The organism is Streptomyces sp. NPDC047017, from assembly GCF_040644175.1.
Lineage (GTDB): Bacteria > Actinomycetota > Actinomycetes > Streptomycetales > Streptomycetaceae > Streptomyces.
On sequence record NZ_JBEYVW010000006.1, the window covers coordinates 1 to 56498 of the forward strand.

At 74.3% G+C, this 56498-nt stretch carries 48 protein-coding genes and 3 pseudogenes; 26 read left to right on the plus strand and 25 right to left on the minus strand.

Going from position 1 to position 56498, the window contains the following annotated elements; all coding sequences use genetic code 11:
* Positions 1-88: 88 nt before the first annotated feature.
* The 3 genes from ABZ858_RS11890 to ABZ858_RS11900 all read right to left on the minus strand — a co-directional run bounded on the left by ABZ858_RS11890 (position 89) and on the right by ABZ858_RS11900 (position 4172).
* Entirely contained in the window at positions 89-541 is a 453-nt protein-coding gene (locus ABZ858_RS11890; RefSeq protein WP_361375345.1) for an ATP-binding protein, read from the minus strand.
* 375 nt (positions 542-916) lie between these two features.
* Positions 917-2659 carry a pyruvate dehydrogenase gene (locus ABZ858_RS11895; protein WP_361375347.1) on the minus strand — a complete coding sequence of 581 codons (1743 nt, stop codon included), beginning with the start codon at positions 2657-2659 and terminating at the stop codon, positions 917-919.
* A 64-nt stretch (positions 2660-2723) separates the two neighbouring features.
* Positions 2724-4172 (minus strand): protein phosphatase 2C domain-containing protein, encoded by a 1449-nt coding sequence (locus tag ABZ858_RS11900; RefSeq protein ID WP_361375349.1) that lies wholly within the window; start codon positions 4170-4172, stop codon positions 2724-2726.
* Between the two features lie 558 nt (positions 4173-4730).
* On the opposite strand from ABZ858_RS11900, the gene ABZ858_RS11905 reads away from it, so the two are divergent.
* Positions 4731-5723 carry a helix-turn-helix domain-containing protein gene (locus ABZ858_RS11905; protein ID WP_361375351.1) on the plus strand — a complete coding sequence of 331 codons (993 nt, stop codon included), beginning with the start codon at positions 4731-4733 and terminating at the stop codon, positions 5721-5723.
* Positions 5724-5759: 36 nt separating this feature from the next.
* On the opposite strand, the gene ABZ858_RS11910 is transcribed toward ABZ858_RS11905, so the two are convergent.
* The 6 genes from ABZ858_RS11910 to ABZ858_RS11935 form a co-directional block, all read right to left on the minus strand.
* On the minus strand, positions 5760-6302 hold the full coding sequence (locus ABZ858_RS11910) for a methylated-DNA--[protein]-cysteine S-methyltransferase (protein ID WP_361375353.1): 543 nt from the start codon (positions 6300-6302) through the stop codon (positions 5760-5762).
* Positions 6299-7747, minus strand: a complete 1449-nt coding sequence (locus ABZ858_RS11915; protein ID WP_361376149.1) for an AlkA N-terminal domain-containing protein — start codon at positions 7745-7747, stop codon at positions 6299-6301. The genes ABZ858_RS11910 and ABZ858_RS11915 overlap by 4 nt, the downstream gene beginning before the upstream one ends.
* A gap of 442 nt (positions 7748-8189) precedes the next feature.
* On the minus strand, positions 8190-9287 hold the full coding sequence (gene rsgA / locus ABZ858_RS11920) for a ribosome small subunit-dependent GTPase A (protein WP_361376152.1): 1098 nt from the start codon (positions 9285-9287) through the stop codon (positions 8190-8192).
* A 318-nt stretch (positions 9288-9605) separates the two neighbouring features.
* The gene (locus tag ABZ858_RS11925; RefSeq protein ID WP_361375355.1) at positions 9606-10358 is read right to left on the minus strand and encodes an alpha/beta fold hydrolase; all 753 of its coding nucleotides are present in this window, start codon (positions 10356-10358) and stop codon (positions 9606-9608) included.
* A 204-nt stretch (positions 10359-10562) separates the two neighbouring features.
* Positions 10563-12062: a cellulose-binding domain-containing protein gene (locus tag ABZ858_RS11930; protein WP_361375357.1), complete on the minus strand. Its 1500-nt coding sequence runs from the start codon at positions 12060-12062 to the stop codon at positions 10563-10565.
* Positions 12063-12292: 230 nt separating this feature from the next.
* Positions 12293-13651 (minus strand): radical SAM protein, encoded by a 1359-nt coding sequence (locus ABZ858_RS11935; RefSeq protein ID WP_361375359.1) that lies wholly within the window; start codon positions 13649-13651, stop codon positions 12293-12295.
* 278 nt (positions 13652-13929) lie between these two features.
* Between ABZ858_RS11935 and ABZ858_RS11940 the strand changes: the two genes are divergently transcribed.
* The 3 genes from ABZ858_RS11940 (at position 13930) to ABZ858_RS11950 (ending at position 16782) form a co-directional block, all read left to right on the plus strand.
* Complete coding sequence (locus tag ABZ858_RS11940; RefSeq protein ID WP_361375361.1) at positions 13930-15183, plus strand: D-arabinono-1,4-lactone oxidase; 1254 nt, start codon at positions 13930-13932, stop codon at positions 15181-15183.
* 95 nt (positions 15184-15278) lie between these two features.
* Entirely contained in the window at positions 15279-15917 is a 639-nt protein-coding gene (locus ABZ858_RS11945; RefSeq protein ID WP_361375363.1) for a WHG domain-containing protein, read from the plus strand.
* A gap of 61 nt (positions 15918-15978) precedes the next feature.
* Positions 15979-16782 (plus strand): alpha/beta hydrolase, encoded by an 804-nt coding sequence (locus tag ABZ858_RS11950; RefSeq protein WP_361376155.1) that lies wholly within the window; start codon positions 15979-15981, stop codon positions 16780-16782.
* Here the strand turns inward: ABZ858_RS11950 and ABZ858_RS11955 are convergent.
* The 3 genes from ABZ858_RS11955 to ABZ858_RS11965 all read right to left on the minus strand — a co-directional run bounded on the left by ABZ858_RS11955 (position 16763) and on the right by ABZ858_RS11965 (position 18423).
* The gene (locus tag ABZ858_RS11955) at positions 16763-17542 is read right to left on the minus strand and encodes an isocitrate lyase/phosphoenolpyruvate mutase family protein (RefSeq protein WP_361375364.1); all 780 of its coding nucleotides are present in this window, start codon (positions 17540-17542) and stop codon (positions 16763-16765) included. The two genes, ABZ858_RS11950 and ABZ858_RS11955, sit on opposite strands and share 20 nt — an antisense overlap.
* A gap of 292 nt (positions 17543-17834) precedes the next feature.
* Positions 17835-18158, minus strand: coding sequence for a hypothetical protein (locus ABZ858_RS11960; protein ID WP_361375365.1), 324 nt, complete (start codon positions 18156-18158; stop codon positions 17835-17837).
* A gap of 70 nt (positions 18159-18228) precedes the next feature.
* A complete protein-coding gene (locus ABZ858_RS11965; protein WP_361376158.1) occupies positions 18229-18423 on the minus strand; it encodes a hypothetical protein in 195 nt (64 codons plus the stop codon).
* A gap of 146 nt (positions 18424-18569) precedes the next feature.
* On the opposite strand from ABZ858_RS11965, the gene mmuM reads away from it, so the two are divergent.
* Positions 18570-19535, plus strand: a complete 966-nt coding sequence (gene mmuM / locus ABZ858_RS11970) for a homocysteine S-methyltransferase (RefSeq protein ID WP_361375366.1) — start codon at positions 18570-18572, stop codon at positions 19533-19535.
* 99 nt (positions 19536-19634) lie between these two features.
* Here the strand turns inward: mmuM and ABZ858_RS11975 are convergent, their stop codons facing one another.
* From ABZ858_RS11975 to ABZ858_RS11995, 5 genes and pseudogenes are all read right to left on the minus strand, one after another.
* Complete coding sequence (locus tag ABZ858_RS11975) at positions 19635-21218, minus strand: carboxylesterase family protein (RefSeq protein ID WP_361375368.1); 1584 nt, start codon at positions 21216-21218, stop codon at positions 19635-19637.
* Between the two features lie 352 nt (positions 21219-21570).
* Positions 21571-21870: a hypothetical protein gene (locus ABZ858_RS11980; RefSeq protein WP_361375370.1), complete on the minus strand. Its 300-nt coding sequence runs from the start codon at positions 21868-21870 to the stop codon at positions 21571-21573.
* Positions 21867-22730, minus strand: a complete 864-nt coding sequence (locus ABZ858_RS11985; RefSeq protein ID WP_361375372.1) for an isocitrate lyase/PEP mutase family protein — start codon at positions 22728-22730, stop codon at positions 21867-21869. Before ABZ858_RS11985 ends, ABZ858_RS11980 begins: the two co-directional genes overlap by 4 nt.
* A 367-nt stretch (positions 22731-23097) precedes the next feature.
* A pseudogene (locus ABZ858_RS11990) lies at positions 23098-23748 on the minus strand (cupin domain-containing protein); the annotation flags it as partial.
* Positions 23749-23816: 68 nt separating this feature from the next.
* Complete coding sequence (locus tag ABZ858_RS11995) at positions 23817-25031, minus strand: YihY/virulence factor BrkB family protein (protein WP_361375374.1); 1215 nt, start codon at positions 25029-25031, stop codon at positions 23817-23819.
* A 132-nt stretch (positions 25032-25163) separates the two neighbouring features.
* Between ABZ858_RS11995 and ABZ858_RS12000 the strand changes: the two genes are divergently transcribed.
* From ABZ858_RS12000 to ABZ858_RS12065, 14 genes and pseudogenes are all read left to right on the plus strand, one after another.
* A complete protein-coding gene (locus ABZ858_RS12000; protein WP_361375376.1) occupies positions 25164-26822 on the plus strand; it encodes an acyl-CoA dehydrogenase family protein in 1659 nt (552 codons plus the stop codon).
* Positions 26786-26986, plus strand: a pseudogene (locus ABZ858_RS12005) (transcriptional regulator); the annotation flags it as partial. The gene ABZ858_RS12000 and the pseudogene ABZ858_RS12005, both read left to right, overlap by 37 nt.
* Before the next feature lie 188 nt (positions 26987-27174).
* Complete coding sequence (locus tag ABZ858_RS12010) at positions 27175-28542, plus strand: hypothetical protein (protein WP_361375378.1); 1368 nt, start codon at positions 27175-27177, stop codon at positions 28540-28542.
* 83 nt (positions 28543-28625) lie between these two features.
* Positions 28626-29198, plus strand: coding sequence for a GNAT family N-acetyltransferase (locus tag ABZ858_RS12015; protein WP_361375379.1), 573 nt, complete (start codon positions 28626-28628; stop codon positions 29196-29198).
* A gap of 338 nt (positions 29199-29536) precedes the next feature.
* Positions 29537-31234, plus strand: a complete 1698-nt coding sequence (locus ABZ858_RS12020; protein ID WP_361375381.1) for a nitrite/sulfite reductase — start codon at positions 29537-29539, stop codon at positions 31232-31234.
* Complete coding sequence (locus ABZ858_RS12025) at positions 31231-31416, plus strand: hypothetical protein (protein ID WP_361375383.1); 186 nt, start codon at positions 31231-31233, stop codon at positions 31414-31416. Before ABZ858_RS12020 ends, ABZ858_RS12025 begins: the two co-directional genes overlap by 4 nt.
* Positions 31413-32123 carry a phosphoadenylyl-sulfate reductase gene (locus ABZ858_RS12030; protein ID WP_361375385.1) on the plus strand — a complete coding sequence of 237 codons (711 nt, stop codon included), beginning with the start codon at positions 31413-31415 and terminating at the stop codon, positions 32121-32123. The genes ABZ858_RS12025 and ABZ858_RS12030 overlap by 4 nt, the downstream gene beginning before the upstream one ends.
* A 27-nt stretch (positions 32124-32150) precedes the next feature.
* Entirely contained in the window at positions 32151-32687 is a 537-nt protein-coding gene (cysC, locus tag ABZ858_RS12035) for an adenylyl-sulfate kinase (RefSeq protein WP_361375387.1), read from the plus strand.
* On the plus strand, positions 32684-33622 hold the full coding sequence (gene cysD, locus ABZ858_RS12040; protein ID WP_361375389.1) for a sulfate adenylyltransferase subunit CysD: 939 nt from the start codon (positions 32684-32686) through the stop codon (positions 33620-33622). Before cysC ends, cysD begins: the two co-directional genes overlap by 4 nt.
* Before the next feature lie 2 nt (positions 33623-33624).
* Complete coding sequence (locus ABZ858_RS12045) at positions 33625-34980, plus strand: GTP-binding protein (RefSeq protein WP_361375391.1); 1356 nt, start codon at positions 33625-33627, stop codon at positions 34978-34980.
* A gap of 226 nt (positions 34981-35206) precedes the next feature.
* Positions 35207-36319: an aliphatic sulfonate ABC transporter substrate-binding protein gene (locus tag ABZ858_RS12050; RefSeq protein ID WP_361375393.1), complete on the plus strand. Its 1113-nt coding sequence runs from the start codon at positions 35207-35209 to the stop codon at positions 36317-36319.
* A gap of 36 nt (positions 36320-36355) precedes the next feature.
* Positions 36356-37138 carry an ABC transporter ATP-binding protein gene (locus ABZ858_RS12055; RefSeq protein WP_361375395.1) on the plus strand — a complete coding sequence of 261 codons (783 nt, stop codon included), beginning with the start codon at positions 36356-36358 and terminating at the stop codon, positions 37136-37138.
* Positions 37125-38015 carry an ABC transporter permease gene (locus tag ABZ858_RS12060; protein WP_361375397.1) on the plus strand — a complete coding sequence of 297 codons (891 nt, stop codon included), beginning with the start codon at positions 37125-37127 and terminating at the stop codon, positions 38013-38015. Before ABZ858_RS12055 ends, ABZ858_RS12060 begins: the two co-directional genes overlap by 14 nt.
* Before the next feature lie 6 nt (positions 38016-38021).
* A complete protein-coding gene (locus tag ABZ858_RS12065; protein WP_361375399.1) occupies positions 38022-38762 on the plus strand; it encodes a sirohydrochlorin chelatase in 741 nt (246 codons plus the stop codon).
* Between the two features lie 37 nt (positions 38763-38799).
* On the opposite strand, the gene ABZ858_RS12070 is transcribed toward ABZ858_RS12065, so the two are convergent.
* Both ABZ858_RS12070 and ABZ858_RS12075 read right to left on the minus strand, forming a co-directional pair.
* The gene (locus tag ABZ858_RS12070; RefSeq protein WP_361375400.1) at positions 38800-39435 is read right to left on the minus strand and encodes a DsbA family protein; all 636 of its coding nucleotides are present in this window, start codon (positions 39433-39435) and stop codon (positions 38800-38802) included.
* A gap of 32 nt (positions 39436-39467) precedes the next feature.
* Positions 39468-40511 (minus strand): 2-dehydropantoate 2-reductase, encoded by a 1044-nt coding sequence (locus ABZ858_RS12075; RefSeq protein ID WP_361375402.1) that lies wholly within the window; start codon positions 40509-40511, stop codon positions 39468-39470.
* A gap of 52 nt (positions 40512-40563) precedes the next feature.
* Between ABZ858_RS12075 and ABZ858_RS12080 the strand changes: the two genes are divergently transcribed.
* Together ABZ858_RS12080 and ABZ858_RS12085 are read left to right on the plus strand one after the other, a co-directional pair.
* On the plus strand, positions 40564-41403 hold the full coding sequence (locus ABZ858_RS12080) for an aldo/keto reductase (protein WP_361375404.1): 840 nt from the start codon (positions 40564-40566) through the stop codon (positions 41401-41403).
* A 256-nt stretch (positions 41404-41659) separates the two neighbouring features.
* On the plus strand, positions 41660-41980 hold the full coding sequence (locus ABZ858_RS12085; protein WP_361375406.1) for a hypothetical protein: 321 nt from the start codon (positions 41660-41662) through the stop codon (positions 41978-41980).
* Positions 41981-42014: 34 nt separating this feature from the next.
* On the opposite strand, the gene ABZ858_RS12090 is transcribed toward ABZ858_RS12085, so the two are convergent.
* Positions 42015-42560, minus strand: a complete 546-nt coding sequence (locus ABZ858_RS12090) for a DUF1697 domain-containing protein (protein WP_361375408.1) — start codon at positions 42558-42560, stop codon at positions 42015-42017.
* A gap of 20 nt (positions 42561-42580) precedes the next feature.
* Positions 42581-43832 (minus strand): annotated as a pseudogene (mgt, locus tag ABZ858_RS12095) (macrolide-inactivating glycosyltransferase).
* A gap of 125 nt (positions 43833-43957) precedes the next feature.
* Here mgt and ABZ858_RS12100 point away from each other — a divergent pair.
* On the plus strand, positions 43958-44821 hold the full coding sequence (locus tag ABZ858_RS12100; protein ID WP_361375410.1) for an aminoglycoside phosphotransferase family protein: 864 nt from the start codon (positions 43958-43960) through the stop codon (positions 44819-44821).
* A 77-nt stretch (positions 44822-44898) separates the two neighbouring features.
* Here the strand turns inward: ABZ858_RS12100 and ABZ858_RS12105 are convergent, their stop codons facing one another.
* Together ABZ858_RS12105 and ABZ858_RS12110 are read right to left on the minus strand one after the other, a co-directional pair.
* A complete protein-coding gene (locus ABZ858_RS12105) occupies positions 44899-45621 on the minus strand; it encodes a 3'-5' exonuclease (protein WP_361375412.1) in 723 nt (240 codons plus the stop codon).
* 140 nt (positions 45622-45761) lie between these two features.
* Positions 45762-47030 (minus strand): SAV2148 family HEPN domain-containing protein, encoded by a 1269-nt coding sequence (locus ABZ858_RS12110; RefSeq protein ID WP_361376161.1) that lies wholly within the window; start codon positions 47028-47030, stop codon positions 45762-45764.
* Positions 47031-47309: 279 nt separating this feature from the next.
* Between ABZ858_RS12110 and glgX the strand changes: the two genes are divergently transcribed.
* From glgX to ABZ858_RS12125, 3 genes are all read left to right on the plus strand, one after another.
* A complete protein-coding gene (gene glgX, locus ABZ858_RS12115) occupies positions 47310-49439 on the plus strand; it encodes a glycogen debranching protein GlgX (protein ID WP_361375414.1) in 2130 nt (709 codons plus the stop codon).
* Positions 49440-49614: 175 nt separating this feature from the next.
* Positions 49615-51999 carry a malto-oligosyltrehalose synthase gene (gene treY, locus ABZ858_RS12120; RefSeq protein ID WP_361375416.1) on the plus strand — a complete coding sequence of 795 codons (2385 nt, stop codon included), beginning with the start codon at positions 49615-49617 and terminating at the stop codon, positions 51997-51999.
* 108 nt (positions 52000-52107) lie between these two features.
* The gene (locus tag ABZ858_RS12125; protein ID WP_361375418.1) at positions 52108-53358 is read left to right on the plus strand and encodes a M14 family zinc carboxypeptidase; all 1251 of its coding nucleotides are present in this window, start codon (positions 52108-52110) and stop codon (positions 53356-53358) included.
* A 46-nt stretch (positions 53359-53404) separates the two neighbouring features.
* Here ABZ858_RS12125 and ABZ858_RS12130 read toward each other — a convergent pair whose 3' ends face one another.
* Both ABZ858_RS12130 and ABZ858_RS12135 read right to left on the minus strand, forming a co-directional pair.
* Positions 53405-53848, minus strand: a complete 444-nt coding sequence (locus ABZ858_RS12130) for an SSI family serine proteinase inhibitor (protein WP_361375420.1) — start codon at positions 53846-53848, stop codon at positions 53405-53407.
* Positions 53849-53949: 101 nt separating this feature from the next.
* The gene (locus ABZ858_RS12135; protein WP_361375422.1) at positions 53950-54501 is read right to left on the minus strand and encodes a DUF1707 and FHA domain-containing protein; all 552 of its coding nucleotides are present in this window, start codon (positions 54499-54501) and stop codon (positions 53950-53952) included.
* Positions 54502-54670: 169 nt separating this feature from the next.
* Between ABZ858_RS12135 and treZ the strand changes: the two genes are divergently transcribed.
* Positions 54671-56425, plus strand: a complete 1755-nt coding sequence (gene treZ / locus ABZ858_RS12140) for a malto-oligosyltrehalose trehalohydrolase (RefSeq protein ID WP_361375424.1) — start codon at positions 54671-54673, stop codon at positions 56423-56425.
* Positions 56426-56498 lie beyond the last annotated feature (73 nt).

Sequence of the window (56498 nt, forward strand, 5' to 3'; positions counted from 1 at the left end):
GGGGGGGGGGGGGGGGGGGGGGGGGGGGGGGGGGGGGGGGGGGGGGGGGGGCGGGCCCCGCCCCCCGCCCCCCCCCCCCCCTCCCCGTTCACGCCGCTCGGTCGCCGAGTTCGAACCAGACGGACTTGCCGACCCCGTGCGGGCACACACCCCAGTCGTCCGCGAGGGACTCGACGAGGAACAGTCCCCGCCCGTTGGTGTCCTCACCGGCCACCGGCCGGCGCGGCCGGGGCCCGCGGCCCACGAAGTCCCGTACCTCCACGCGCAGTCCGCCGCGCGGGGACACCGTCGCCGTCAGGATCGCGTCGTCGTCGGTGTGGACGAGCGCGTTGGTGACCAGTTCGCTGGTGAGCAGTTCCGCGACCTCCGAGGTGTCCGTGCGCCCCCAGGGGCGCAGCAGCTCACGCAGTGCCCGGCGCGCCTCGGACACGGCTCTGAGGTCCGCCCGCTCCAGCCGGCGCCGCAGCTGGGGCGGGGCCGGGCGGACCGCGCCGTCGGTCTCCTCCCGCGCCGTCCCGTCCGCGAAGGCCCCGGCCGTCATGGGGCCGCCCCCTCGTGCCTGACTCTCCATCTCCCCCGCCCGCGTGCCGATATCGGTTCCCCTCCAGCCCGAACACGTTCACCGGGATCCCTGCCCCTGTGCGGCCCGCGCCAGTCATGCCGGATCGCCGACGCCCGGGTGTTCGGCCATCCGCGGGCCGCCCCGCGCGCGGCGCACCCGGCGCCGTACCCCCGCGCCGACCGGCGCGCCGCCTTGCGCGGGCTCCCGCCGGACGGGCGCGGTGGCCCCAGAGGCGCCCCTGGACCCGTCCGTACCCACGGGAGGCACCCCGGCCCGCGGCAGGGCGCGCGTCCGGCCCGGCGGCGAAATTGGCCAAAGTACGCCGCTTTTCGCGTCCACCGGGCCCGACGGGCCTCACGGCCGGGGCACGTTGCGCAGATTGGAGCGGGCCAGCTGCACCATCCGGCCCACCCCGCCGTCCAGCACCATCTTCGAGGCCGAGAGGGCGAAACCGGACACCATCTCGGCCTTGATCTTCGGCGGGATGGACAGGGCGTTGGGGTCGGTGACGACGTCCACCAGCGCCGGGCCCTTGTGCCGGAAGGCATCCTTCAGCGCCCCGGCCAGGTCCTTGGGCTTCTCCACCCGGACGCCGTACGCGCCGCAGGCACGGGCCACGGCGGCGAAGTCGGGGTTCTTGTTGGTGGTGCCGTACGCGGGCAGGCCCGCGACCATCATCTCCAGCTCGACCATGCCGAGCGAGGAGTTGTCGAACAGGACGACCTTCACCGGAAGGTCGTACTGGACCAGGGTCAGGAAGTCGCCCATCAGCATGGAGAATCCGCCGTCCCCTGACATGGAGACCACCTGCCGGTGCCGGTCGGTGAACTGCGCGCCGATCGCCATCGGCAGCGCGTTCGCCATCGAGCCGTGCGAGAAGGAACCGATGATCCGGCGGCGCCCGTTGGGCGAGATGTACCGCGCGCCCCAGACATTGCACATGCCGGTGTCGATGGTGAACACGGCGTCGTCGTCGGCCACTTCGTCGAGCACGGCGGCCACGTACTCGGGATGGATGGGGACGTGCTTGTCCACCTTCCGGGTGTACGCCTTGACGACGCCCTCCAGCGCGTCCGCGTGCTTCTTGAGCATCCGGTCCAGGAAGCGCCGGCTCTTCTTCTCCCGCACCCGCGGGATCAGGCAGCGCAGCGTCTCCCGCACATCCCCCCACACCGCCAGGTCCAGCTTGGAGCGGCGGCCGAGGTGCTCGGGCCGCACGTCCACCTGGGCGATCTTGACGTCGTCGGGCAGGAACGCGTTGTACGGGAAGTCGGTGCCGAGCAGGAGCAGCAGGTCGCACTCGTGGGTGGCCTCGTAGGCGGCGCCGTAGCCGAGCAGCCCGCTCATCCCGACGTCGTACGGGTTGTCGTACTGGATCCATTCCTTGCCGCGCAGGGCGTGGCCGACCGGGGACTTGATCTTCCCGGCGAACTCCATCACCTCGGCGTGGGCGCCCGCGGTCCCGCTGCCGCAGAACAGGGTCACCTTGTCCGCCTCGTCGATCATCCGGGCGAGCCGGTCGATCTCGGCGTCGCCGGGGCGGACGGTGGGCCGGGAGGTGACGACGGCGGTCTCGGCGGCCTTCTCCGGGGCGGGCTCGGCCGCGATGTCGCCGGGCAGGGTCACCACGCTGACGCCGCCGCGGCCGACCGCGTTCTGGATGGCGGTGTCCAGCAGCCGGGGCAGCTGCTTCGGGTTGGAGATCAGCTCGCTGTAGTGGCTGCACTCCTGGAACAGCCGGTCGGGGTGCGTCTCCTGGAAGTAGCCGAGGCCGATCTCGCTGGAGGGGATGTGCGAGGCGAGGGCGAGGACGGGGGCCATGGAGCGGTGGGCGTCGTACAGGCCGTTGATGAGGTGCAGGTTGCCGGGGCCGCAGGAGCCGGCGCAGGCCGCGAGCTTCCCGGTGATCTGCGCCTCGGCGCCGGCCGCGAACGCGGCGGTCTCCTCGTGGCGGACGTGGATCCAGTCGATGGCGGCGTCGCGGCGGACCGCGTCGACGACCGGGTTGAGACTGTCCCCGACGACGCCGTACAGGCGCTTGACCCCGGCACGGACGAGGATGTCGACGAACTGCTCTGCGACGTTCTGCTTGGCCATGGCTCTCGGTGCCCCTTCGGTCTCCGGCGGACTCCTCGGGTCCATGAAGGCACAGCCCCGGCGCTCACGCCTCCCACACGGCCGCGGCCGTACGGTCGTCCGCGTACCCCTTGACCCGGGTCTGGGCGTCCGCCAGGAAGGCCGCCAGGCCGGGCGGCGCGGGCTTCTCCCACCGTCCGGCCAGGTGCGCGCCCAGCGCGGGCTCGCCGCGCAGCGGCTCGGCGAGCCCGCCCGTGCACATCAGGAGGGTGTCACCCGGCCGGGCCAGGGAGGCCCGGAAACGAAACGGGTCACCGGGCGGGCGGGGCGCGGGGACGACGGCGGCCGCGAAGGGTCCCGGCGGGGCGGGGATGCCGAGGCCGAGGGTGAGGCGGTCGCCGCCTGCGGGGTCCGGCGGGTCGAGATCCTCCCAGGCGCCCTCGCGCAACCGGAACAGGCCGCCCGCGCCGACGCCGAAGAAGACCCGCACCCGGCACTGGGGGTCGGCGGGCAGCAGCAGGCAGCGCAGGCTCGCCGCGTACGTCTCGGGGTCGACACCCTGTTCGACGGCGTCGGCGCGGAGTCGGCCGAGGCTGCGGTCGGTGAGGCGGTGCAGGCCGGACTTCAGCTCGCCCCGGCGGGCGGCCCGGATGTCCTCGGCCAGCCGGACGTGACTGCGGCCCACGGCCTGGGCGATCCACCGGCACGCCTCGGCCGCCGCGCGGTGCGCGCCCGGCGCGGCGCGGGCGCCGGTCGCCATCGCGACCAGGACCAGCGCGTGGTCGCCGGTGCCGAACCGGGCGGTGAGCAGCGCGTCCCGGCGCGGTTCGCCCCGGTAGCGGGGCGAGTCCCCCCGCACGGACGCGGCCCGCAGCGTGCAGGCCCCCTGCCGGGCCCCGTCCAGCACCGTGTCCGGCACCAACTCCACCAGCCCGTCCGGGTCCACGACCGGCAGGGCGGTGGGCTCCGCGTCGTAGGTCGGGGGGCCGGAGCCTACGTGGCCGACGTGATCGTCGTTATCGACGGGGGCGGGGGGATCGCCGGGGGCGGGGGCGAGTGGAACGCTCCCCCGCTCGGGAGCCGCGCCCCGGAGCCAGCCGGTGGCCGGGGACGGCTCGTCGGCGGGGGTGTCCGGACCGGAGCCGGCCGGAGCGGGGGCGTCCGCGGCCGGCGCGGACGGGCCCGGGCCGCCGGGAGGAGCGGCCGGACTGTCCTCCCCCGGCGGGGACGGCACCGGCCCGGGAGCGGCCGGTTCCCACCAAGGGGCGGGCGCGGGCGGAGACGTACCGGCAGCGGCCGGTCCCCGCGCGGGCGGATCGCCGTCGAAGCGCACCCACTCCTCGTCCGGGTCGTCGACCGCCCCGCCCCCCGGCTGCGCGGCGTCCACCGCGTCCACCGCGTCGGCGGCCGAGGCGAAGCGGTCGTCCAGGGAATCGGCCGCGGCCGTGGGCCCCGTGTCCCCGGCGGAGTCGTCGTACAACTGCCCCCACCAGTCGGCCTCATGACCGGTGGGCCTTCCCCCCTGCTGGCTCATGCCACCGATTGTCCACCGCGGGGGCCGGTCGGAGACGGGGCATCCGGAAAATGCGGCGGGTGCGCGGGCCCCGAACGGCCCTGCGGAGGACACCTCGAACTCCCGTACGGAAACGTACGGAAACGTACGGACTGAAGTCGCCGGGCGGTCCCACCCCCCACGGGAGAACCGCCCGGCGACGCCTGGAGGACCCGGTCCGGCCGGGTCGCGCGCGGAACGGCGGAACACCGCCGCGCGGGCACGGGCACGGGCACGGTCGCGGGCCTGCCGCTCCTGCCGCCGGGGCCGCGTGCCGCGCGGCGGCCGGGGCCGGCCGGCATCCGGACGGGGGCGGGGCCCGGAGCGCCGCGCTCCGTACGCGTCCGGGCAGGCCGCACCCGTGCTGCCGGGTACCGGGGCCGCCCGTCGCCGCTTCGGTGCTGCCACCTTGTCAGGACGGCCGGGGGTACGGCGATGATGTTGGGCGGCGGGTTTGTGCCGTGGCTGTTTCCCGCCACCGCCGACACGTGCCGCACCGCCGGTCGGTGACCGGGGTCCGAAGGGGAGGGACGGCAGCTGATGCTGGCAGCGATAGGGCTGGACGAGAGACACGAGTCGGCGTACCGGGCACTGGTGTCCGTGGGCGCCGCGGAGGTGCCCGATCTCGCGCGCCGGCTGATGCTCGGCGAGCACGACACCGAGAGCGCCCTGCGCCGCCTGGAGCGGCACGGGCTCGCCGCCCAGTCCTCGGCCCGGCCCGGCCGCTGGGTGGCCGCGCCGCCCGGGGTGGCGCTCGGCGCGCTGCTCACCCGGCAGCGGCACGAACTGGAGAAGGCGGAACTGGCCGCCGCGCTGCTCGCCGAGGAGTACCGCGCGGCGGCCTCCGAACCCGCGGTGCACGACCTGATCGAGGTGGTCACCGGCGCCCCGGCGGTCGCGCAGCGCTTCCTGCAGTTGCAGCTGGGCGCCGCCGAGGAGGTGTGCGCGCTGGTCACCGGCAGTCCGATGGCCGTCTCCGGGATGGAGAACGACGCCGAGGAGCAGGCCGCCGCGCGCGGGGTGCGCTACCGGGTGGTGGTCGAACGCGCGGTGCTGGACCTGCCGGACGGCATCACGGAGCTGACCGCCGCGCTCGGCCGCGACGAGCAGGTACGGGTCGTCGACGAGGTGCCCACCAAGCTGGTGGTCGCCGACCGGGCGCTGGCGATGGTGCCGCTCACCTCGCGCACCGCGGAGCCGGCCGCGCTCGTCGTGCACGCCAGCGGCCTGCTGGAGCTGCTGTCCGGGCTGTTCGAGTCGGTGTGGCGGGACGCGCTGCCGGTGCGCCTGGGCGCGTCCGGCGTCACCGAGCAGGGCCCGGACGGCCCCGACGCCACCGATCTGGAGGTCCTTTCGCTGCTGCTGGCCGGTCTGACCGACGCGAGTGTCGCCAAGCAACTCGACCTGGGCCTGCGGACCGTGCAGCGCCGGGTGAAGCGGCTGATGGTGCTGACCGGAGTGACCACCCGGCTGCAACTGGGCTGGCACGCCTACGAGCGCGGCTGGGTGGCCAGGGAGCGCCGCGGCGGCTGACCCGGCGCTCCCTGGCTCCCTGGCTCCCTTGCTCCCTTACGGCAGTGGTACGCCCTCCAGCGAGAGCAGCCGCACCTTGCGCTCCAGGCCGCCCGCGTAGCCGGTGAGCGAGCCGTCCGCGCCGATCACGCGGTGGCAGGGGCGCAGGACCAGCAGCGGGTTGGCGCCGATGGCGCCGCCCACGGCCCGTACGGCGGCCCGGGAGGCGCCGATCCGCGCGGCGATCTCGCCGTACGTCGTGGTCGCGCCGTAGGGAACGGAGTCGAGGGCGGTCCACACCCGTTCCCGGAACGCCGTGCCGTCGGCGCGCAACGGCAGGTCGAACTCCTTGAGTTCACCGGCGAAGTAGGCCCGCACCTGTTCCTCGGCCGCGCGGAACGGGCCGGGGTCGTGCCGCCAGTCGTCCCATACCGTGCGACCGCCCTTCTGGCCGGGCACGGACAGGGAGGTGAGGGCGCCGTGCCGGTCGGCGGTGAGGAGCAGCGGCCCGAGGGGGCTCTCCAGCCGGGTCCAGTAGGTCGTCGCGGTGTCGGCCAGGGCAGTCAGGTCGCCGGCCGTGCCGGTGGGAAGAGTCGTCATCGTTCCAGTTCCTCCGCGGTGAGCAGGTGTCGCAGTGCGTAGGAGCGCCAGGGGCGCCAGTGGTCGGGGAAGGCCGCGCCGGGCGGGGCCACGTCGGGATCGGCCAGGGCGCGGACGCGGATGGCGGCGGCCGTGGCGGCGTCCAGGCCGGGCAGGGCGAGCAGCGCCCGGTGCGCCTCGTCCCGGTCGGCGCCCGGGTCGAGCCGTACGGTGCCGTCGGCGAGGACGGCGGCCAGGGCGCCGAGGGCGCCCCCGGGCTCGGCTCCCGCGAGGACGTCCGGCTCGGGGAACAGATGGGTCAGGGAGCCGTCGGGGGCGTCCAGCGCCTTGCCGTAGCGCCGTACCAGCTCTCCGGCGGCCTCCGGTCCCACCAGCGCCCGGATCGCCGCCTCCTCCGGGTCCGCGGCACCCGGGGAGCGCAGGCCCGGCCGGGCGGCGACCAGCGGGGCCAGCCGCGGGTCCGCGCCGAGCCGTTCGTCCACGGCGTACGGGTCGGCGTCGAGGTCGAACAGGCGCCGCAGCCGCTGCACGGCCGTCGTCAGGTCGCGCGGGTCGGTCAGGTGGAGCCGGGCCTCCAGCCAGCCGCCGGGACGGGCGGCTGACGTGCCCTGCGGCGTGCCGGGGCGTTCGTCGACGGCGGCGGTCCCGCTGCCGTACGGCAGCCGCAGCGCACGCCGGTAGGTGCGGTCGCCCGGGGCGCCGGTCACCTCCTCGACGCCGGGCACGGCCTCGCGCTGGAGCAGGTCGAAGACGGGCCCGGCCTGGTAGGGGCCGCGGTGCGCGAGCCGCAGCGGTATGGCCGCGGCGGGTGTGGCCGTCGGCGTGACTGTGGCGGCCCTGTCGTCCCGGCCCCGGGCCCGGGACTGGGGCCGGGACTGGGGCCGGGTCCGGGGCGCGGCGGCGCGCAGCGCGCTCGGGGTGGCCGCGTAGACCTCCCGTACGGTGTCGTTGAACTGCCGCACGCTGGCGAACCCGGCCGCGAAGGCGACCTGGGTCACCGGCAGGCCGGTGGTCTGCAGCAGGACGCGCGCGGTGTGGGCGCGCTGCGCCCGGGCGAGCGCGACCGGTCCGGCGCCGACCTCGGTGGTGAGCTGCCGCTGCACCTGCCGCGCGCTGTAGCCGAGCCGCGCGGCGAGTCCGGCGACGCCCTCCCGGTCGATCACGCCGTCGCCGATCAGCCGCATCGCCCGCCCGACGACGTCCGCCCGTACGTTCCACTCGGCGGAGCCGGGCACCGCGTCCGGCCGGCACCGCCGGCAGGCGCGGAATCCCGCGCCCTGGGCGGCGGCGGCCGTGGCGAAGTACCGCACGTTGTGCCGTTTCGGGGTCACGGCGGGGCAGCTGGGACGGCAGTAGATCCCGGTCGTCCCGACGGCGAAGAAGAACTCGCCGTCGAACCGCCCGTCCCGGCTGCGTACCGCCTCGTACCTGGTGTCCTCGTCCATCACGCTGTCCAGTGTCCGCCCCCGGCGACGACGGGGCTGGCGGAATTCGGACACGACTGTGCCGGGGGGCGGGGGGCGGAGGCCCGCGGCCCGGGGTCCGAGGCCGTGGCCCGGGGCCGAGGGCCGTAGACCGGGGTCCGAGGCCGTGGCCCGGGGCCGAGGGCCGTAGACCGGGGTCCGAGGCCGTGGCCCGGGGCCGAGGGCCGTAGACCGGGGTCCGAGGCTGTGGCCCGGGGCCGAGGGCCGTAGACCGGGGTCCGAGGCCGTGGCCCGGGGCCGAGGGCCGTAGACCGGGGTCCGAGGGCCCGGCGCCGGGCGCCGGGCGCCCGAGGGGGGCCGGAGGCCCGGTACCTACCCCGGGGGACGCCCGAGGCCGAGGGCCGGGGCCAGGGGCCCGGGAGGCCCGAGGCCCGGGGGGAGCCGGGGCCCGAGGCCCGGGGCGCTACGCCCACCGCCCCCGCTTCGCCTCCATCGCCGCGCGGCCCTCCGCGCCCTTGCGCTTCCAGTCCCGCCGGATCTCCGCGCGCAGCCGGGCGTCGGTCTTGGCGACGATCCACTGGTTCTCGCGCATCAGCTTGCGGTAGCTCTCCAGCCGCCGCTCGGGCAGTTCGCCCGAGTCGACGGCGGCCAGCACGGCGCAGCCGGGTTCGCGCTCATGGGCGCAGTCGTGGAAGCGGCACTCACCGGCCAGGTCCGCGATCTCGGAGAAGACCTGCTCGACACCGCTCTCGGCGTCGAACAGGCCCACCCCGCGCAGACCCGGCGTGTCGATCAGCACACCGCCGCCGGGCAGGACGAGGAGGTTGCGGGTGGTCGTGGTGTGCCGGCCCTTGCCGTCGACGTCCCGGGCGGCCTGGACCTCCATCACGTCCTCGCCGAGCAGCGCGTTGGCGAGGGTGGACTTGCCGGCCCCGGACTGCCCGAGCAGCACGGAGGTCCCGCCGGAGACCACGGCGGCCAGCACGTCGAGGCCGTCCCCGGTCACCGCGCTGACCGGCACCACCGGCACACCGGGCGCCGCCGTCTCCACGTCCCGGACGAGGTACGAAAGCCCCGCCGCGTCCGCCACCAGATCCGCCTTGGTCAGCACGACCAGCGGCTGGGCGCCGGACTCCCAGGCCAGCGCGAGGAACCGCTCGATGCGGCCGAGGTCGAGTTCCACGGCGAGCGAGACGGCGACGATCGCGTGGTCGACGTTGGCGGCGAGGATCTGCCCCTCGGAGCGCTTGGAGGAGGTGGAGCGCACGAAGGCGGTGCGGCGCGGCAGCAGCGTGCGCACATAGCGGGGGTCGCCGTGCGGGTCGACCCCCGCCCAGTCCCCCGTGCACACGACCTGCATCGGGTCGCGGGGGACGACGAACTCGGTGTCGGCGTGCACGGTGCCGGTCGCGGTGACGAGGTCGCAGCGGCCGCGGTCGACCCGTACGACGCGGCCGGGCAGCAGTCCTTGGGCGGCGTACGGGGCGAACCGCTCCGCCCAGCCGTCGTCCCAGCCGTAGCGGGCGAGCGGATGCGGCGCGACGGAGGGAAGGGAAGAAATGGAGGGAACGGAAGGAACGGAAGAAGACGAGAAGTGCAAGGGGGACCCTTCGCAGGGCGGTCCCGGTCACGCGAGAGCGTGCGATGGTCAGCCGGAGACCGCGGAGGTGGAGTGGATGAACGTGTCGGCGCGGGCAGCACCCGTCATGTGGACAGCCATCGGTCACACCTCCTGTTTCTCGTTTCTCGCACGGCTGATCGCGGCGGTTTGCGGCCACCGTGTGAAGCACCTTCAGATTAGGGACCCGCCGGAACGCGTGCCACTTCTTTTCCGGACCGGTTCTTTTCCGGACCGGTTCTTTTCCGGACCGGCCGGTCCTCACAGGTGCGCGCGCAGCCCGTCCCGGATCGCGTGCGCGACCGCCGGACGCTCGGCGTCGAGGTAGAAGTGGCCGCCGCCGAAGACCTGGAGACCGAACTCCCCCGTGGTGTGCTTCTCCCACTGCCGGGCCTCGGCCACCGAGACCCGCGGGTCGGCGTCCCCGACGAGGACCGCCATCGGGCAGGTGACCGTGGCGTCGGGCGGGCAGCGGTAGGTCTCGACGGCCCGGTAGTCGGCGCGGATCGGCGGCAGGACGAGCGCGCGCAGCTCGGGGTCGGCGAACACCACCGGATCGGTGCCCCCCAGCTTCACCACGTCGGCGATCAGGCCCTCGTCGTCGCGCAGGTGCACGTACGTGTCCTCGTCCCGGACGATGCCGGGCGCCCGCCGCCCGGAGACGAACAGCCGCACCGGGGACCAGCCGGGGTCCTTCTCCAGCCGCCGTACCGTCTCGAAGGCCACCGTGGCCCCCATGCTGTGCCCGAAGAACGCGGTGGGCAGGCCGAGTTGCTGCCGCAGCACCCCGCTGAGGCGGTCGGCCAGGGTGGCGATGTCGTCGACGCAGGGTTCGGCGTTGCGGTCCTGGCGGCCGGGGTACTGGACGGCCACCACCCTCACCTCGGGGCTCAGCAGCCGGGCCAGGGGGGCGTAGGAACTCGCCGCGCCTCCCGCGTGCGGGAAGCAGACGACCTGGGCGCGGGGGCTCGGAGCGGGGGCGAAGACCTTCATCCACGCGCTGGCGTCGGACATGACTCACCTCAAGCAAGTGTGGCGACGCGGCCAGGGCGTCGCGGCGAACACGAACACGTCGTACACGAACACGTCGTGCACGCACACACCATGCACGCACACACCATGCACGAACACGCCGGACAGCGGCAGGACTTGCACGTCGTGGACGCTGTACAGGCTGCCGGAGCGTACCCCGCGCACTCCCCCGGCAGTGTCCCGGACTCAGCGGGTCCGCGCGCAGTCCCGGCCGTCGAGGGTGAAGTCGTACGGCGTGGCGGTGCCGGCGCCGCCGGTGGCGACGAAGCCGAAGGAGAGGGTGCCGTCGGCGGGGACAGTGCCGTCGTAGCCGGTGGCGGTGGCGGTGACCCGGGTGCCGTGCTGGGCGACGGTGGCGTCCCACATCCGGGTGACGTGTGCGTCGCCGGGGAAGGACCAGGCGACCCGCCAGGTGTCCAGGGGCCGGCCGGTGGTCACGGAGACGGTGACCTGGAAGCCGTCGCTCCACCGGTCGACGAGGTCGTAGCGGACGCGGCAGGGCGCTGTCTCTCCGTCGGCGGCGCCGGGCGGGCCGTCGTCCGCGGCGGCCGAGGAGGTGCCCTGGGGCTCCGGGTCGGGGGCTCCGGACGGGCCCGCCGCCGTACGGCTCGCGGAGGGCCCGCGGGAGCCGGCCGGGGCGGTCGTGCGGGGCGCGGGCGCGGGCGCGGGCGCGGTGGCGGACGGCGGCAGGGTCCCGGGGTCGGCGACCGGCCGCCGGTCGGTGTCGCCGTCCGCCGTGTCGCCCGCCGAGCTGCCGAACGGCATCAGCGACACGGTCAGCGCCACCCCCGACAGCGCGACCGCCGTGGCGAGCAGCCCGCCGCGCACCCGCCGCGCCCGGGCCCGTTCCTTCGCGTCCGCGTTCTCGCCGGCCGGACCGGTCGCGGGCCGGTGCGGGCCGAGGCGTACGTCGGCGGCCCGGCGGCGGCGCTCCAGGTAGGCGAGTCCGCCCCAGCCGATCACCCCCTCGGCCAGCGCGGCGGGCAGGGTGCCGCCGTGCGTCCGGAGGCAGGCGGCGGCCGCGGCGCACTCCGGGCAGACGGCGAGGTGCCGGTCGAGGTCCTCGGGGGCCTCGGTGGCGGCCCCGGGGCGGGTGACCGCGTCCAGCAGCCGGGCGTAGCCGCGGCACTCGGCGGCCATCGGCGCGTCGAGGTGGCCGCGGTGGCAGCGGTCCCGGAACAGGGCGCGTACCTGCTCCAGTTCCGCCGACACGCCGGCCGGGTCGAGTCCGAGCCGGCGGGCCACGACGGCCGGCGGCAGCGCCTCCACCTCGGCCAGCCACAGCAGCGCGGCGTCCGCCTCCTGGAGGTCCCGCAGGGCGCGCAGGGCCAGGGGGCGGCCGAGCGGCGGGCCCGTATGGCGGGCCGCCCGCGGGGAGTTGAGCCACAGCCGCAGGTCGGGGGCGAGCCGGTGGCCGTGTCCCGCGGCCTCCCAGGCGGCGGCGGTGGTGCGGACCGCGGCCAGCATCAGCGGGATCGCGGGCAGCCGGGGCGTGCGGCGGCCCCGGGACGCGCCGGCGCCGGCGGCGCGCACCTCGCGCGCGCCCAGCGCGAACGCCTCCCGGGCCAGTTCCCGGGCGGCGGCGGAACCGGCCGTGCACAGGTCGGCGTAGGAGAGCACCGCGTCCCAGCACTCGGCCGGCAGCGCGGCCTCGGCGGTGTCCCGGGGACTCGGCTGGTCGGGCATGGCACTCCTGCGTCCGGGGAGCGAGGGCCGACTGATTCCGGCGGCAACGGAGTTCGTGACGCCCCGCGGCGAGCGGCCGAGCCTTTCACGTCTTCGACACAACTGACAAGGCGCGTATGCACATGCCGTTGACGCGAAGGGACGCACGGCTTCCGCGCCCGGCGCGCGGGGTCCGGGGACCGCCCGTGACGCCTGCACGGCGGGCGTGACGCTGCGCAGCGGGCGTGACGCTACACAGCGGGCGTGCGTCCCGTCTCCGTCCCCTCCCCGGCCTCGTCGTCGGTGTCCCGCGCGGGCAGGCTGTCCATGAAGGAGCTGACCGAGAAGACGGCGCGGCCGGGTCCGGGCGGGCCGTAGCCGGGGGGCGAGGAGAGACCGAAGTCGTCCATGGTGGCGCGGTACGCCTCAAGGAGCCGGATGTGGTACTCCAGCGGGGCGCCCTGCGGGTTGGCCTTGCCGAGCGGGGTGGTGGGCTCCGGGCACCAGGTGGTGAAGCGGGGCGTGATGCCGTGCGACATGAAGAAACGCAGGCCCTCGGTGGTGGACGCGATGGCCTCGTCCACGGTGGTGAAGCCGAACGGCTCGGCCATCTCCACGCCCGCCACGAAGTTCGGGATCACGTTGCGCGCGCCGAAGATGTCGGCGGAGTCGAGGATGCGCTTGTGCCACTCGTCGCGGCCGACGTAGCGCTCCTTGCCCGGGCAGTACAGCTCGAACAGGCGGCGGTCCCACACCTCGAAGTTGGGGTGGTAGATCTGCACGCCGTAGTCCTTGAACCGCTGCACGTCGTCCTTGGGCAGCGCCTGCGCGACGACCTTGCCGATCCAGCGGCCCGGGAAGCGCTCCTCGATGGCCTTGGCGTAGTGGCCGTAGAAGTCGGCCTCGTCGCGGCCGGCGACCGTCTTGGTGATGGCGCCGCCGGTGAGGGTGTAGGCGGTGGACGCCTTCTGGGTGTCGTACCGGTCGATGATCTCCAGGGCCTCCAGCACCTCCTCCACGTCCTTGACGCCGGTGTAGGGCCGGCCGGCCGCCTTGTGCTGGCGCCAGTTGTGGTTGATGTCGCAGTACTGGCACTCCTCCTTGGCGCCGAAGTACTGGCAGACCCGGAAGACGGTGAGGTAGATCAGGTAGCCCCACTGGATGGTGGGCGCCACCTCCATCACGGACTTCCCGCTGGCCAGGGTGTGGCGGTAGTACTCCGGCATGGGCGGCACGCCGACGTCCGCGATCCGCTTGCCGTCGAGGTAGAGCCCGAGCAGGCCCTCCTCGTCGGCGGCCACCCGGTAGGGCGAGGCGGGGTTCACCCGTACGGAGACGACGGTGCGCCGCAGGTCGTACGGGCCGCCGGTGAGGATGATCTCCTCCGGCGGGCGGCGCAGCGCGGCCTCGCCCAGCTCGGGCAGGGTGCCGTGGTCGAAGGAGAAGATGAAGTACGACTTCGGCTTGACCTCGCCGCCCTCGTTGTCACTGAGCGCGGAGGGGTCGAAGGCGACACCACCTCGCAGCAGGTCCTCCTTGAAGACCGCTTCCCGCGGCACATGCGGGAAGCGCTCCATCAGATCCTCGACCAGCGCGGTACGGCTGCCCATCCGTTTCTCCTCCCGGCTCGTGCGTACGACTCCTCACGGTATGCCCCCGCTCGCGGGGCGGCCGTGCCGGGTCCCCTTCCGGGGGCGGGGGGGGCGGCACCGGGCCGGGCCGGGACGGTCCCGAGCGGGATTGGTCACCGCCCCAGGCAGGCGGTCACCGGCCCCATGCTCGCGGTCGCCACCGGTCCCGGACGGGACGGGGCGGGGCGGAGCGCGGCGGTCGGGTAGGTTCCCCGACGAGCGGACGGGCCGCCGTGCCGCGCCGGGAGGGCGAGACGATGACGGGGACCGGGGCCGGGACCGTGACCAACTGGGCGGGCAACATCGCCTACGCCGGGGACGTGCGCCGGCCGGGTACGGCCGAGGAGCTGCGCGCGGTGGTCGCGGGGAGCGCGCGGGTGCGCGCCCTGGGCAGCGGCCACTCCTTCAACGAGATCGCCGACCCCGGCCGGGGCGGCGTCCTGCTGTCCCTGGACGCCCTGCCGGCCGAGGTGGAGGTCGACACCGCCGCCCGCACGGTGCGCACCGGCGGCGGGGTGCGGTACGCGGAGCTGGCCCGCCGGGTGCACGCGCACGGACTGGCGCTGCCCAACATGGCCTCCCTGCCGCACATCTCGGTCGCCGGGTCGGTGGCCACCGGCACCCATGGCTCGGGCGTCGCCAACGGGCCGCTCGCCGCCGCCGTACGCGAGGTGGAACTGCTCACGGCGGACGGCTCCACGGTGGTCGTCGGCCGGGGCGACCCCCGGTTCGGCGGGGCCGTCACCTCGCTGGGCGCGCTCGGTGTGGTCACCGCGCTCACCCTCGACCTGGAGCCGGCCTTCACCGTCGAGCAGCACCTCTTCACCGAACTCCCGCTCGACGGGCTGGACTTCGAGGCGGTGGCGGGTGCCGCGTACAGCGTCAGCCTGTTCACCGACTGGCGCGACCCGGGGTTCCGGCAGGTGTGGCTCAAGCGGCGCACCGACCAGCCGGCGCCCCGTTTCCCGTGGGCCGTGCCCGCGAAGGCGGCGCTCCACCCGGTGCCGGGCATGCCGGCGGAGAACTGCACCGGGCAGCTGGGCGTGCCCGGTCCCTGGCACGAGCGACTGCCGCACTTCCGGGCGGACTTCACCCCGAGCAGCGGCGCCGAACTCCAGTCCGAGTACCTGCTACCGCGCCACCACGCCGTCGCCGCGCTGCACGCCGTGCACGGCATCCGTAGGGCGGTCGCGCCCGTGCTGCAGACCTGCGAGGTGCGTACCGTGGCCGCCGACGCGCAGTGGCTGAGCCCGAGCCACGGCCGGGACACGGTGGCGCTGCACTTCACCTGGGCCGACGACACGGCGGCGGTGCTGCCGGTGGTGCGCCGCCTGGAGGAGGCGCTGGACGCCTTCGGGCCGCGCCCGCACTGGGGGAAGGTGTTCACCGTGCCCGCAGCCGTGCTGCGCGGGCGCTATCCCCGCCTGGACGCGTTCCGGGCACTGGCACGGGAGCTGGACCCGGCCGGGAAGTTCACCAACGCCTTCGTACGGACCCTGCTCACCGACTGACCCGGCCGACCCCACCGATCCGACCCGCCCGCTTATTCCCTTGCTTCCTAGGCCCCCAAGGATTCACCCTAGGTGGCCTAGGAAATGAGGTACCCATGGCCCGAGCCGGCCTCACCACCGACCGCGTCGTCGCGGCGGCCGCCGAACTCGCCGACGAGGTCGGCTTCGACCAGATCACCCTGTCCGCGCTGGCCCGGCGCTTCGGGGTGAAGGACGCCAGCCTGTACGCGCATGTCCAGGGCGTGCGGGACCTGCGGACGCGGCTCGCGCTGTTCGCGGGCGCGGAGCTGATCGAGGCGATCGCCGCCGCCGTGGCGGGCCGGGCGGGCAAGGACGCGCTGGCCGCGTTCGCCGGCGCCTACCGGGAGTACGCCCACCGGCACCCGGGCCGGTACGCCGCCACCCAGATCCGGATCGACCAGGCGCTCGTCGCCGACTCCCCCGCGCTGCGCCGCACCGCCGAGATCACCTACGGCATGCTGCGCGCCTACGGCCTGGCCGAACCCGACCTCACCGACGCCGTCCGCCTGCTGCGCAGCACCTTCCACGGCTACTGCGTCCTGGAGGCCGCCGGCGGCTTCGGCGCCCCCAGGGACGTACAGCTCTCCTGGGACCGGACCGTGGAGGCCCTGCACCGCACACTCGAACACTGGCCGCGCCAGGAGGAGACCGGCGAGAAGGGGACGGGCGAGAACGGGCCCGCCGAGCAGAGGACGGAGAAGACCCATGACTGAGCCGCGCCACGCGATGGACAGCGCGCTGGACCACGCGATGGACCACGTGGTGGACCCTGCGATGAGCCACGAGATCTCCGGCAGCGGACCGGTGCTGCTCGTCCTCCCCGGCGGGGCGGGCCACCCCATGGGCCTCGACCCGCTGACCGCGCGCCTGGCCCGGCGCTTCACCGTCGTCACCTGCGACCCGCTCGGCCTCGCCCACGGGCGGCTCGGGCTGCCGGTGGCCGACCAGCGGGTCGAGGAGTGGAGCGAGGGGGCGGCCCGGCTGCTCGACGCGGTGCTGCCGGCGGGCGAGCGGGCGTATGTCCTGGGCACCAGTTCGGGCGGTATCGCCGCGCTCGACCTGCTGGCCCGCCACCCCGGGCGGCTGCGGCACGTCGTCGCGCACGAACCGGCGTGCGTGGCGGCACTGCCGGACGGCGCCCGGCAGCGCGCCCGGATGCGGGAGGTGTACGCCGCCTACCGCGCGGCCGGGCCACAGGCCGCCGGAGCCCTGCTGACCGCCGTACTGGAGGACCGCGAACCGGACCACGCCCCGGCCCCGGGGCCCCGGCCGCTGACCCGCGCGGAGGAACTGTCCTCCCCGATGGCGCTCTTCCTGGCCCACGTACTGGTGCCGTTCACGGCGTACGTCCCTTCGGAGCCCGCCCTCGGGACCGCGCGCCAGGAGCACGCAGCGACCCTGACGCTCGCCGCCGGCGAGGGCTCCCGGGGCGGGCTGCTCCACCGCACCGCGCGATGGCTCGCCGAGCGGGCCGGTGCGGGGTTCGCCGAGTTCCCCGGCGGGCACATCGGGGCCGCCGAGCACCCGGAGGCGTTCGCGGACCGGCTGGTGGACGTGTTCAGCGGTCAGGTCTGCTGAGCGCCTGCACCTCCTCGTACGAGAGGGCCGTGCCCTGCGGCGCCTGCCCGGCCGCGACGGCGGTCGCCGCCGCCACGGCCGCGCCCAGCGCCAGCCGGTAGGGCAGGGACCCGAGGCTGACCCTGCTCACTCCGAGTCCGGCGAGGCGGGGCAGGGCGGGCCCGGCGGGCGAGTAGAGGATGTTGAGGGGGACGCCGACCCGCCGGACCAGGGCGGCGATGGCCCGGGGCTCGGCCAGCCCGGGGACGAACACGCCGTCCGCGCCCGCCTGCTGGTAGGCGTCGAGGCGGCGCAGGGTGTCGGTCTCGTCGCCGTCGCCCAGCCAGTACGTGTCGGTGCGGGCGTTGACGAAGAGGCCGGGCACGGCGGACTTGACGGCGGCGATCTTGGCGGCGTGCCGGGCGAGGGGTCCGCACCCGTCCTCCAGGTTGACGCCGACGGCCCCCGCCTCCCACAGCCGGCGGGCGAACCCGGCCACCTCGTCGGGGTCGTCGCTGAACCCGTCCTCCGCGTCCACGGAGAGCAGGAAGGACCGCGAACCGAGGCCGCGCGCGAGCCGGAGGGTGTCCTCCCGGGTCGCGGCGACCCCGTCGGGCAGTCCGGCGGCGGCCGCGACCCCGAGACTCGTCGTCCCCAGGGCCCGGAACCCGCGCGCCGCCAGCGCGGCGGCGGAGGCATGGTCCCAGGCATTCGGAAGCAGCAGGGGCTCACCCGCGCGATGCAGGGCCGCGAAGGTGTCGTCACGCACTGTCTCACTCATGGACCCACGCTAGGCCCGCGTCCCTTCGGCACCGGCCGAAGTAACACCGGACCGGGGGTGACACCGACCGCGCCCCCGCCGAGGAACCGCACGCGAACCGACCGTCACACCTTCGCCGCCCCGGCGTCGCCGCACAGCACAGCTGGCCGAGTGCCCGGCGGAGGACGGTCAGCGGGTCGAGGCCCGGGAAGTGCGTACGGACCGGGGCCGACAGGGGCCGGACCCCTCACTCCCCCTTCCAGGCTGCGCTCCACGCGGATCCCGCTGAGTGACGCCCATGTCCCTTCGTTTCCTAGGCCGCAGAATCGAGAACCGCCCGCACCTCGGGTACGTCGGCGTACTCAGCGAGCCGGGCCAGGACCGCGCTGAGACCTAGCCGATAGATGCGTTCCGCCTCGGCATACCGGCCGGCGTCCGACGCGATCCAACCCACGATCTGTGCCGACTCCCCGATGTGCACGAGTAGTTGTCGGCCCGTCGGGCCGGTACAGCGATACTCGCGGAACAATCGAATAGCCTTACGAAACTCCCGCAGCGCGGGCCGCACGAGATCCCGGCCGGCCAGCAAGTCATCAGCGAGCCGCAAGCCGTGCACCCGCTGCTGTAAGTCGGCCACCTGGCCCATCCCGAGGCGGCCCCCTGGGCGGTCCCGCAGAGGCCCTAGCGGGTCATCGACGGGCAGGAAGTCAGCGGAGCGTGGGCAAGGGCGGCTCAGGGGCCGGGATCGGCGCTGTGAGCAATTCCGCGGGGACGGCCAGTGCGGCAGCGAGAAAGGGCAGCCATTCGCGCGGCGTACGCTTCCCCGTCTCCCACCGGCTGACTTCCTGTCGGCCCACCGGCTCACCGATCACCCCGGCCGCCCGGCAGACCTCCCGCGCCAGCCGCGACTGACTCCACCCGAGCCGTTCCCGCTGGTGCGTGCGTACTCACCAGCGCCTCGGCATCGGGCACGGCGGGGAACAGCAGACCGGCCGACTCTCTCGATCCGCGTCTCCTCGTACCCCCGGGAGGGAGTTAGCGTCGGAGTATGCGCAGCAATGCCTCCGTCCCCGTCCCCACCCCTCCCCTCGCCGAGGCCCTGGCCCTGGCCCTGGCCCACGGGACGGTCGTTCTCGATGGTGGTCTGTCCAATCAGCTCGCCTCCGCCGGGCACGATCTCGGTGGCGGGCTGTGGTCCGCGCGGCTGTTGACCGAGCGGCCCGAGGCGGTGAGCGAGGCGCACCTCGCGTACGTCGAGGCGGGCGCGGACGTGGTGATCACCGCGAGTTACCAGGCCACCTTCGAGGGGTTCGCCGCGCGGGGCGCCGGCCGGGAGGAGGCCGCCGCGCTCATCGCGTCCAGCGTGGAACTGGCCCGGGAGGCGGTCCGGCGGGCGCGCGCCCGGGGCGTCGCGCGGCCCCTGTGGGTGGCCGCCTCGGCCGGTCCGTACGGGGCGCTGCTCGCGGACGGATCGGAGTACCGGGGGCGCTACGGGCTCACGGTCGACGAGCTGGAACGTTTCCACCGGCCCCGTCTGGAGGTGCTGGCCGCCGCCCACCCCGACGTGCTGGCCCTGGAGACCGTCCCGGACACCGTCGAGGCCGAGGCCCTGCTGCGAGCCGTGCGCGGGCTGGGCGTACCGGCCTGGCTGTCGTACACCGTCGAGGGACCGCGCACCCGCGCCGGGCAGCCCCTGCGCGAGGCGTTCGCCCTGGCCGCCGACGTGGCGGAGATCATCGCGGTCGGGGTGAACTGCTGCGCCCCCGACGACGTGGGCGCCGCCGTCGCGACGGCCGCCCGGGTGACCGGCAAGCCGGTCGTGGCCTACCCCAACAGCGGCGAGACCTGGGACGCCCGCTCCCGCGCCTGGACCGGCCGCTCCACCTTCACCACCGGCCAGGTCGAGCACTGGCGCTCCCACGGTGCCCGCCTGATCGGCGGCTGCTGCCGGGTGGGCCCGGAGACGATCACGGACATCGCCCGGACACTGCGGGACGGTGACATGCCTCGGTGACACGGCCCGCCGGCATGGCGCGGTGAGGTGACGGCCCGGCGTCCACGTACCCGGTCCGAGAGCGTGCCCTGGTACGTGGTGGACCCCGGTCAGCTCCGGTCAGATGCCGTGGACGTCTCCGGAGCGCCGCAAGCGGCGTATCACCGCGCGGAGTTCCGCGGCCCGGGGCTGTGCGCCGTCGCGCGGGCCGCGCGGGAGCGGCGGGGGCTCGGGCACGGGCGGCGCGGCGGTCCACAGGGCCAGTTCGGCGTCGCGGAGGCCGTGCACCGTGTGCGGGGGCCCGTCACCGAGGACGCGTACCGGGTGGGTGGCGTCCCATGCCTCCCACCCGGGGTCGCCCGACGCGGCGAAGCGGACCCAGGCGGCGTGCATGGTGTCGGCCAGGTCCTGCGGGGCGCCCTCGCCCGCCAGCCGCCGGGAGTCGGGGACGTCGCCGGTGTCGAAGACGAAGCCGAGATCCAGGGCGTGGCAGGCGCCGAGGTCGGGCAGGCGCGAGGGCCAGGCGAACTCGTAGACGTACGAGGAGCCGGGACGGGCGTCCGCCAGCCGGCGCAGGGGGCGGCGCAGCAGGTGGTCGGTGACCAGCTGGCCGACGATCTCGGCGGCCCCGGCGCGCGGCCGCAGGGTGCGGTAGCCGCGGACGACCTCGTGCCCGCAGTGGCAGCGCGCCATGGCCCCGGCCAGGGCGACCGCGCCGAGCCGGTCGACCCGCTCCAGCAGGCCGCCGGGGGCCAGCCACAGCCGGTACTCGTCGCGGGTCCAGCCCATGAGCAGGCCGGCGTCGCGCGCCGCCTCCCCCGACACCAGCGCCTCCAGCGGATCGCGGGGCACGAGGTCGCCGTCGACGACGATCCCGAACGCCGGACCGCCGAGGACCGGGCTGCTCAGGCGGCCCACCTCCGCCTGGGTGCGCAGCAGCAGGCCGCGCTCGACGGCCGCGAAGCCCTCCGCGGTGGCGGGCACCTTCAGCCGGTTCGCCATGCGGCGCACCATCCGCCGTACCTTGTCCCGGTCGGAGGCCTCCGGCGGCCCGCTCTGCAGGACCGCCCGCCGGAACAGGCCCTGCGCCTGCGGGGCGGCGATCAGGGCGCCGACGCTGATCGCGCCGGCCGACTGGCCGCCCAGGGTGATCCGGTCGGGGTCGCCGCCGAAGGCCGCGACCGACTCGCGCACCCAGCGCAGCGCGGCGAGCTGGTCGCGCAGCCCGGGGTTGGCCGGGGCGTCCGGGAAGAGTCCGTAGCCCTCCACGCCCAGGCGGTAGTTGGCGGAGACGAGGACGACCCCGTCGCGGGCGAAGGCGTACCCCTCGTACACGGGGACGGCCGAGGAGCCGCGGGTCAGCGCGCCGCCGTGCAGCCACAGCAGCACGGGGAGCCGGGCGCCGGGACCCGGCTCGGGGGTCCACACATTGAGGTTGAGGCAGTCGTCGCCGGGCACGTCCGGATCGGACAGGTACTGCGCGAAGGCGTCCGAGTACGGCGGTTTGGGCGCGGTGGGTCCGAAGGCGCCCGCGTCGCGCACCCCGTCCCACGGCTCGGGCGGCTCGGGCGGCCGGAACCGGCGCGGGCCGAAGGGGGGCGCCGCGTACGGGATGCCGCGGAACACCGCCACCCCATGCTCGTACCTGCCGCGTACCGCCCCGTGCGGCGTGGTGACCACGGGTTCCGTCCGGTCCGCCGCCATACGCCCACCAGCCCTTCGCCGCGCTCGTGCACCGGTGATTCCACAGCATCACGACGGCGCCCGATATTCCGGCGCAAGGGGCCGGGGTACGGCTGTTCGGCGTACGCCGACGCCCGCGCCCCCACCGCCCGGCCAGGCCGCCGGCATGGGCATCCGTACCCGGCTTCAGTCCCCAGTCCGATACCGGCATCCGTGTCCGGCTCCGGCCCCGGCTCCCCACCGGCAGCGCCCCCGCCCACACCACCACCGCGCGCGAACGCCGGGTCGTCACCGGTCCGTTCGCGCGCGGTGCGGTGTCCGGCCGTGCGTCACGGGACCCGTCCGGCCGCCGGGCCGGTCCCGCCCGCGTGCCTCAGTCGTCGTGCGGCTCCTGCCCCGCGCGTCCCGCGCCCACCAACGTCTCCATCAGGTCGACCGCGCTGCCGTCGTGGTCGCTGCCGGCGGTGCCGCTGCCGGTCTGGAGGTTGGCCGCGCGGTCGACCTCCAGGATCGAGTCGGCGTGGGAGTTGTCGAGGACGGTGATGAGGCTGCCGGCCGTGGCGGTGGGGGCCGCGGCGCCCACCAGGGCCGCCGAGAGCACGGCCGCCGCCCGCAGCCGGTGCGCGAGCAGGGGCGCGCGGACCCGACGTGCGGGACCGGAGCGGTGGCTCACGCGTCCGCGCCCACGCGCTCGGTCCGCCGGTGCGCCATGTTGCGCTCCAGCAGGCTGGTCGCGGCCCGTACGCCCACGCCGCGCGTCGCGTCCAGTTCGGGCAGCCGGCCGTCGGCCCGCCGGAGTTCGGCGAGCGCGCTGTCCATCGCCTCGTGCGCGGCGAACAGGCACGGGGTGCTGTAGATCGCGACGTCCACGCCCAGCTCGGACAGCTCGCCCAGGGACAGCCGCGGGGACTTGCCGCCGGCGATCTGGTTGAACAGCAGGGGCTTGTCGCCCACCACCTCGCGCACCCGGCGGATCCAGTCCACGCTGCGGATCCCGTCGACCAGGAGCACGTCCGCGTCGGTGGCGGCCAGGGCCTCGGCCCGGCGCAGGATGTCGGCCTCGTCGGTGGCGTCGGTCCGGGCCACCACGACGAGGTCCCGCCGGGTGGCGAGCACCCGCTCCAGCTTGGTCAGGTACTCGTCCAGCGGGAGCACCTGCTTGCCGTCGGCGTGCCCGCACCGGCGGGGTCGCTTCTGGTCCTCCAGGATCACCCCGGAGGCGCCGATCCGCTCCAGCCCCTCCACCACGTGGCAGGCGACCTCGGCGTCGACGTACCCGTCGTCGATGTCCACCAGCAGGTGGTGGGCGGGGAACGCGCCCCGCAGCCGCTGGACGAACGCCACCATGTCCGGCCAGGCGATGAAGCCGATGTCCGGCAGCCCGTAGTGCGAGGCCGCGAAGCCGAAACCGGAGACGAACATGCCGTCGTAGTGTTCGGCCGCGATCGACGCCGAGTACATGTCGTACACACCGATCAGCGGTGTGGTGCCCGGCCCGGCGATCTGCTCGCGCAGCTTCTTTCCGTAAGTCAACGGTCGCTCCTCTGCTGGAGGTTGGGCGCACGGCGCCCGGAGGTCGGCCGTCCGCCGGAGTGCGCCAGCAGACGACCACTTTGCCAAGACAAAAGATTCCCTAGACCTGGGCCTGAGACGTACTTAGGACGGTCTTTACTCACCCGAACGGCCGAACGCCTTCACCGGAGAAACGTCACTGACCGGCGTGTCGCGCCACCCGGCTGACGCCACCGCGCCCGAGGACCGCCCCCGGCCCGCTGTCCTGTCCGCTGTCCGATTCCTTCAAGACCGGCGGGCGGGCGGCTGCCCACGGTTTCTGCATGACTCCACGATCCGCCGTGATCGGCCTGGTCTCCTCCGACCTGGCCGCCTCGCTCACCTTCTACCGCGGCACCGGGCCGACGACGGGGTCGCCGAGCGCCCGGTACCAGGCGGGTGCCGCCGCGTCCGGGCGGGCGGACCAGGCCCGCGGCGCGGCGACGACCAGCAGGTCGAGCAGGCGGTCGAGGACGACCTCCTGGCCCGGTGCGGCGCGGCCGATCTCCTCCGTCAGGTACGGCGTGAGCGGGCACCGCCACACGTCGGAGGTGAGGGCGAGCAGCGGCGGCAGCGCGTCCAGCAGCCGGCCGTCGACCTCGCCCTTCATGAGGTACGCGCCGATCAGCGGCACCGCCGCGCCGTCGGCGCGGTCGCCCCGGGAGCGTACGCCCAGGTCCATGGAGCCGTTCAGCGAGCGCCCGTCGGGGTGGCTGCGCGCGCCGCCCGGCAGGGTCAGCGCCTGCGGCGGCGTAGCGGGGTCGTCGGCGCAGATGTACGCGTCCGGGCCGCGCGCGATGGCCAGGTCACCGGCTTCGAGCAGGACCTTCTCGCCGTTGTCCGGCAGGACCCAGGCCGCGCCGCGGGCCATCGGCATCACCGTGAGCGGCGCCCGGTCCGCCACGCGCACCGCCCATGGCGGGTCGAGGCAGGCGCGGACCACGAAGGCACCGCGCGCGGGACCCTCCAGGAGACCGGCGAGTGCCGTCCATGGGCTCAGCGTGGACGCGCGCTCACGCGGGCGGACCGCTCAAGAACGGTTCCCCGCCGGGCAGGGCGCCCAGGCGGTCACTTCTCCGGCGCCGAACCGTTCTGGTCCTCCTTGTGCGCGCTGTGCGGGCCGCGCGCCTGGGCGTTCTTGACCTGGGCGCGCAGGCGGGCGGTCACGTCCTCGGGCGGCAGGAAGCGCGACCAGCGCTCGGGGAACTCGGAGGGCATGCCGGCGTCGGAGGTGTCGTCGAGGTCGTCGGTGTCGTCGAAGTCGTCGGTGTCGTCGGCGTAGGTCACCCGGGCGGCGGTGGCACGGGCGACGTACTGCGCGATCTGCGCCTCGCGCACCCGCTCGTTGGCGGCGCGGGCCGCGGCGGTGGCGGCGGCCGGCCAGACCCGGTCGATGGCGGCGTTGACCGCGGCCCCGACGAGCACGGCGAACGCGGACACGCCGATCCACAGCAGCACGGCGACCGGCGCGGCCAGTGAGCCGTAGATGGTGGGGCCCTCCACGGTGCTGGTGAGGTAGATCCGCAGCAGGAAGCTGCACACCACCCACATGGCGAGGGCGACCAGCGCGCCGGGCACGTCCTCGATCCACGGCGAGCGCACCGGCACGGACACGTGGTACAGCGTGGTCAGGAACGCGATGGACAGCACGATGACCACGGGCCAGTACAGGACCTGCACCACGGTCGTCGACCACGGCACGATCCGCACCACCGCGTCCGGTCCCGCCACCATCAGCGGCAGCGCGACCGAGCCGATCAGCAGCGCCACGATGAACAGCAGGAAGGCCATCAGCCGGGTGCGGACGATGCCGCGCACACCGTCCAGGCCGTACATGACGGTGATGGTGTCGATGAAGACGTTCACCGCGCGCGAGCCCGACCACAGGGCGAACACGAACCCGATGGAGATCACGTCGGGCCGGCCGCCCTGCATCACGTCCCGCAGGATCGGCTGGGTGATCTCCTTGACGCCCTGGTCGGACAGGACCGTGCGGGAGGCGTCCAGGATGTTGCGCTCCAGGCTGGCGATGGTGTGCGCGCCGGTCCAGGAGTCGACGTAGAAGAGCAGCGCGATGAGGCTGAGCAGCAGGGGCGGCACGGACAGCAGGGTGAAGAACGCGGCCTCGGCGGCCAGGCCGAGGATGCGGTACTCCATGCACGAGTTGACGGTGTCCTTGAGCAGCAGCCAGGCGGTCCTGCGCTTGGAGACGTTCCGGTAGAGGGCGCGGGCCCGGTGGAAGCGGCCGGACGGCCTGTCGGGGGGTTCACTGGCTGGCTGCACGAGCCAAAGGTATCTCTGCCAGGCCCCGGCCCTCTCATCCACCGGTACCTGCTCGCGGATCACCGCCGGTACCTGCTCGCGGATCACCGCCGGCGTGGTGAGCGGCGCTCCGGCGCGGGTAGGTTCCCTGCCATGGCAGCCAGCACTCACTCGGTGACCAACCAGCCGCCGCCGCTGGTCGGCTACGACGTCTTCGCCGCCGACCGCGCCCTGTCCGAGGCGGTCGGGCGGCACGTGGAACGTGACTCGCTGGACGAGGTGCGCGAGGAGTTGTCGTCGCTGGGGCGGGCCGCCGGATCGGCCCAGCTCCAGGAGTGGGCCGCGCAGGCGAACGAGAACCCGCCGGTGCTGCGCACCCACGACCGTTATGGCCGGCGCGTCGACGAGGTGGAGTTCCACCCGGCCTGGCACCGGCTGCTCGGCAAGGGTGTCTCGGCCGGTCTGACGGCCGCCTGGACGCGCCCGGCGGGGCACGTGCGGCGGGCGGCGGCCCTGCTGGTGTGGACGCAGGTCGAGGCCGGCAACGGCTGCCCGCTGTCGACGACCCACGCGGCGGTGCCCGCGCTGCGCGTCGATCCGGAGCTGGCCGCCGAGTGGGAGCCTCGGCTGACGTCCATGGTGTACGACCGCGGGCCGCGGCCCGCGCACCTGAAGTCCGGCGCCCTGCTCGGTGTGGCCACGGCCGAGAAGCAGGGCGGCAGCGACGTACGGTCCACCACCACCGCCGCGCGGCCGCTCGCGGAGGCCGGGACATACGAGCTGACCGGGCACAAGTGGTTCTGCTCGGCGCCGATGTCGGACGGCTTCCTGGTGCTGGCCCGGGCGCCGGGCGGGCTCACCTGCTTCCTCGTGCCGCGTGTGCTGGCGGACGGCACGCGGAACGTGTTCCTGCTCCAGCGGCTGAAGGACAAGCTGGGCAACCGGTCGAACGCGACGGCCGAGGTCGAGTTCGACGGGACGTGGGCGCGCCGGGTCGGTGAGGAGGGGCGCGGGGCGCGCGTCCTCGGCGAGATGACGGCGGCGGCCCGGCTCGACTGCGTACTCGGCTCGGCGGGGCTGATGCGGCAGGCGGTGGCGCAGGCGGTGCACCACTGCGCCCACCGGGAGGCGTTCGGCGGGCCGCTCGCCGGGCAGCCGCTGATGCGCAACGTCCTGGCCGACCTGGCGCTGGAGTCGGAGGCGGCGACCACGCTGGCGCTGCGGCTGGCGGCGGCCTGCGACGACGGCGGCGAGCAGGAGCGGGCCCTCCTGCGGATCGCGGTGCCGGCCGCGAAGTACTGGGTGGCCAAGCGGTGCGCGCCGCTCGTGGTGGAGGCCGCGGAGTGCCTGGGCGGCAACGGGTACGTCGAGGAGTCCGGACTGCCCCGCCTGGTGCGGGAGTCGCCGCTCAACTCCCTCTGGGCGGGCGCCGGGAACATACAGGCGCTGGACGTGCTGCGGGCGCTGCGGCACGAACCGGGGGCGTTCGACGCGTACTTGCGCGAGGTGGGCCGGGCGCGCGGCGCCGACCACCGCCTGGACGCGGCGATCAAGGACCTGCTGACCGAACTCGCCGACCTGGAAGGCGTGGAGGCCCGCGCGCGGCGGCTGGCCGAGCGGCTGGCGCTGGTGCTCCAGGGGGCGCTGCTCGTGCGGTACGCGCCGCCCGAGGTCGCCGACGCGTTCTGCGCCTCCCGGCTGGGCGGGGACTGGGGAGCGGCCTTCGGCACGCTGCCGCACACCCTGGACCTGACGTCGGTGGTGGAACGCGCGCGGCCGATGAGGTGTCCGGCGATCCGGGCCGTTCGGTGACCGTGCGGGCCGAGTTGCCCCGGGTACGGCGCTACCTGGGCGCGTTCCTCGAACACCGGCCGTACCGCTTCCGCGAGGACGCCGAGGTGGAGGTGCTGCTCCCGGACGACCCGCGCGGCCTGCTCCCGCACTCGGCGGCACCGGCGGCCTCCCGCGCCCGCTGAGCGGTACGCCGGGGACATCGGGCGTGCAATTGCACGGTCTTCGCCCTGCGGCGCGCCGCACTGCCGTAGCATCGCCTCGGGTCGCCGCTCGTGCTCCACGGGCAACGCCCGGGTCGAGCGGCGCAGTTGGCCGGTGCGGGCCGGCGGGCGCCCCGGTGGCGAGACCGAGCCCTGGACAGGGGGGTTGGATGAAGCAACGCGGGCGACACCGCCGGCGCAGGCGGGGCAGGGCGCTGCGCGCGGTCCTGGCCGGCGCCGGACTCGCGCTGACCGCCACCGCCACCCTGATCAGCGCCTCCCAGGCCACGGTCACCGACGACCCCGGCGCTCTCAGACCGCTCACCTCGGCCGCCGAGCTGAGCGTCCTGCGGCTGACGGAACAGCCCGTGCCCGCACCGGCGCTGAACCGGCTGGCCGCGGCGATGGGCCGCCCGGTCGACGCCGGCGCGGTCCTCGACAACGCCGACCACACCCTGCGCGACGCCGGCGACTGCACCGCCGAGGAGAAGAAGGCGCTGCCCGTCGAACCGGCGGCCACCCGCGCCTACTGCTGGGACGCAGCCGACGCCGCCACCCGCCAGTGGCGGCCCGAGTCGGTGGCCACCGCCGGGGACCTGGACGGTACCGGCCGGTGGGGCACGCACCGCCTGATCCTGTCCGGCTGGACGCACCGCGGCGCCGACACCGGCGGCACGGGCCTGGCCCGGGTGGCGTTCGTCGACGCCGACGACCCGTACCACCTCACCTACACCTGGGCGCTGCTGGCCGTCCCCGTCGACGGCGGGCGCGACTACCGCGGGCTCGCCTCGCATGTGTCGGGGATGGTCTGGTACCAGGACAAGCTGCTGGTCACCACCTCCGGCAGTGAGAGCGACGCGCTGTACGTGTACGACCTGCGCCGCATCGAGCGCGCCACCGTCACCGCGGACGCGGTCGGCCGGGTGCCGGGCGGCTGGTCGGCGCACGGCTACCGCTGGGTGCTGCCCGCGGTCGCCTCCTACCGCCCGGCCGCCGGCAGCTGCGAGCGGACCGGCCGGGGCGGCGCGCGCGCCACGCCGGCCGATGCCGCCCCGCCGTGCCCGACCGGGCTCTCCCTGGACCGCACCTCCGCCCCGGACAGCCTGGTCGCCAGTGAGACGACGCCCTCGGGCAGCGGGCGGCACACCCGGCTGTGGCGCTACCTGTTCAGCGCGGACCCCGGCCGGTCCGGGCTGCTGGCCGCCGGTCCCGGCGGGACCGTGGCCGCCGAGGAGGCGTACGAGACGAAGGCGGACGGGGTGCGGGGCGTGCTCGCGCACCGCACGGCCCCGGCCGGGGGCACCGACTGGTACCTGGGCCGCACCGCGGGCCGGCGCGGCGGGCACGGCACGCTGTGGCGGCAGGACGCGCGGGGCGCGCAGGCCACCGAGTGCGGCACGTCGGGCGACACGCACCGCTGCTGGGGCGACGGCGCCGGTTCCCTCTCCTACTGGCCCGCGAGCGGCGAGGTGTGGTCGGTGTCCGGGCGGATGCTGTTCGCGCTGCCGCTGTCCTCGGTCGAACGGGCCCTGCGGTAGTCGAACAGGCCAAGCGGCAGGCGCCCGGGGCCGGACCGGGCGCCGATCGACACGGGCCGGGGCCGGATGATTCCCTGACCGGCATGACGAACATCGCCGTGACCACGTGGTCCCTGGAGCAGACCGCCCCGACCGACCTCCTGCCGGCCGCCGCGCCCGAGGGGGACGTGCGGGTCGTCCGCGCCGAGGTGCCCTCGCCCGAGTTCAGCCGGTTCCTGTACGCGTCGGTGGGCGGCGACATCCACTGGACGGACCGGCTGGGCTGGTCGTACGACCGGTGGCGGGCCCACCTGGAGCGTCCGGGTGTGGAGACCTGGGTGGCGTACGACCGGGGCACGCCCGCCGGGTACATCGAGCTGGAGGCGCAGGACGACGGGGTGGTGGAGATCGTCTACTTCGGGCTGGTCCTCGCCTTCCGGGGCCGGCGGATCGGCGGGCACCTGCTGTCGTACGGCACCGCCCGCGCCTGGGACCTGGCCGACCGCTGGCCGGGGCTGGCCTCCACGAAGCGGGTGTGGGTGCACACCTGCAGCAAGGACGGCGAGCACGCGATGGACAACTACCAGCGCCGGGGCTTCACGCTGTTCGACACCAAGGTCGAGGAAGAAGCGGAGGTGGCGACTCCGGGGCCGTGGCCCGGAGCGCACCCGGCCTGACCTGGGCGGAGACCCACGACCTGCGATCCTGTGACCCACGACACCCTTGTCTCGCGGAACGAGACAAGGGTGTCCACATTTTGGATAAAGCTGGACTGTGTCCAGAACGCCGTGCCACGCTGCCGTCATGCCTGGAACTGGAACCGCCTTGGTGAGCCGACGCCACGTCGACCACGGCCGCATGTCCAGCGCCATCTGTCCGGCGCGCTGACCCGCCCGCCGCGCCGCGGTCCCCTCCGCTCCTCCTCGCCTGCCGCGCACCACCGCGCGCGCCTGCCCTCGCGCCCGTACGCGCAGGTCCGAGCCGCTTTCCGCCTGCCTTGAAGGACGTACCAACCATGGCCGCCACCCCACCGAACGCCGCTGCCGCGACCCCCCGCCGCAAGGTGAGCCGTCACCGCGGTGAGGGTCAGTGGGCCGCGGGCCACTTCACCCCGCTCAACGGCAACGAGCAGGTCAAGAAGGACGACGACGGTCTCAATGTGCGGACACGCATTGAGACGGTCTACTCGAAGCGGGGTTTCGACTCCATCGACCCCAGTGACCTGCGCGGCCGGATGCGCTGGTGGGGCCTGTACACCCAACGCAAGCCCGGCATCGACGGCGGCAAGACCGCGATCCTGGAGCCGGAGGAACTGGACGACCGCTACTTCATGCTGCGGGTGCGCATCGACGGCGGCCGGCTCACCACCGGGCAGCTGCGGGTGATCGGTGAGATCTCGCAGGAGTTCGCGCGCGGCACCGCCGACATCACCGACCGGCAGAACGTCCAGTACCACTGGATCCGGATCGAGGACGTGCCCGAGATCTGGAACCGGCTGGAGGGCGTCGGCCTGTCCACCGTCACCGCCTGCGGCGACACCCCGCGTGTGATGATCGGCTCGCCGGTCGCCGGGATCGCCGAGGACGAGATCATCGACGGCACCCCGGCCCTGGAGGAGATCCAGCGCCGCGTCCTGGGCAACAAGGCGTACTCGAACCTGCCGCGGAAGTTCAAGACGGCCATCTCGGGCTCGCCGCTGCTGGACGTGGTCCACGAGATCAACGACGTGGCCTTCGTCGGCGTACGCCACCCCGAGCACGGGCCCGGCTTCGACCTGTGGGTCGGCGGCGGCCTGTCCACCAACCCCAAGCTGGGCGTGCGGCTGGGCACCTGGGTGCCGATCGAGGACGTCCCGGACGTCTACGAGGGCGTCATCTCGATCTTCCGTGACTACGGCTACCGGCGGCTGCGCAACCGGGCCCGGCTGAAGTTCCTCGTCGCCGACTGGGGCGCCGAGAAGTTCCGCCAGGTGCTCCAGGACGAGTACTTGAAGCGCGAGCTGCTGGACGGGCCCGCCCCCGGGCAGCCCGCCCACCAGTGGCGTGACCACATCGGTGTGCACCGGCAGAGGGACGGCCGCTACTACGTCGGCTTCGCCCCTCGGGTCGGCCGGGTCGACGGCACCACGCTCACGAAGATCGCCGAGCTGGCCGAGGCGCACGGCTCCGGGCGGGTGCGGACCACCGTCGAACAGAAGATGATCATCCTCGATGTCGAGGAGGGGCAGGTCGACTCGCTGGTCGACGGCCTGGACGCGCTGGACCTGACCGCGCGCCCGTCCTCCTTCCGGCGCGGCACCATGGCCTGCACCGGCATCGAGTTCTGCAAGCTCGCCATCGTCGAGACCAAGGCGCGCGGCTCCCAGCTGATCGACGAACTGGAGCGCCGCCTCCCCGACTTCGACGAGCCGCTGACCATCAACCTCAACGGCTGCCCCAACGCCTGCGCCCGTATCCAGGTGGCGGACATCGGTCTCAAGGGCCAGCTGGTGCTGGACGAGAACGGCGAGCAGGTGGAGGGCTACCAGGTCCACCTGGGCGGGGCGCTCGGCCTGGAGCCGTCCTTCGGCCGCAAGGTGCGCGGCCTGAAGGTGACCTCCGCGGAGCTGCCCGACTACATCGAGCGGGTCCTCAAGCGCTTCCAGGCGGGGCGCGAGGACGGCGAGCGCTTCGCCGTCTGGGCCGCGCGTGCCCCCGAGGAGGACCTGTCGTGAGCGAGCGCGCGGCCCCCTTCCACTGCCCCTACTGCGGCGAGGAGGACCTGCGCCCCAGTGAGGAAGGGCACGGGGCGTGGGAGTGCGCGGCCTGCAACCGGGCCTTCCGGCTGAAGTTCCTCGGGCTGCTCGCCCGCGGGCTGCGGCGCACCGCCGACGAGGGAGGGGACGAGGGGACATGACGAGCGGTCAGGAAGAGCGCACCGACGACGCGTTGAGGGAGCTGGCCGAGCGGGCCGGCCGCGAGCTGGAGGACGCCTCCGCCCTGGACGTCCTGCGCTGGGCGGCCGGGACCTTCGGCGAGCGGTTCTGCGTGACCTCCTCCATGGAGGACGCGGTGGTCGCCCATCTCGCCTCCCGCGCGATGCCCGGCGTGGACGTGGTGTTCCTCGACACCGGCTACCACTTCCCGGAGACCATCGGCACCCGCGACGCGGTCGAGGCCGTGATGGACGTCAACGTCATCACCCTCACCCCGCGGCGCACGGTCGCCGAGCAGGACGCCGAGCACGGCCCGGGGCTGCACGACCGCGACCCCGACCTGTGCTGCGCGCTGCGCAAGGTGCGGCCCCTGGAGGAGGGCCTGCAGGGCTACCAGGCGTGGGCGACCGGACTGCGCCGCGACGAGTCCCCGACCCGGGCGCACACCCCGGTCGTCGGCTGGGACGAGAAGCGGCGCAAGGTGAAGGTCTCGCCCATCGCCCGGTGGACGCAGGAAGACGTGGCGGCCTACGTCGACGAGCACGGGGTCCTCACCAACCCGCTGCTGTCGGACGGTTACGCCTCCGTCGGCTGCGCCCCCTGCACCCGGCGGGTCCTGGAGGGCGAGGACGCGCGCGCCGGCCGCTGGGCGGGCCGCGCCAAGACCGAGTGCGGACTGCACGGCTGACCCATGACACCCATACAGGAGAACCACGTGACGACCGGAGCCACCGTCTGGCTCACGGGTCTGCCGAGCGCCGGCAAGACCACCATCGCGCACGAGCTGGCGGGCCGGCTCCGCGAGGAGGGCCACCGCGTCGAGGTGCTCGACGGCGACGAGATCCGCGCGTTCATCTCGGCGGGCCTCGGCTTCAGCCGCGAGGACCGGCACACCAACGTGCGGCGCATCGGCTTCGTCGCCGAACTGCTCGCCCGCAACGGCGTCCTGGCGCTGGTCCCGGTGATCGCCCCGTACGCGGACAGCCGGGACGCGGTCCGCAAGCGGCACGAGGAGAACGGCACCGCGTACGCCGAGGTGCATGTGGCGACCCCGGTCGAGGTGTGCTCGGCACGCGATGTGAAGGGCCTGTACGCCCAGCAGGCCGCCGGTGAGCTGACCGGGCTGACCGGCGTCGACGACCCGTACGAGGAGCCCGAGCGGCCCGATCTGCGGATCGAGTCGCAGCACCAGAGCGTGCAGGAGTCCGCGGCGTCGGTGTACGCCCTGCTCAGCGAGAGGGGACTGGCATGACGACGACCGTCGCCGCGGCCGAGGAGGGCACGGCGGGGCCGTACGCCCTGACGCACCTGGACGCGCTGGAGTCCGAGGCGGTGCACATCTTCCGCGAGGTCGCGGGCGAGTTCGAGAACCCGGTGATCCTGTTCTCCGGGGGCAAGGACTCGATCCTGATGCTGCACCTGGCGCTGAAGGCGTTCGCGCCCGCGCCGGTGCCGTTCGCGCTGCTGCACGTGGACACCGGGCACAACTTCCCCGAGGTCCTTGAGTACCGGGACCGCACGGTCGCCGAGCACGGGCTGCGGCTGCACGTCGCCTCCGTGCAGGACTACATCGACCGGGGTGTGCTCAAGGAGCGCGCGGACGGCACCCGCAACCCGCTGCAGACGCTGCCGCTGACCGAGAAGATCCAGGCCGAGCGGTTCGACGCGGTCTTCGGCGGCGGGCGCCGCGACGAGGAGAAGGCCCGCGCCAAGGAGCGGGTGTTCTCGCTGCGCGACGAGTTCTCCCAGTGGGACCCGCGCCGCCAGCGCCCCGAGCTGTGGAACCTCTACAACGGCCGGCACGCGCCCGGCGAGCACGTCCGCGTCTTCCCGCTGTCCAACTGGACCGAGCTGGACGTGTGGCAGTACATCGCCCGCGAGGGCATCGAGCTGCCGGCGATCTACTTCGCGCACGAGCGGGAGGTGTTCCAGCGGGCCGGGATGTGGCTGACCGCCGGCGAGTGGGGCGGCCCCAAGGACGGCGAGACCGTGGTGAAGCGGCAGGTCCGCTACCGCACGGTCGGTGACATGTCCTGCACCGGGGCGGTCGACTCGGACGCGGTCACCCTGGAGCAGGTGATCACCGAGATCGCCGCCTCCCGGCTCACCGAGCGCGGCGCCACCCGCGCCGACGACAAGCTCTCCGAGGCCGCGATGGAAGACCGCAAGCGCGAGGGGTACTTCTAGCCATGACCAGCACCACCGAACCCGCCGAGCCGCTGTCGGTCGAGCAGCTGTCGGAGACCACCCTGCTGCGGTTCGCCACCGCCGGGTCCGTCGACGACGGCAAGTCCACCCTGGTGGGCCGGCTGCTGCACGACTCCAAGTCGGTCCTCACCGACCAGCTGGAGGCCGTGGAGCGCGCCTCGGCCGGCCGCGGCCAGGACACCCCGGACCTCGCGCTGCTCACCGACGGCCTGCGCGCCGAACGCGAGCAGGGCATCACCATCGACGTGGCCTACCGCTACTTCGCCACCGCCCGCCGCCGCTTCATCCTGGCCGACACGCCGGGCCATGTGCAGTACACGCGGAACATGGTGACCGGCGCGTCCACCGCCGAGCTGACGGTGGTCCTGGTCGACGCCCGCAACGGCGTGGTCGAGCAGACCCGCCGGCACGCCGCGATCGCCGCCCTGCTGCGGGTCCCGCACGTGGTCCTCGCCGTCAACAAGATGGACCTGGTGGACTACCGGGAGCCGGTGTTCGCGGCGATCGCCGAGGAGTTCACGGCGTACGCCACCGAGCTGGGCGTCCCGGAGGTCACCGCCATCCCGATCTCGGCGCTGGCCGGCGACAACGTGGTGGAGCCGTCCGCGGTCATGGACTGGTACGGCGGCCCGACCGTGCTCGAACACCTGGAGACCGTCCCGGTCAGCCACGACCTGGCGCACTGCCACGCCCGGCTGCCCGTGCAGTACGTGATCCGGCCGCAGACCGCCGAGCACCCCGACTACCGGGGGTACGCGGGCCAGATCGCGGCCGGCACCTTCCGGGTCGGCGAGGCGGTCACCGTGCTGCCCTCCGGGCGGACCTCGCGGATCGCGGGCATCGACCTGCTGGGCGAGCCGGTCGAGGCGGCCTGGACGACGCAGTCGGTGACCGTGCTCCTGGCGGACGACATCGACGTCTCGCGCGGCGACCTGATCGTGCCCAGCAAGGACGCGCCGGCCACCACCCAGGACGTCGAGGCGACCGTCTGCCATGTGGCCGACGCCCCGCTGACCGTCGGCCACCGGGTGCTGCTCAAGCACGGCACCCGCACGGTCAAGGCGATCGTCAAGGACATCCCGTCCCGGCTCACCCTCGACGACCTGTCCCTGCACCCGCACCCGGGCCGGCTCGTCGCCAACGACATCGGCCGGGTGAAGATCCGTACCGCCGAGCCGCTGCCGGTCGACTCCTACGCCGACTCGCGCCGCACCGGCTCGTTCATCCTGATCGACCCGGGCGACGGCACCACGCTGACCGCCGGCATGGTCGGCGAGTCCTTCGCCGCGCCCGAGCCGGTCAAGGACGCCGACGACGAGGACGGCTGGGACTTCTGAGCATGAGCCTTCCCGATTTCTACTCGCTGTTCGCCAAGGAGGGCGGCCGCGTCGGCAGCGGCGCCCTCGGTAGCGGACAGGGCGGAGTGGCCCGATGTGTGCGCTGACGTACGCGCACTGCCTGCGCGCCCTCACCCCCCACCGCCGAAGTAGACGAAGACCTGCCGACCTCCCGGCCACGGCCTGAGACACCGTGACCGCCGGGCCAACGAGGGGAACACCTCCCGTGCCTGCCATCAGATCGACTCTCCTGCGCCGCGGCCTCGCCGTGGTCGCCGCCGTGCCCCTGCTCACGCTCGCCGCCTGCAGCTACGGCTCCAAGGCCAAGGACGACACGTCCGACCAGAAGATAGCCGCGGGCGCCCAGAAGATCGACGGTCTGGACTCCGTCAAGATCGGCTACTTCGGCAACGTGACCCACGCGACCGCCCTCGTCGGTGTGCAGAAGGGCTTCTTCCAGAAGTCCCTGGGGGCCACCAAGGCGAAGTACCAGGTCTTCAACGCCGGCCCGTCCGAGATCGAGGCGCTGAACTCCGGCTCCATCGACATCGGCTGGATCGGCCCGTCCCCGGCGATCAACGGCTACACCAAGTCCGACGGCAAGAGCCTGCGCATCATCGGCGGTTCGGCCTCCGGCGGGGTCAAGCTCGTGGTGAACCCCAAGAAGATCAAGACCCTGGCGGACGTCAAGGGCAAGAAGATCGCCACCCCGCAGCTGGGCAACACGCAGGACGTGGCGTTCCTCAACTGGATCGCCGAGCAGGGCTGGAAGGTCGACGCGCAGAGCGGCAAGGGCGATGTGTCCGTGGTCCGCTCGGACAACAAGGTGACCCCGGACGCCTACAAGTCCGGTTCGATCGACGGCGCCTGGGTGCCGGAGCCGACCGCGTCCAAGCTGGTCGCCGAGGGCGGCAAGGTGCTGCTCGACGAGTCCACGCTGTGGCCCGGCAAGCAGTTCGTGATCACCAACATCATCGTGTCGCAGAAGTTCCTCAAGGCGCACCCCAAGGCCGTCGAGGCGGTGCTGAAGGCGTCCGTCGACACCAACAAGTGGATCAACGCCAACCCCGGCCAGGCGAAGGCCGCCGCCAACAAGCAGCTGGCCGTCGACTCCGGCAAGGCGCTGCCCGCCGGCATCCTGGACCCGGCGTGGGAGTCCATCAAGATCACAAATGACCCGCTGGCCGCCACCCTGAACACCCAGGCGGCGCACGCGGTCAAGGCCGGCCTGCTCAAGCAGCCCAGGCTGGACGGCATCTACGACCTCTCCCTCCTGAACAAGATCCTCAAGGCCGAGGGCGAGCCCACCGTCAGCGACGCCGGTCTCGGCGTCAAGTAGAGCCCGTAGCCGAAGAGTTCCCAGGAGGTGACGACCATGGCCACGACCACCCTCGCGCAGGCCCCCGAGGCCGTCGAGCACGCGGCCCGCCTTGCGAACGTCTCGAAGTCCTTCGCGGCTCCGGGCGGGCAGCAGCTCGTGCTGGACGACATCACGCTCGATGTCGCTCCGGGCGAGTTCGTCACCCTCCTGGGGGCCTCGGGCTGCGGCAAGTCCACGCTGCTGAATCTGGTGGCGGGACTCGACCGGCCGAGCGCCGGCGCCATCACCACGGACGGCCGGCCCGCGCTGATGTTCCAGGAGCACGCCCTGTTCCCGTGGCTGACCGCGGGCAAGAACATCGAACTCGCCCTGAAGCTGCGGGGCGTGCCGAAGCAGGAGCGGCGCGGCAAGGCCGAGGAACTGCTCGAACTGGTCCGGCTGGGGGGCGCGTTCGGCAAGCGCGTGCACGAGCTGTCGGGCGGTATGCGCCAGCGCGTGGCGATGGCGCGCGCCCTGGCGCAGGAGAGCAACCTGCTGCTGATGGACGAGCCGTTCGCGGCGCTGGACGCCATCACCCGGGACGTCCTGCACGACGAACTGACCCGGATCTGGCAGGAGACCGGCGTCTCGGTCCTGTTCGTCACCCACAACGTGCGTGAGGCGGTGCGGCTCGCGCAGCGCGTGGTGCTGCTGTCCTCGCGGCCGGGGCGGGTGGCCCGCGAGTGGCGGGTGGACATCCCGCAGCCGCGCCGGATCGAGGACGCGCCGGTCGCGGAACTGTCCCTGGAGATCACCGAAGTCCTGCGTGGGGAGATCCGCCGTCATGGCCAGCACTGAGACGAAGTCGGCGCAGGGCGCCGAACTGGCCGGTGTGGAGGCCGGACTCGACGCGCTGGAGGTCGCCGGGAGCGGCCGTACGCCGCTGCGGAAGACCTTCATGGACAAGATCTTCCCGCCGATCGTGGCGGTGGTCGTGGTCCTGGTCGCGTGGCAGGCGCTGATCACCTTCCATGTGGTCGACGACCCGACCAAGCTGCCCTCGCCGGCCGACGTGGGCGGCGAGTTCAAGGACGCCTGGCTCCAGGGCACCCTGCTCGCCTACATCTGGACGTCCGTCTCGCGCGGCCTGCTCGGCTTCCTCTTCGCGCTGGTCATCGGCACCCCGCTGGGACTGCTCGTGGCCCGGGTGAAGTTCGTGCGGGCGGCCATCGGCCCGGTGCTGTCCGGGCTCCAGTCGCTGCCGTCGGTGGCGTGGGTGCCGCCGGCGGTGATCTGGCTGGGCCTGAACAACTCGATGATGTACGCGGTGATCCTGCTCGGCGCGGTCCCCTCCATCGCCAACGGCCTGGTCTCCGGCATCGACCAGGTGCCCCCGCTGTATCTGCGGGCGGGGCGCACGATGGGCGCGACCGGGGTGCGGGGCGCCTGGCACATCGTGCTGCCGGCCGCGCTGCCCGGCTATCTGGCCGGTCTCAAGCAGGGCTGGGCGTTCGCCTGGCGCTCGCTGATGGCCGCCGAGATCATCGCCTCCTCGCCCGACCTCGGCATCGGCCTGGGCGCGCTGCTGGAGAACGGCCGCAACGCCAGCTCGATGTCCATGGTCTTCCAGGCCATCGTCCTGATCCTGTTCGTCGGCATCGCCATCGACCTGCTGATCTTCAGTCCGCTGGAGCGGTGGGTGCTGCGCAGCCGCGGCCTCTTCGTGAAGAGCTGAACGCCCGTGTCACCACAGCCCGTCCTCCTGGTCATCGCCCACGGCAGCCGCGATCCGCGCCATGCCGCGACCGTGCACGCGCTGGTGCGGCGGGTACGGGCGGCACGCCCCGGACTGCGGGTGGAGACCGGGTTCCTGGACTTCAACGTGCCGTCCGTGCGGGGCGTGCTGGAGTCCCTGGACGCCGACGGCGTCCAGGAGGTGGTGGCGCTGCCGCTGCTGCTGACCCGCGCCTTCCACGCCAAGTCCGACATCCCGGCCGTGCTGCGGGAGGCGCCGCCCCGGCTGCGGGTGCGCCTGGCGGACGTCCTGGGTCCCTCGCCGCTGCTGACGCGGGCCCTGGAGCGCCGGCTGTACGAGGCGGGGCTGTCCCCCGCCGACAAGTCCTCGACCGGGGTCGTCCTGGCCTCGGCGGGGTCCTCCGACCCGGAGGCGATCGCGGTGATCGCGGACATCGCGCGGGAGTGGCGGCACACCGGCTGGTGCGCCGTGCGGCCCGCGTTCGCCTCCGCCTCCCTGCCGCGCACCGAGGACGCGGTGCGCGCACTGCGCGAGCTGGGCTGCGCGAAGGTGGCGGTGGCGCCGTACGTACTGGCGCCCGGCTTCCTGCCCGACCGGATCGCGCGGGGCGCGGCCGGGGCGGACGTGCTGGCCGAGGTGCTCGGCCCGGCGCCGGAGGTGGCGCGGGTGCTGCTGGAGCGCTACGACGCCGCGCGGCTGCCGAGGGTCGCGGCCCTCGGCGCCTGAGCCGGGCGGGCGGTCATTCAGTCAGTCGGTCAGTCGGTCAGTCGAAGCGGAGTGCTCCGGTGCGGGTGCGCTTGAGTTCGAAGAAGTCCGCGTGGCCGGCCAGCACCCGGAAGCTGTCGAAGAGCCGGGCCGCCTCGGCGCCGCGCGGCACGGCCCGCAGCACCGGCCCGAACCACACCGTGCCGTCCACATGGAGGGTCGGCGTCCCCACATAGCCGCCCGTCCCGGGTTCGGCGCCGGCCTCGTGACTGCGGCGCACGGCCGGGTCGTACGCCGTGTCGTGCGCGGCCGCGGCCAGTTCGGCGGGCAGGCCGAGTTCGGCGAGGGAGCCGGCGACGACCGCGTCGAAGTCGGTCTCCCCGCGCTCGTGGATGCGGGTGCCGAAGGCCGTGTACAGGTCGCGCAGCACCTTCTGCTCGCCGTACCGCTCGGCGGCGGCCACCGCGACCCGCACCGGCCCGATCGACTTGTCGACCAGTTCCCGGTACCAGCCGGGCAGGTCGTTGCCGGTGTTGTGCAGGTAGAGGCTCATGACATGGAAGCGGAGGTCGAGCGGGCGTTCGCGCTCGACCTCCAGCAGCCAGCGGGAGGTGATCCAGGCGAAGGGGCAGGCCGGGTCGAAGAAGAAGTCGACCCGGGCGGGAGCGGTGGTGTCCTGACCGGAGTGCGTCATACCGCCGACGCTAGAGCCCCGCCGGCGCAGGGTCACGGTCCACTGAGCGGCTCCTTTCCTGGTCCGCTTTCCCGATCCGCCGCGTCCGCCAGCCGGACCAGCTCCGCCACCGGCAGCGACCCGGCCTCCCGGCGCTCCCGGGCGAAGGCGCCGGCCAGGTGCTGGAGGAGTTCGTTCAGCGGGGTGGGGACGCCGTGCAGCCGCCCCAGCAGGACGATCTCGCCGTTGAGGTGGTCGGCCTCGATGCTGCCGGTGCCGCGCGCGAGGGACTGCCAGGAGGAACCGCCGCCGCGCGGGGCGCTCTCCAGCGGCACCAGGGTGATCTTGTCGCCGCGTACCGCCCGCTGCTCCTGCGCGTCGGCGTGGGCGATGCCGGCCGCGGCGAGCACGGCCTCGCCCTCGGCGCGCACCCTCGCGTACAGCTCGCCCGCCGCCTCGCTCACCAGGGGCCCGCTGACGGCCTCCATCGCGTTGGCGAGGTTGCTGAGCAGCTTGGCGTACTGCCAGCGGGTCACGTCCGGCACGACCGGCGCCTCGAAACGCGCCGCCTCCAGGTCGGCGGCGATCGGGCGCAGCGTCTCGTCGGTGCCGTGCGGGAAGCGGCCGAGGTGCAGCATGCCGGTGAGCGGGGCGCCGGCCGCGGAGACGGTGCCGGGCTCGACATGGGTGGCGGGCAGCCAGACGCAGACGCCGTACACGTGCCGGAAGCGGCGCAGCGCGATCCGCTGCCCCTCCACCCCGTTCTGCGCGCACAGCAGCGGCAGGTGTTGCGCCGCCGTGCCGCCGCCCGCCACCGGCGCGGGCCCCCAGGCCGCGAGCGCGTCCTCGGTGTCCTGTGTCTTGACGGCCAGCACCAGTACGTCGTCGGCGCGGAGTTCACCGAGTTCCGCCGGCCCCTGCACGGCGGGCAGCCGGTACGTCAGTTCGCCCTCGGGCACGGTGAGCCTGAGCCCGCGGGCGCGCAGCGCCTCCAGGTGCGCGCCGCGCGCGACGAGCACCACCTCGCGTCCGCTCTGCGCCAGCCGCCCCCCGATGGCACCGCCGACCGCTCCCGCCCCGATGATGATGTAGCGCATGGGAGCAGACTCCCATGCGCGGAGGGCGCGCGCACCGACTCAAGGGGGCCTTGTGATCAAGGAGACGTTCACGCTCGGCGGAGACCTGCCCGTACGACGTCTCGGCTACGGCACCGCGCAGCTCACCGGGCCCGGCTACTGGGGTCCGCGCGGCGACGCCCGGGACGCGGTGGCGGTGCTGCGGCGCGCGGTGGAGCGCGGGGTGACCCTGATCGACACCGCCGACAACTACGGCCCTTCGGTGGCCGAGGAGCTGGTGGCGCGGGCGCTGTACCCGTATCCGGCGGATCTGGTGATCGCCACCAAGGGCGGGGTGGTACGCACGAGTGCCGAGACCTGGCACGTGGACGGGCGGCCCGCGTCGCTGCGGGCCATGTGCGAGGCGAGCCTGCGCCGGCTGCGGCGCGAGACGATCGACCTGTACCAGCTGCACCGGCTGGACACGGCGGTGCCCGTGGCCGATCAGCTCGGCACGCTGGCGGCGCTGCGGGCGGAGGGGAAGATCCGGCACATCGGCCTGGACACGGTCACGGCCGAGGACCTGTCGGCCGCCCTGGAGTCGGTGCCGGTCGTCTCCGTGCAGAACCGGTACCACCTCCTGGACCGTGCCGCCGAGCCGCTGCTGACGCTGTGCGAGGAGCGTGGCGTCGCGTTCCTGCCGTGGTTTCCGCTGGGCAACGGTGAGCTGACGGGGCATCCGGTGTGCGCGGAGATCGCCGCGGCGCACGGTGCGGTGCCCGCCCAGGTCGCCCTGGCCTGGCTGCTGCACCACTCCCCCGTGCTCTGCCCGACGCCCGGCACGGGCACCCTCGCGCACCTGGAGGAGAACCTGGACGCCGCCGGGGTCCGGCTCCCGGCGGCCGAGCTGGCCCGGCTGGACGCGCTGGTTTGACCTTGTCCCTGGGGCAAGGCCGAGGGTCGCGGCATGGACGACTTCCACCACGGCCCCGCCCGCGCTCTCCACGACGGCCACCACCTGCGGCAGACCCCGTACAGCGACCCGGGGGGCCTCGGCGTCGGCGGCCTGCCGCGCGATCCAGAAGAACTCGCCCGCCTGGTGCGGGATCTGGTCATCCACCGGGGCGAGGGCGAGCGGTTCGGCTACGCGATCCCCCGACCGGCTGCACCAGGACGCCGAGTCGCGCTGTGTGACCGACGTCCTGCGCATCCTGCGCGAGTGCGGCGGCACCCCGCTGACCGCGCCGCGGCCGCCCGAGGAGCGGTTCGGGGTGGTCGGGCTGGAGTGGGGCAAGGGGCTGTGGCTCGTCGCCGGTGATGTGCTGCGCGACCTGGCCGCGCTGAACGGGGTCGAGCTGCTGCCCTGGACTACTGGGGCCCGGAGGTCCTCGGCGACGCGGACCTCACCGAGGCGGGCCTCGCCCTGCTCGACGCGGTCGCCGCCGCCCGCACCGACGAGGAGTGGCGGCGGCTGTACCGGCGGGAGGCCCGCCTCACCGTGCCGCGGGTGATCACCTCGTACACCACGCACCTGGGTGCGGGAGGTCACCCTGCGGTCAGCTCCACGAGTTTGAGGACGGTGTTCCAGTTCCGGCTGGTGGCGATCAGGCCCGGCGGCGCGGGTCGCCGGGCCAGCTGCTCGGCGAGCTTGGAGCGGCCGATTCCGTCCGGCGCGTACAGATACAGGGCGCGGTCGCCGAGCCGGAACTCCTCGGGGAGGCGGGCGGCCCGGTCGATCTCCGCGTAGCGGGCCGCGTCGACCGGGTGCGAGAAGTAGGTGACGTGCAGCTGCCGGGGCTCCAGCCCGGCGGCCGGGAACGGGCAGTCCTCGGCGACGGCCCGCAGATAGGCGTGGTCGCGCACGATCACGTCCACCGGGAAACCGAACCGCTGCTCGATCGCGGCGGTGAGGTCCGCGGCCAGCGACTCCTCGTCGCCCTGCCCGGCGGCGAACACGGCCTGCCCGCTCTGCAGATACGTCCGGACGCTGCCATGGCCCAGCTCTTCGAGCAGGGCGCGCAGCCCGGCCATCGGCAGCTTCCGGCTGCCGCCCACGTTGATCCCGCGCAGCAGCGCCGCGTACATCGTCATCCACCCAGCCTAGGTGTGTGTCACCGGTGCCGGGCGAGTTCGGCCTCGATCAGGTCGGCCGCCCGGGTCGTCCCTCCTTCCGCGGCCATGCCGGCCTGGATGTCCTTGAGCCGCCGGGCCACCTCCGGGTCGTCGACCAGGGCGAGGGCGGCGGCGCGCAGGGTCTCGGCGGTCGCCTCCGGCGCGGGGACGTGGCGGGCGACCCCGAGCCCCTGGAGCATGTCCGCGTTGCCGAACTGGTCGACGGCCTGCGGTACGGCGATCATCGGCGTCGCGGTGGCCAGCCCCTCCTGGCTGCCGCCGGCCCCGGCGTGCGTGACGAACAGGTCGGCCTGGCGCAGGATCGCCAACTGCGGCACCCAGGAACGCACTTCGACGTTCGCGGGTACGTCACCCAGCTCGGCCGGGTCGACCTGCCTGCCGATCTGGAGCACCAGGTGCCAGCCCGGCAGGTCGCCGAAGGCCCGCAGGCACTCTCGGTAGAAGGCGGGCTGCTTGGTGAAGGTCGAGCCGAGCGACACCAGCACCACCTTCTCGGCCCCGGCGGGCCGCTGCCAGCCGCCCTGCGCGGCCCGGTCGCCCTGGCAGGCGCCGACGAAGGTGTACACGCGCTCGTCCACCCGGTCGGCGTGCGGTTGCAGCGCCCGCGGGATGAGGACGAGCGAGCGGTCGGGGTGGCCGGCGAACGTGTCCGGGTGCAGGGTGATCCCGTTCTCCGCCAGCCAGTCCGCGAAGCGGGCGTAGTAGGCCCGGCCCCGCTCGGTTCGCCGGGGCTCGGCCCACAGCGGCTCGGCGACCTCCTCCTCGTAGCCCTGCCAGGCCACGAGGTTGGGCGAGAGGGAGACGGCGGGCACGCCCCAGCGGTGGGCGAGGACGCGGGCCGGGTAGGAGGTGATGTCGTGCAGGACGAGGTCCGGCTCGTCCCCGGCGTACGCCTCGATCAGCTGGGGCAGGGCCTGGATCGCGTCGTTCAGAAACAGCTCGACGTGGTCCAGCAGGGCGGCCCCCCAGGCGGCGGGGTCGTCGTCGGGTCCGGGCAGGGTGGAGTTCCAGGGCTTCACCTCCGCGCCGGTCCCGGCGGCCTTCTCGGCGAGGGCCGGCGGGATCGCGTAGGTGACCCGGTGACCGCGCGCGACGAGTTCGCGGATCACTTCGAGGCTGGGGTTCACATGCCCGTGGGCGGCGACGGAGAACATCGCGATGTGTGCGCGAGTGGTCATGCCCCGGACCCTAAACGAGACGAGACGTCTCGTGCAAAGCTTTTACCGGCACCACCTCCCACCTGTACGGATGCGACACTGGCCCTCGCCCCCCGGGCCCCGGCCCGGCACGGACCCGAGCGATGGACACGGGCCTGGACACCGGCATGAACACGGACACGGACACGGAGGCGGACGATGGACGAGGCACGGGCGCGGGACGTACTGGCCGAGGCGGACGTGCTGCCCGGCCCGGCGCGGGACGCGCGGCTGCTCGCCCTGGGCGAGAACGCCGTCTTCGCCGCCGGGGACCTCGTCGTCAAGGTGGGCCGCGACGCCGCACTGCTGGAGCGCGCGCGGCGCGAGCTGCGGATCGCGCGCTGGCTGGCCGAGGCGGACGTCCCCGCGGTGCGCGCCGCCCGGGAGGAGGCGCTGCTGGTCGCCGGGCACCCGGTCACCGTGTGGCACCGGCTGCCGGACGCGGTGCGCCCGGCCGAACCCCGGGACCTGGCCGCGCTGCTGCGGACCGTGCACGCGCTGCCCGCGCCCGGCTTCGCGCTGCCGCCCCGCGAACTGCTGGGCGGGGTCGAACGCTGGCTGCGGCTCGCGGGCGCGGCCGTCGACCCGGCGGACGCGGCGTATCTGCGTGAGCGCCGCGACGGCTTCGCGACGGCCGCCGCCGCGCTCGCCCCGCACCTGCCGCCGGGCCCGATCCACGGCGACGCGCTGCCCCGCAACGTCCACATCGGTCCCGACGGGCCGGTCCTGGTCGACCTGGAGACCTTCTCCGCCGACCTGCGCGAGCACGACCTCGTCGTGATGGCCCTGTCCCGGGACCGCTACGGCCTGCCCGCCGCGGCCTACGACTCCTTCACCGCGGCCTACGGCTGGGACGTACGGGAGTGGGCGGGCTGCCCGGTGCTGCGCGGCGCCCGGGAGACGGCCAGCTGCGCCTGGGTCGCCCAGCACGCCCCGGGCAACCCCAAGGCGCTGGCCGAGTTCGAGCGCCGGGTGGCGTCCCTGCGGGACGGCGACGAGACGGTGCGCTGGCACCCCTTCTGAGCCGCGCGGGCGCCACCCCCCTGGGTCTCTCCTTCACCGGCAGCCGCCCGGCCGCCGTCTGACCCGCCCGGCCGCCGTCAGACCCGCTCGTCCGCCGGCGCCCGCAGGGGCCATGTCCCGTCGACCACGGCGGCCGGGTCGCCCTTGCGGCGCAGGAAGTCCTGGAAGTCCGCCGCCCAGGCCGCGTACCACTCGATCTGGCGGCGGTGCAGCTCCGCCGGACCGAGGGCCGCGACCTTCGGGTGGCGGACGGCTATCGCACAGGCCAGCCGGGCCGCCGCGAGGGCGTCGGCCGAGGCGTCGTGGGCCGCGTCGAGGACCACGCCGTACTCGGTGCAGACCGCTTCCAGGGTGCGCTTGCCGCGGCGGTAGCGGTCGGCCCAGCGGTCGATGGTGTACGGGTCGACGACCGGCCCCGGCGCGGCGCCGCCGAGCCGCTCGCTCAGCGACGGCAGCCCGTGCCGCCGCAGCTCGGCGGCGAGCAGGGTCAGGTCGAAGGAGGCGTTGTACGCCACGACCGGGACGCCCGTCTTCCAGTACCCGGTCAGGACGTCCGCGACGGCGTCGGCCACCTGGTCGGCGGGGCGGCCCTCGGCGGCCGCGCGTTCGTTGCTTATCCCGTGGACGGCCACCGCGTCGGCCGGGATCTCCACGCCGGGATCGGCCATCCACTGCCGGTGCCCGGCCGGCTCGCCTTCCCTGACCTCGATCACGGCTGCCGTGACGATGCGCGCCTCACGCGGATCGGTCCCGGTCGTCTCCAGGTCGAAGCCGATCAGCGGCTCCCGGTGCCAGCCCATGGCGGCCCCCCTTCTCGGTGGTGCTTTCCCCCAGTGGTCTCCACCCTCGCACGCGCCACTGACAATCAGAGGGCCGCGTTCCGTTTTCCCGCCCCGGCGGCCCGTCTCCGGCGGGACGACAGGGCCCACGTGAGGGCGTTTCAGGACACCGGGCGCGAATCCGCCCACATCATCTCGAACTCCTCCCGGTAGGCGGAGAACAGCCCGACGTCGTCGCCCTGGTCGGCCCGGACCACCTTGTTCCCGTTGCGCAGCACGAACACCGGCGCCTCCATGCCCCGGCTGCGCCGCAGATAGGACTGCACGACCCCGATGCCGTCGGCGCCGTCGCCGTCCACGAGGTAGGCCGTCAGGCGCGGTGTCTCGTCGTAGACCTGGATCTCGAAGGCGTCCGGGTCGCGCAGCCGGGCGCGGACCCGGCGCATGTGCAGGATGTTCATCTCCACCGAGCGGCTCAGCTCGCCGCGCTTGAGGCCCATCTCGCGCTCGCGCCGCTTCACCGCGCTGGAGGCCGGGTTCAGGAACAGCAGCCGCACCCGGCAGCCGGACTCGGCCAGGCGCACCAGGCGGCGGCCGGAGAAGTTCTGCACGAGCAGGTTGAGGCCGATGCCGATGGCGTCCAGGCGGCGGGCGCCGCCGAAGATGTCCTCGGCCGGGAACTGGCGCATGAGCCGCACCCGGTCCGGGTGCACGGCCACCACGTCCGCGTACCGGTCGCCGACCAGGTCCTCCACCGCGTCGACCGGCAGCCGGCGGGCGGAGGGCACGTCGCCGCCGGTGCCGAGGATCTCCAGGAGCCGCGCCGAGGCACGCTCGGCCTGGCCGAGGACCGCCTCGGACAGGGCCCGGTTGCGGGAGACGACATTGCGGGTCACCTCCAGCTCGTCCAGGGCGAGTTCGACGTCCCGGCGCTCGTCGAGGTAGGGCTCGAAGCAGGGCCAGTGCTGGACCATCAGCTCGCGCAGCTGCGGCAGGGTGAGGAAGCTGATGACATTGTCGTCGGCCGGGTCGAGCAGATAGCCCTTGCGGCGGCTGACCTCGCGCACGGCCACGGCCCGCTGGACCCACTCCTGGCCGGCCGGTCCGGCGGCGGCGACCACCCAGTCGTCGCCGTGCACGGGCTCGTAGACGGGCCGCAGCACGGCGGAGACGACGGCGCGCAGCCGCTGTTCGACGAGGTTGAGCCAGATATAGGCCCGGCCGGCCCGCTGGGCGCGGACGCGCACCTCGCCCCAGGCGCCGGCGTCCCAGTCCAGCTCCGGTCCGATGGCACCCGCGTCCATCGGCCGGGCCAGGGACACCGCACCGGGCGGGACCTCTGCGGAGTTCCCCTCGTGAACCTCGTCACCAGGAGGAAGCTCGCGGCCTCCCGAGCCCACCCGTGCACCGCCTTCCGCTCCCCCGAGCACTCCCCGTCCCAACGATCAAGGAAGGGTACTCCGGGAGCGGTCCGCGGTGCAGCCGGATGGACGGCTCCATTCTCAACTTGCCCACCCCGCACACGCGTTCCGGTCACCGGCCGGGGGCGGAGTGAGGTGCCTCATAGCGTTGACGGCATCCCTGGCCGGGCGGCCCTCTCGCGGCCCGGCGACGCACCCGTGGCGAAGTCATAGGTGGTCCGCTCACTTTCGGGGACACTCGGGCCAAGGCGCCAACCGCGGCGCCCCACACCTGAAAGAGTCGAGTCCATGCAGGTCTGGCCTGGAGAGGCGTATCCACTCGGCGCCACGTACGACGGCGCCGGCACCAATTTCGCGGTCTTCTCGGAGGCCGCGGACCGAGTAGAGCTGTGTCTGCTGCACGACGACGGCTCGGAGACGGCGGTGGAACTGCGGGAGAGCGACGCGTTCGTCCGGCACGCCTATGTGCCGGGCGTCATGCCGGGGCAGCGCTACGGGTTCCGGGCGCACGGCCCGTACGCCCCGGAGCGCGGGCTCCGCTGCAATTCCGCGAAGCTGCTGCTCGACCCGTACGCGCGTGCGATCAGCGGTTCGGTCCGCTGGGGGGAGGAGGTCTACGGCTACCACTTCGACGCCCCGGACCGGCGCAACGACCTGGACTCCGCGCCGCACACCATGACGTCGGTGGTGGTCAACCCGTACTTCGACTGGGCCGATGACCGGCTGCCGCGGCGCGGGTACCACGAGACCGTGATCTACGAGGCGCACGTCAAGGGCCTCACCATGCGCCACCCCGGGCTGCCCGAGGAGCTGCGCGGCACCTACGCGGCGCTGGCCCACCCGGCGATCATCGAACACCTCGTCGAGCTGGGTGTCACCGCACTGGAGCTGATGCCCGTACACCAGTTCGTCAACGACCACCGCCTGGTCGACATGGGCCTGAACAACTACTGGGGCTACAACACGATCGGCTTCTTCGCCCCGCACAACGCGTACGCCTCCTGGGGCGACCGCGGCCAGCAGGTGCTGGAGTTCAAGTCGGCGGTCAAGGCGCTGCACGAGGCCGGTATCGAGGTCATCCTCGACGTGGTCTACAACCACACCGCCGAGGGCAACCACCTGGGCCCGACGCTGTCCTTCAAGGGCCTCGACAACCCGCAGTACTACCGGCTCACCGACGACCCGCGGTACTACATGGACACCACGGGCACCGGGAACTCGCTGCTGATGCGCTCCCCGCACGTGCTCCAGCTGATCATGGACTCGCTGCGCTACTGGGTCACCGAGATGCACGTGGACGGGTTCCGCTTCGACCTGGCGGCCACCCTGGCCCGCCAGTTCCACGAGGTGGACCGGCTGTCGTCGTTCTTCGACCTGGTGCAGCAGGACCCGGTGGTCTCCCAGGTGAAGCTGATCGCCGAGCCCTGGGACGTGGGCGAGGGCGGCTACCAGGTGGGGAACTTCCCGCCGCTGTGGACCGAGTGGAACGGCAAGTACCGCGACACCGTACGGGACCTGTGGCGCGGTGAGCCGCGGGCGCTGGCGGAGTTCGCCTCCCGGCTGACCGGCTCCTCCGACCTCTACCAGGACGACGGCCGCCGCCCGCTGGCCTCGATCAACTTCGTGACCTGCCACGACGGCTTCACGCTGCACGATCTGGTGGCCTACAACGACAAGCACAACGAGGCCAACGGCGAGGACAACCGGGACGGCGAGAGCCACAACCGGTCCTGGAACTGCGGGACCGAGGGCGACAGCGACGATCCGGACGTGCTGGAGCTGCGCGCCCGCCAGACGCGCAACTTCCTGGCCACGCTGATGCTGTCCCAGGGCGTGCCCATGATCAGCCACGGGGACGAGTTCGCCCGCACCCAGCGCGGCAACAACAACGCCTACTGCCAGGACAACGAGCTGTCCTGGGTGCGCTGGCCGAAGGACGGCGAGCAGGACGGCGGGCCGGACGGCGAGCTGCTGGAGTTCGTGCGGGCGATGGCCCGGCTGCGCAAGGACCACCCGGTGTTCCGGCGGCGGCGCTTCTTCCACGGGCGGCCCGTGGAGGGCACCCACGACGAGCTGTCCGACATCTCCTGGTTCACCCCGGAGGGGCAGGAGATGGCCCAGCAGGACTGGGACTCGGCGCGGGCCTCGGCGCTGACCGTCTTCCTCAACGGCAACGCGATCTCGGAGCCCGGCCAGCGCGGGGAGCGCATCACCGACGACTCCTTCCTGCTGATGTTCAACGCGGCGCCCAAGCGGCTCGACTTCGTCGTCCCGGTCGACCACGGCCCGCAGTGGCAGGTCGTGGTCGACACCGCCCGTACGGCCCCGGTCGCGCCCGGCACCGGCCGCAAGGTCCGGGCCGGCGACCGGCTCGCCCTGGCGGACCGCAGCCTGGTCGTCCTGCACCGCCCGGCCTAGGACCGGGCCTGGACGGCGGTGACGGGGGGCCCGCCCCGTCACCGCCGTCCGCCCCTGCCGGGTACCGCGCGCACGCCACCGGCGGAGTGACGAGCGGCCTCGAACGCCCGCACGGGCGTGAGGAGACGGCCGCGGCGATGACACGAAACCCGGCCGGAGGGGTACGTAGCTCTTCATGACACCCGAGCCCTCCGAGCACTCCGAGCGCCCCGCACCCGCCGTGCCCACGGCCACCTACCGGCTCCAGCTCCAGCCCGAGTTCCCGTTCGCGGCCGCCGCCGCGGCGGTGCCGTACCTGGCCTCGCTCGGCGTCTCCCATCTGCACCTCTCCCCCGTCCTGGAGGCCGTCCCCGGCTCCCCGCACGGCTACGACGTCGTCGACCACGCGCGCGTACGCGAGGAGCTGGGCGGCGAGGAGGGCCTGCGCGCCCTGGCCCGCACCGCCCGGGAGCACGGCCTCGGGCTGATCGTGGACATCGTCCCGAACCACATGGCCATGGACCCGCGCCACAACCACGCCCTGTGGGAGGTGCTGCGCGAGGGCCCCGGATCGCCGTACGCGCGCTGGTTCGACATCGACTGGGACGCGCAGGGCGGCAAGGTGCTGCTGCCGGTGCTCGGCGGGCCCCTGGGCAAGGAGCTGGACCAGCTGAAGGCGGACGGCGGGGTGCTGCGCTACTACGACCACGCCTTCCCGCTGCGCGAGGGGACCGAGGACCTGCCGCCGGCGCAGGCGCTGGACGCGCAGTGGTACCGCCCGGTGTGGTGGCGGCTGGCCCGCACCGAGCTGAACTACCGGCGCTTCTTCAGCATCTCCCAGCTGATCGGCGTACGGGTGGAGGACCCGGAGGTGTTCGAGGCGACCCACGCCAAGATCCTCCAGCTGCTGCGCGAGGGCGTGCTCGACGGGCTGCGGATCGACCACCCCGACGGGCTCGCCGACCCCGACGCCTACCTCGCCCGGCTGTACGAGGCCACCGGCGGCCGCTGGACGGTCGTGGAGAAGATCCTCGCCGACCACGAGCGGCTGCCGCCGGCCTGGCCGGTCGCGGGCACCACCGGCTACGACGCCCTGCGGCGCGTCGACGGCCTGTTCACGGACCCGGCCGGCGCGGACGGGCTGCTCGCCGAGTACCGCCGCTTCGCCGCTCCGCAGACCGACCGGGGCGGCGACTGGGCGGCCACCGTGCGGCGGGCGGCGTACGCGGTGGCCACGGACGAGCTGGCCGCCGAGTCCGAGCGGCTGACCCGGGTGGCCGCACGGGTGTGCGCCGAGGCGCCCGACCCGGCGCTGCGCGACCGGGCCCCCTGGGCGCTGCGCACCGCGCTGCGGGAGCTGCTGGTCCGCCTGGAGGTGTACCGGCCGTACACCAGTACGGACGCCGCCTCGGTGGTCACCGAGGAGGCCGCCGCCGAGGCCCGGCTCGCCTTCACGGTGCCCGAGGAGGGCGAGGCCGTGGACGTCGTACGCGATCTGGTGACCGGGCGGGCCGGGGACGGGCCGGACGTCGTGGAGCTGCGGACCCGATTCGCGCAGGCCGCCTCGGCGCTGCGCGCGAAGTCCGTGGAGGACACGGCCTACTACCGGTACGTGCCGCTGCTGTCGGCCAACGAGGTCGGCGGCGATCCCGGACAGCCGGGCGTGTCCCCGGAGGACTTCCACGCGTACTGCGCGCGCGTGCAGCGCGACTGGCCCGTCACCGGGACGGTGGTCTCCACGCACGACACCAAGCGCAGCGCCGATGTGCGGGCGGCGCTCGCCGTGCTGACCGAGTGCCCGGAGCGCTGGGCGCGGGTGCTGGCCGAGGTGACCGGGGAGGGCGGGTCCGGGCCGGACGCGCAGGTGGCGTGGGCGGCCTGGCAGACCGTGTTCGGGCTCGGCCAGGCCGACCCGGAGCGGGTGCGCCAGGCCCTGCTCAAGCATGTGCGCGAGGCGGGCCTGTACACGAGCTGGACGGAGCAGGAACCGCCGTACGAGCAGGCCGTGGAGCGGTTCGTGACCGAGGGGCCCTGCGGGGCGCCGGGCGAGCGGATGGCCGCCTTCCGCGCCGAGCTGGAGCCGTACATCCGGGCCAATGTGCTGGGCATGGCCCTGGTGCACCTGACGATGCCGGGCGTGCCCGACCTCTACCAGGGCACGGAGGCCGAGTACCGGGCCCTGGTGGACCCGGACAACCGGCGGCCGGTGGACTTCCCGCCCGCCGCCCCCGGCGAGAAGGGCGCGATGACGGCGGCGGCGCTGCGGCTGCGGGCGCGCCGGCCGGAGGTCTTCGGCCGGACGGCGGACTACGCCCCGCTGGCGGCCGAGGGGCCGGCGGCGGCCCACTGCGCGGCGTTCGCGCGCTCCGGGGAGGTGGTCACCGCCGTGACCCGGCTGTCGCTGCGGCTGGCGGAGGCGGGCGGCTGGGCCGACACACGGCTGCCGCTGCCGCCGGGCCGGTGGGCCGACGTCCTGGTCCCCGGGCGGGAGTTCCAGGGGCACGCGCGCGTGGCGGAGCTGTTCGGGCCGCTGCCGGTGGCGCTCCTGGAGCGGGTGCCGGACTCCGCCAGGCAGGCGTGAGCAGGGGCGGGGGCCGGCGGGCGCGAACCGGTTCGTGAGCGTGTACTTGACAGCCATCTCCGGCCGTGGGGTACTGCGGAATGCGAAGCCGGGCGGACGAGTACGGGGGTGAGTCTCCTGCCGGAGCCGCGCTACCCCAGTGTTCCCGAACTCGTCGCCTGTGCCCGGGCGCTGGCCGCGCGCCGGCCGGGTCTGTGCACGCTCGACGAGGTCGGCGTCTCCCGGGCGGGCCGGCCGCTGCACCTGCTGTCGGTCGGGCACGCCCGGCGGGCCGTGCTGGTGGTGGCCGGCGCCCACGCCAACGAGCCCACCGGCGGCCCCACCCTGCTGGCGCTCGCCCGGCGCGTGCTGGGCGAGCCGGCGCTGCGGGCCGGCACCTCCTGGCACTTCCTGGTGTGCGCGGACCCGGACGGGGCGAGCCTGCACGTGACGCCGTCCCCGCGCAGCCTGCTCGACTACCACCTCGGCTTCTTCCGGCCCGCCGGGTCCGAGCAGCCGGAGTGGTCCCCCTCGGTGCTGCCCGCCGACCGGCTGCCGCCGGAGACGCGGGCGCTGACCGGGGTCATCGACGCGCTGCGCCCCTACCTCCAGGTGACCCTGCACGGCACCGAACTGGGTGGTAGCTGGGTGCAGTTGACCCGGGACGTGCCCGGCCTCGCCGAGCCGTTCGGCAAGTCGGCCGCCGAGTTGCACATCCCGGTGGAGACGGGCGCCTGCGACGCCGCGGGGTGGCCCGTCTCCGGGCCCGGCGTACGGGTGATGCCGGAGCCCGGCTCGGCCCTGGCGTACCCGAGCATGCCGGACGACGCGCGGCGCAGCACGTGGTACCACGCGCACCGCTACGGCGGCCTGACGGCGGTGGTGGAGGTCCCCATGTGGGCGAGCGATCTGGTGGACGACCCGGCTCCGCATCCGGCCCCCGCGGCGGCGATACGGCGCCTGGCGGCGCGGCTGCTGCGGGACGGGCGGGAGGTGGAGGCGGTGCTCGCCGACGCGCTGCCCCGCCTGGAGGGCGCCGACGGGCCGCTGCTGCGGGCCGCGAAGTGGGGGCTGGGCCTGGTGCCGGGCCTGGCCGCGGACTGGGTCCAGACCCCGCCGGCCGACACGACGATGGCGTACGTCGGCAGCGTGGACGCCTTCGGCCGCCGGCTGCCGCTGCGGGCCGCGGCCATGCTCCTGCGCGTGCTGCGCGAGGCCGGCGACCGCGCCGCACCGGGCCTCGAACACCTCGTCGCCACCTGGAGCGAAGCCTTCGCGAAACGTTTCCGCGCCCGCTGGGTGCCCCTGGACCACCAAGTGGAGCACCAGTCCCGCACGGTCGTGGAAACGGCCCTGCACGCACGGGATCCGGCGGGGTGAGGGGGCGGGGGCCCGCCCCCTCACCCCCGGTCTCTCCCCCCGGGTCTCACCCGTCCAGCGCGAACACGTCCCCCGTCCGGGCCCTCATCTGGCAGGCGTTGGGGAAGGTCTCCGTGTAGTCGACCGCGCGGCCCTGCCACTGGCCGCGGGCCTGGACGGTCACGGGGGCGTAGACCATCGAGCAGAAGCCGTCCCTGCGGGGGATGCCGCGGATGTCGCCACGCACCGAGCGCAGCTCGTCGCAGGCCTCGGTGGCGTGCGCGTGGCCGCGGGGCGGGTCGCAGCGCAGCAGGGCGCCGCGGGTGTCGCCGCCGGAGCGGTCCTCGCCGTGGGTGACGGTGACGTAGAGCCAGTCGTCGTCGGCGTAACGGTGGGACGCGGGGGCCGCCTGGGCCGGGACGGCGGCGCAGGCGGCGAGGAGTGCGGCCGCCGGCAGGGCGCGCCGCAGCCACCGCGCGCGGGGCGCCGTCGCGTTGGTGTTGTGGGTCATGGCCGGTGTATCGGCACGGCGGCCCCCGTACCCCAGTGCGGCTCACCCGAACGGGAACCCGCACGCGCGCGTGCGGGTGGATGGGTGGCGGGTGGCGGGTGTCAGCCCGCCGCGAGCCGGTACGCCACCTGCCCGAAACCGATCTGGTCGCCCTCGCGGACGACGGCGGCGCCGGTGACCCGCCGTCCGTTGACGGTGGTGCCGTTCATCGAGCCGAGGTCGCGCAGCACCCACATGCCGCCCTGGTGGCGCAGTTCGGCGTGCACCCGGGAGACCGACTCGTGGCTGAGCCGCAGGCCGCACGCCGGGTCGCGGCCTATGCGCAGCGGATGGCCCGCGGCGGGGTCCGGCAGCAGCAGCTGGGGCAGCCGTTCGCCCTGCCAGGCCCGGCGCACCCGCACGGTGAAGCCGGAGACGGCCTCGACCGTGCCGAACACCATGCGGGAGAGCCGGCCCTCGGCGGTCAGGTCACGGGTGAGTACGGCGAGTTCGTCCGAACGGCGGGCGGCCAGTGCCAGCTCCATGCGCCGGGCGAACGTGTCGTAGGAGAGCCGGCCCGCGGCGACACCGTCGCGCAGCAGGTCGAGCGCCCGGTCGCGCTCCACGTCGGACAGCCGCGCGGGCGGGGCGGGGAACTCGAAGGACGACGTCACGTTGGTGATTGTCGGACAGCGCACCCCGGGTGTCCAGAAAACGGGGAGCGGCCGGCGTCGGGGTGCTGCGACGACACCATCGCAAAGGAGGGTTTCCGAGGCGGATCGATCACGTTTGGAGGACCATGGCAGGGCTACATCACGGTGAGCAGACGAAGGGGAACCGTCCGTGCAGTTCGAGGTGTGGGCACCGCAGGCCGGCCGTGTGACGCTCCAGTGCGACGGCGTCACGCACGCGATGGAGCGCGATCAGGAACGCCCGGGGTGGTGGTCCGTGGAGGCGGCGGCGCGGGACGGCTCGCGCTACGGGTTCGCGCCGGACGGCGGCGAGGTGCTGCCCGATCCGCGCTCGCGCCGGCAGCCGGACGGCCCGGACGGGCTCAGCGCGGTCGTCGACCACGGGCGCTACGCGTGGCGCACCGCCGCCCGGACGGACCGTCCGCTGCCGGGCGCGCTGCTCTACGAGCTGCACGTCGGCACGTACACGCGCGAGGGCACTTTCGACGCGGCCGCCGCCCGCCTTGAGCATCTGGTGGAACTGGGCGTCACCCACGTGGAGTTGATGCCGGTGTGCCCGTTCCCCGGGCGGCACGGCTGGGGGTACGAGGGCGTGTCGCTGTGGGCGGTGCACGAGCCGTACGGCGGCCCGGAGGGGCTCAAGCGGTTCGTGGACCGGGCGCACGAGCTGGGCCTGGGCGTGGTCCTGGACGTGGTGCACAACCACCTGGGCCCCTCGGGGAACCACCTGCCGCGGTTCGGGCCGTACTTCACCGACACCCACCACACGCCCTGGGGCGCCGCCGTCAACCTGGACGCGCCCGGCTCGGACGAGGTGCGCGACTTCCTGACCGGCAGCGCGCTGGCCTGGCTGCGCGACTACCGGATCGACGGGCTGCGCCTGGACGCGGTGCACGCGCTGGTGGACACGCGCGCGTGCCACTTCCTGGAGGAGCTGTCCACGGCCGTGGACGCGCTCGGCGCGGACCTGGGCCGCCCGCTCTTCCTGGTCGCCGAGTCCGACCTGAACGACCCCCGGCTGATCGCCCCGCGCGCGGGGGGCGGCCTCGGTCTGCACGCGCAGTGGAACGACGACTTCCACCACGCCCTGCACACCGCCGTGACCGGCGAGTCCCAGGGCTACTACGCCGATTTCGCGCGGGCCCCGCTGGCGGCGGTCGCCAAGACGCTCACCGGTGGCTACTTCCACGACGGGACGTACTCCAGCTTCCGGGGCCGCCGGCACGGCCGTCCGCTGGACCGCGCCAAGGTGGCGGGGCACCGGCTGCTCGGCTACGCCCAGACCCACGACCAGATCGGCAACCGGGCCCAGGGGGACCGCCTGTCCACCCTGCCCGCCGTCTCCCCCGGGCTGCTGGCGTGCGCGGCCACGCTGACGCTGACGGCGCCGTTCACGCCGATGCTGTTCATGGGCGAGGAGTGGGCGGCCGGCACGCCGTGGCAGTTCTTCACCGACCACACCGATCCGGAGCTGGCCCGGGCGGTGCGCGAGGGGCGGCGGCGGGAGTTCACCGCGCACGGCTGGAAGGCGGAGGACGTGCCCGATCCGCAGGACCCGGCCACCCGGGAGCGTTCCTGCCTGGACTGGTCCGAGCCGGACCGCGAGCCGCACGCGCGCGTGCTGGCCTGGTACCGGCGGCTTGCCGCGCTGCGGCGGGCGCTGCCGGACCTCACCGACCCCGACCTCGCCGCGACCCGGGTCGCGTTCGACGAGGAGGCCCGCTGGCTCGCCTTCCGGCGCGGGGACGTGCGCGTGGCGGTCAACCTGGGCCGGGAGGCGGCGGCGATCCCGCTGGGCGGCCGCCCGGCCAAGGTGCTCGCCGCCTGGGAACCGGTCGAGGCACCGGGCGGCGACGGCGTGCTGCGGCTCCCGGGCACCTCGTGCGTGGTGCTGGCGCAGAGCTGAGGAGAGCCAAGGAGAGCCGGAGGAAAGCGGTGCGGGACCGGGCGGTGCGGGACCGGGCGGTGCGGGACCGGGC

Bases quoted from the DNA above. Each gene is read 5' to 3' on its own strand.
- ABZ858_RS11910 (WP_361375353.1), bottom strand. From the start codon at position 6,302: ATGACGACTCTTCCCACCGGCACGGCCGGCGACCTGACTGCCCTGGCC.
- ABZ858_RS11955 (WP_361375364.1), bottom strand. From the start codon at position 17,542: ATGAGTGAGACAGTGCGTGACGACACCTTCGCGGCCCTGCATCGCGCG.
- ABZ858_RS12015 (WP_361375379.1), top strand. From the start codon at position 28,626: ATGACGAACATCGCCGTGACCACGTGGTCCCTGGAGCAGACCGCCCCG.
- ABZ858_RS12090 (WP_361375408.1), bottom strand. From the start codon at position 42,560: ATGACGATGTACGCGGCGCTGCTGCGCGGGATCAACGTGGGCGGCAGC.
- ABZ858_RS11935 (WP_361375359.1), bottom strand. From the start codon at position 13,651: ATGGGCAGCCGTACCGCGCTGGTCGAGGATCTGATGGAGCGCTTCCCG.
- ABZ858_RS12010 (WP_361375378.1), top strand. From the start codon at position 27,175: ATGAAGCAACGCGGGCGACACCGCCGGCGCAGGCGGGGCAGGGCGCTG.
- ABZ858_RS12130 (WP_361375420.1), bottom strand. From the start codon at position 53,848: ATGACCCACAACACCAACGCGACGGCGCCCCGCGCGCGGTGGCTGCGG.
- ABZ858_RS11940 (WP_361375361.1), top strand. From the start codon at position 13,930: ATGACGGGGACCGGGGCCGGGACCGTGACCAACTGGGCGGGCAACATC.
- ABZ858_RS11905 (WP_361375351.1), top strand. From the start codon at position 4,731: ATGCTGGCAGCGATAGGGCTGGACGAGAGACACGAGTCGGCGTACCGG.
- ABZ858_RS12055 (WP_361375395.1), top strand. From the start codon at position 36,356: ATGGCCACGACCACCCTCGCGCAGGCCCCCGAGGCCGTCGAGCACGCG.
- ABZ858_RS11915 (WP_361376149.1), bottom strand. From the start codon at position 7,747: ATGGACGAGGACACCAGGTACGAGGCGGTACGCAGCCGGGACGGGCGG.
- ABZ858_RS11890 (WP_361375345.1), bottom strand. From the start codon at position 541: ATGACGGCCGGGGCCTTCGCGGACGGGACGGCGCGGGAGGAGACCGAC.
- mmuM (WP_361375366.1), top strand. From the start codon at position 18,570: ATGCGCAGCAATGCCTCCGTCCCCGTCCCCACCCCTCCCCTCGCCGAG.
- ABZ858_RS12060 (WP_361375397.1), top strand. From the start codon at position 37,125: ATGGCCAGCACTGAGACGAAGTCGGCGCAGGGCGCCGAACTGGCCGGT.
- ABZ858_RS11950 (WP_361376155.1), top strand. From the start codon at position 15,979: ATGAGCCACGAGATCTCCGGCAGCGGACCGGTGCTGCTCGTCCTCCCC.
- treY (WP_361375416.1), top strand. From the start codon at position 49,615: ATGACACCCGAGCCCTCCGAGCACTCCGAGCGCCCCGCACCCGCCGTG.
- cysD (WP_361375389.1), top strand. From the start codon at position 32,684: ATGACGACGACCGTCGCCGCGGCCGAGGAGGGCACGGCGGGGCCGTAC.
- ABZ858_RS12100 (WP_361375410.1), top strand. From the start codon at position 43,958: ATGGACGAGGCACGGGCGCGGGACGTACTGGCCGAGGCGGACGTGCTG.
- ABZ858_RS11975 (WP_361375368.1), bottom strand. From the start codon at position 21,218: ATGGCGGCGGACCGGACGGAACCCGTGGTCACCACGCCGCACGGGGCG.
- ABZ858_RS11945 (WP_361375363.1), top strand. From the start codon at position 15,279: ATGGCCCGAGCCGGCCTCACCACCGACCGCGTCGTCGCGGCGGCCGCC.
- ABZ858_RS12030 (WP_361375385.1), top strand. From the start codon at position 31,413: ATGACGAGCGGTCAGGAAGAGCGCACCGACGACGCGTTGAGGGAGCTG.
- ABZ858_RS11930 (WP_361375357.1), bottom strand. From the start codon at position 12,062: ATGCCCGACCAGCCGAGTCCCCGGGACACCGCCGAGGCCGCGCTGCCG.
- ABZ858_RS12020 (WP_361375381.1), top strand. From the start codon at position 29,537: ATGGCCGCCACCCCACCGAACGCCGCTGCCGCGACCCCCCGCCGCAAG.
- ABZ858_RS12070 (WP_361375400.1), bottom strand. From the start codon at position 39,435: ATGACGCACTCCGGTCAGGACACCACCGCTCCCGCCCGGGTCGACTTC.
- glgX (WP_361375414.1), top strand. From the start codon at position 47,310: ATGCAGGTCTGGCCTGGAGAGGCGTATCCACTCGGCGCCACGTACGAC.
- ABZ858_RS11925 (WP_361375355.1), bottom strand. From the start codon at position 10,358: ATGTCCGACGCCAGCGCGTGGATGAAGGTCTTCGCCCCCGCTCCGAGC.
- ABZ858_RS12045 (WP_361375391.1), top strand. From the start codon at position 33,625: ATGACCAGCACCACCGAACCCGCCGAGCCGCTGTCGGTCGAGCAGCTG.
- ABZ858_RS12075 (WP_361375402.1), bottom strand. From the start codon at position 40,511: ATGCGCTACATCATCATCGGGGCGGGAGCGGTCGGCGGTGCCATCGGG.
- ABZ858_RS11895 (WP_361375347.1), bottom strand. From the start codon at position 2,659: ATGGCCAAGCAGAACGTCGCAGAGCAGTTCGTCGACATCCTCGTCCGT.
- ABZ858_RS12105 (WP_361375412.1), bottom strand. From the start codon at position 45,621: ATGGGCTGGCACCGGGAGCCGCTGATCGGCTTCGACCTGGAGACGACC.
- ABZ858_RS12000 (WP_361375376.1), top strand. From the start codon at position 25,164: ATGGCAGCCAGCACTCACTCGGTGACCAACCAGCCGCCGCCGCTGGTC.
- ABZ858_RS11900 (WP_361375349.1), bottom strand. From the start codon at position 4,172: ATGAGCCAGCAGGGGGGAAGGCCCACCGGTCATGAGGCCGACTGGTGG.